This window comes from Haloarchaeobius salinus, assembly GCF_024464185.1.
Classification (GTDB): Archaea; Halobacteriota; Halobacteria; order Halobacteriales; family Natrialbaceae; genus Haloarchaeobius; species Haloarchaeobius salinus.
In genome coordinates, this window is record NZ_JANHAU010000001.1 from 1058180 (window position 1) to 1111658 (window position 53479).

At 67.8% G+C, this 53479-nt stretch carries 63 protein-coding genes, 2 tRNA genes and 2 pseudogenes (2 of these 67 cut by a window edge); 38 read left to right on the forward strand and 29 right to left on the reverse strand.

The window, feature by feature from the left end; genetic code table 11:
- The 20 genes and pseudogenes from NO345_RS05385 to secY all read left to right on the forward strand — a co-directional run.
- A protein-coding gene (locus tag NO345_RS05385; protein WP_256297162.1) for a 30S ribosomal protein S19 crosses the window boundary here: on the forward strand, positions 1–226 show its 3' portion. The gene continues 200 nt to the left of window position 1, outside the view; 226 of the gene's 426 nt are visible here — the last part of the coding sequence; its start codon lies beyond the left edge, outside the window; the stop codon is at positions 224–226.
- A 10-nt stretch (positions 227–236) separates the two neighbouring features.
- Positions 237–698 carry a 50S ribosomal protein L22 gene (locus tag NO345_RS05390; protein ID WP_256297164.1) on the forward strand — a complete coding sequence of 154 codons (462 nt, stop codon included), beginning with the start codon at positions 237–239 and terminating at the stop codon, positions 696–698.
- The gene (locus tag NO345_RS05395) at positions 698–1618 is read left to right on the forward strand and encodes a 30S ribosomal protein S3 (protein ID WP_256297166.1); all 921 of its coding nucleotides are present in this window, start codon (positions 698–700) and stop codon (positions 1616–1618) included. Before NO345_RS05390 ends, NO345_RS05395 begins: the two co-directional genes overlap by 1 nt.
- Positions 1619–1621: 3 nt before the next feature.
- Positions 1622–1837, forward strand: coding sequence for a 50S ribosomal protein L29 (rpmC, locus tag NO345_RS05400; protein WP_089735834.1), 216 nt, complete (start codon positions 1622–1624; stop codon positions 1835–1837).
- Entirely contained in the window at positions 1837–2214 is a 378-nt protein-coding gene (locus NO345_RS05405) for a ribonuclease P protein component 1 (protein ID WP_303646714.1), read from the forward strand. The genes rpmC and NO345_RS05405 overlap by 1 nt, the downstream gene beginning before the upstream one ends.
- A pseudogene (locus tag NO345_RS05410) lies at positions 2205–2531 on the forward strand (30S ribosomal protein S17); the annotation flags it as partial. The gene NO345_RS05405 and the pseudogene NO345_RS05410, both read left to right, overlap by 10 nt.
- Positions 2532–2554: 23 nt before the next feature.
- Positions 2555–2953 (forward strand): 50S ribosomal protein L14, encoded by a 399-nt coding sequence (locus tag NO345_RS05415; protein ID WP_089735840.1) that lies wholly within the window; start codon positions 2555–2557, stop codon positions 2951–2953.
- A complete protein-coding gene (gene rplX, locus NO345_RS05420) occupies positions 2950–3306 on the forward strand; it encodes a 50S ribosomal protein L24 (RefSeq protein ID WP_256297175.1) in 357 nt (118 codons plus the stop codon). Before NO345_RS05415 ends, rplX begins: the two co-directional genes overlap by 4 nt.
- Positions 3303–4007 (forward strand): 30S ribosomal protein S4e, encoded by a 705-nt coding sequence (locus tag NO345_RS05425; RefSeq protein WP_256297176.1) that lies wholly within the window; start codon positions 3303–3305, stop codon positions 4005–4007. Before rplX ends, NO345_RS05425 begins: the two co-directional genes overlap by 4 nt.
- The gene (locus NO345_RS05430) at positions 4004–4525 is read left to right on the forward strand and encodes a 50S ribosomal protein L5 (RefSeq protein ID WP_256297178.1); all 522 of its coding nucleotides are present in this window, start codon (positions 4004–4006) and stop codon (positions 4523–4525) included. Before NO345_RS05425 ends, NO345_RS05430 begins: the two co-directional genes overlap by 4 nt.
- A complete protein-coding gene (locus tag NO345_RS05435; protein WP_256297180.1) occupies positions 4522–4698 on the forward strand; it encodes a 30S ribosomal protein S14 in 177 nt (58 codons plus the stop codon). The genes NO345_RS05430 and NO345_RS05435 overlap by 4 nt, the downstream gene beginning before the upstream one ends.
- A gap of 2 nt (positions 4699–4700) precedes the next feature.
- Positions 4701–5093: a 30S ribosomal protein S8 gene (locus NO345_RS05440; protein ID WP_256297182.1), complete on the forward strand. Its 393-nt coding sequence runs from the start codon at positions 4701–4703 to the stop codon at positions 5091–5093.
- A 4-nt stretch (positions 5094–5097) separates the two neighbouring features.
- Positions 5098–5631, forward strand: coding sequence for a 50S ribosomal protein L6 (locus NO345_RS05445; RefSeq protein ID WP_256297184.1), 534 nt, complete (start codon positions 5098–5100; stop codon positions 5629–5631).
- A gap of 3 nt (positions 5632–5634) precedes the next feature.
- Positions 5635–6342 (forward strand): 50S ribosomal protein L32e, encoded by a 708-nt coding sequence (locus NO345_RS05450; protein WP_256297186.1) that lies wholly within the window; start codon positions 5635–5637, stop codon positions 6340–6342.
- On the forward strand, positions 6335–6784 hold the full coding sequence (locus NO345_RS05455) for a 50S ribosomal protein L19e (RefSeq protein ID WP_256297188.1): 450 nt from the start codon (positions 6335–6337) through the stop codon (positions 6782–6784). The genes NO345_RS05450 and NO345_RS05455 overlap by 8 nt, the downstream gene beginning before the upstream one ends.
- Positions 6784–7335 (forward strand): 50S ribosomal protein L18, encoded by a 552-nt coding sequence (locus NO345_RS05460; protein ID WP_089735857.1) that lies wholly within the window; start codon positions 6784–6786, stop codon positions 7333–7335. Before NO345_RS05455 ends, NO345_RS05460 begins: the two co-directional genes overlap by 1 nt.
- Position 7336: 1 nt before the next feature.
- A complete protein-coding gene (locus NO345_RS05465) occupies positions 7337–7981 on the forward strand; it encodes a 30S ribosomal protein S5 (RefSeq protein WP_256297189.1) in 645 nt (214 codons plus the stop codon).
- On the forward strand, positions 7981–8445 hold the full coding sequence (locus NO345_RS05470) for a 50S ribosomal protein L30 (RefSeq protein ID WP_256297191.1): 465 nt from the start codon (positions 7981–7983) through the stop codon (positions 8443–8445). The genes NO345_RS05465 and NO345_RS05470 overlap by 1 nt, the downstream gene beginning before the upstream one ends.
- 2 nt (positions 8446–8447) lie before the next feature.
- On the forward strand, positions 8448–8936 hold the full coding sequence (locus tag NO345_RS05475) for an uL15m family ribosomal protein (protein WP_256297193.1): 489 nt from the start codon (positions 8448–8450) through the stop codon (positions 8934–8936).
- A 261-nt stretch (positions 8937–9197) separates the two neighbouring features.
- Positions 9198–10682 (forward strand): preprotein translocase subunit SecY, encoded by a 1485-nt coding sequence (gene secY / locus NO345_RS05480; RefSeq protein ID WP_256297194.1) that lies wholly within the window; start codon positions 9198–9200, stop codon positions 10680–10682.
- Between the two features lie 60 nt (positions 10683–10742).
- On the opposite strand, the gene NO345_RS05485 is transcribed toward secY, so the two are convergent.
- The 5 genes from NO345_RS05485 to NO345_RS05505 form a co-directional block, all read right to left on the reverse strand.
- The gene (locus tag NO345_RS05485; RefSeq protein ID WP_256297195.1) at positions 10743–11459 is read right to left on the reverse strand and encodes a hypothetical protein; all 717 of its coding nucleotides are present in this window, start codon (positions 11457–11459) and stop codon (positions 10743–10745) included.
- A gap of 171 nt (positions 11460–11630) precedes the next feature.
- Positions 11631–11705, reverse strand: a tRNA-Glu gene (locus tag NO345_RS05490).
- A gap of 75 nt (positions 11706–11780) precedes the next feature.
- Entirely contained in the window at positions 11781–13037 is a 1257-nt protein-coding gene (locus NO345_RS05495; RefSeq protein ID WP_256297197.1) for a helix-turn-helix transcriptional regulator, read from the reverse strand.
- 34 nt (positions 13038–13071) lie between these two features.
- Entirely contained in the window at positions 13072–14244 is a 1173-nt protein-coding gene (locus NO345_RS05500) for a metal-dependent hydrolase family protein (protein ID WP_256297199.1), read from the reverse strand.
- Positions 14241–14606, reverse strand: a complete 366-nt coding sequence (locus NO345_RS05505) for a YegP family protein (protein ID WP_256297201.1) — start codon at positions 14604–14606, stop codon at positions 14241–14243. Before NO345_RS05505 ends, NO345_RS05500 begins: the two co-directional genes overlap by 4 nt.
- A gap of 390 nt (positions 14607–14996) precedes the next feature.
- Here NO345_RS05505 and NO345_RS05510 point away from each other — a divergent pair, with 390 nt between their 5' ends.
- Positions 14997–15356: a winged helix-turn-helix transcriptional regulator gene (locus NO345_RS05510; RefSeq protein ID WP_256297203.1), complete on the forward strand. Its 360-nt coding sequence runs from the start codon at positions 14997–14999 to the stop codon at positions 15354–15356.
- Between the two features lie 147 nt (positions 15357–15503).
- Here the strand turns inward: NO345_RS05510 and thyX are convergent, their stop codons facing one another.
- Positions 15504–16247 (reverse strand): FAD-dependent thymidylate synthase, encoded by a 744-nt coding sequence (gene thyX, locus NO345_RS05515; protein WP_256297205.1) that lies wholly within the window; start codon positions 16245–16247, stop codon positions 15504–15506.
- Between the two features lie 108 nt (positions 16248–16355).
- Between thyX and NO345_RS05520 the strand changes: the two genes are divergently transcribed.
- Together NO345_RS05520 and NO345_RS05525 are read left to right on the forward strand one after the other, a co-directional pair.
- Positions 16356–17282 carry an HhH-GPD family protein gene (locus NO345_RS05520; RefSeq protein WP_256297206.1) on the forward strand — a complete coding sequence of 309 codons (927 nt, stop codon included), beginning with the start codon at positions 16356–16358 and terminating at the stop codon, positions 17280–17282.
- Between the two features lie 88 nt (positions 17283–17370).
- Entirely contained in the window at positions 17371–18030 is a 660-nt protein-coding gene (locus NO345_RS05525; RefSeq protein ID WP_256297208.1) for an AIM24 family protein, read from the forward strand.
- Positions 18031–18102: 72 nt separating this feature from the next.
- Here NO345_RS05525 and NO345_RS05530 read toward each other — a convergent pair whose 3' ends face one another.
- From NO345_RS05530 to NO345_RS05540, 3 genes are all read right to left on the reverse strand, one after another.
- Positions 18103–18483, reverse strand: a complete 381-nt coding sequence (locus tag NO345_RS05530; RefSeq protein ID WP_256297209.1) for a hypothetical protein — start codon at positions 18481–18483, stop codon at positions 18103–18105.
- 128 nt (positions 18484–18611) lie between these two features.
- Complete coding sequence (locus NO345_RS05535) at positions 18612–19907, reverse strand: MFS transporter (protein ID WP_256297210.1); 1296 nt, start codon at positions 19905–19907, stop codon at positions 18612–18614.
- 3 nt (positions 19908–19910) lie between these two features.
- On the reverse strand, positions 19911–21023 hold the full coding sequence (locus tag NO345_RS05540) for an MBL fold metallo-hydrolase (protein ID WP_256297212.1): 1113 nt from the start codon (positions 21021–21023) through the stop codon (positions 19911–19913).
- Between the two features lie 88 nt (positions 21024–21111).
- Between NO345_RS05540 and NO345_RS05545 the strand changes: the two genes are divergently transcribed.
- On the forward strand, positions 21112–21846 hold the full coding sequence (locus tag NO345_RS05545; protein WP_256297214.1) for a helix-turn-helix domain-containing protein: 735 nt from the start codon (positions 21112–21114) through the stop codon (positions 21844–21846).
- Between the two features lie 3 nt (positions 21847–21849).
- Here the strand turns inward: NO345_RS05545 and NO345_RS05550 are convergent, their stop codons facing one another.
- From NO345_RS05550 to NO345_RS05565, 4 genes are all read right to left on the reverse strand, one after another.
- Positions 21850–22173 (reverse strand): DsrE family protein, encoded by a 324-nt coding sequence (locus NO345_RS05550; RefSeq protein ID WP_256297216.1) that lies wholly within the window; start codon positions 22171–22173, stop codon positions 21850–21852.
- A 100-nt stretch (positions 22174–22273) separates the two neighbouring features.
- The gene (locus tag NO345_RS05555; RefSeq protein ID WP_256297218.1) at positions 22274–23299 is read right to left on the reverse strand and encodes a DUF7282 domain-containing protein; all 1026 of its coding nucleotides are present in this window, start codon (positions 23297–23299) and stop codon (positions 22274–22276) included.
- A gap of 15 nt (positions 23300–23314) precedes the next feature.
- Positions 23315–25021, reverse strand: coding sequence for a bifunctional metallophosphatase/5'-nucleotidase (locus NO345_RS05560; protein WP_256297220.1), 1707 nt, complete (start codon positions 25019–25021; stop codon positions 23315–23317).
- Positions 25022–25137: 116 nt separating this feature from the next.
- Positions 25138–27663 (reverse strand): efflux RND transporter permease subunit, encoded by a 2526-nt coding sequence (locus NO345_RS05565; RefSeq protein WP_256297222.1) that lies wholly within the window; start codon positions 27661–27663, stop codon positions 25138–25140.
- A gap of 146 nt (positions 27664–27809) precedes the next feature.
- On the opposite strand from NO345_RS05565, the gene NO345_RS05570 reads away from it, so the two are divergent.
- Positions 27810–29051 carry a hypothetical protein gene (locus tag NO345_RS05570; RefSeq protein ID WP_256297224.1) on the forward strand — a complete coding sequence of 414 codons (1242 nt, stop codon included), beginning with the start codon at positions 27810–27812 and terminating at the stop codon, positions 29049–29051.
- An 11-nt stretch (positions 29052–29062) separates the two neighbouring features.
- Here NO345_RS05570 and NO345_RS05575 read toward each other — a convergent pair whose 3' ends face one another.
- A complete protein-coding gene (locus NO345_RS05575) occupies positions 29063–29461 on the reverse strand; it encodes a DUF7975 family protein (protein WP_256297226.1) in 399 nt (132 codons plus the stop codon).
- Positions 29462–29643: 182 nt separating this feature from the next.
- Between NO345_RS05575 and gcvT the strand changes: the two genes are divergently transcribed.
- From gcvT to gcvPB, 4 genes are all read left to right on the forward strand, one after another.
- Positions 29644–30747, forward strand: a complete 1104-nt coding sequence (gene gcvT / locus NO345_RS05580) for a glycine cleavage system aminomethyltransferase GcvT (protein WP_256297228.1) — start codon at positions 29644–29646, stop codon at positions 30745–30747.
- A 1-nt stretch (position 30748) separates the two neighbouring features.
- The gene (gene gcvH / locus NO345_RS05585; RefSeq protein WP_256297229.1) at positions 30749–31132 is read left to right on the forward strand and encodes a glycine cleavage system protein GcvH; all 384 of its coding nucleotides are present in this window, start codon (positions 30749–30751) and stop codon (positions 31130–31132) included.
- 283 nt (positions 31133–31415) lie between these two features.
- A complete protein-coding gene (gene gcvPA / locus NO345_RS05590) occupies positions 31416–32756 on the forward strand; it encodes an aminomethyl-transferring glycine dehydrogenase subunit GcvPA (protein ID WP_256297230.1) in 1341 nt (446 codons plus the stop codon).
- On the forward strand, positions 32753–34171 hold the full coding sequence (gene gcvPB / locus NO345_RS05595) for an aminomethyl-transferring glycine dehydrogenase subunit GcvPB (protein WP_256297232.1): 1419 nt from the start codon (positions 32753–32755) through the stop codon (positions 34169–34171). Before gcvPA ends, gcvPB begins: the two co-directional genes overlap by 4 nt.
- Positions 34172–34206: 35 nt before the next feature.
- On the opposite strand, the gene sod is transcribed toward gcvPB, so the two are convergent.
- The 3 genes from sod to NO345_RS05610 form a co-directional block, all read right to left on the reverse strand.
- Positions 34207–34809: a superoxide dismutase [Mn] gene (sod, locus tag NO345_RS05600; RefSeq protein WP_256297234.1), complete on the reverse strand. Its 603-nt coding sequence runs from the start codon at positions 34807–34809 to the stop codon at positions 34207–34209.
- A 260-nt stretch (positions 34810–35069) separates the two neighbouring features.
- Positions 35070–35237, reverse strand: coding sequence for a DUF7838 family putative zinc beta-ribbon protein (locus NO345_RS05605; protein ID WP_256297236.1), 168 nt, complete (start codon positions 35235–35237; stop codon positions 35070–35072).
- A 45-nt stretch (positions 35238–35282) separates the two neighbouring features.
- Positions 35283–35513 (reverse strand): hypothetical protein, encoded by a 231-nt coding sequence (locus NO345_RS05610; RefSeq protein ID WP_256297238.1) that lies wholly within the window; start codon positions 35511–35513, stop codon positions 35283–35285.
- A 408-nt stretch (positions 35514–35921) separates the two neighbouring features.
- On the opposite strand from NO345_RS05610, the gene NO345_RS05615 reads away from it, so the two are divergent.
- On the forward strand, positions 35922–36455 hold the full coding sequence (locus tag NO345_RS05615; RefSeq protein ID WP_256297240.1) for a cob(I)yrinic acid a,c-diamide adenosyltransferase: 534 nt from the start codon (positions 35922–35924) through the stop codon (positions 36453–36455).
- Here the strand turns inward: NO345_RS05615 and NO345_RS05620 are convergent.
- From NO345_RS05620 to NO345_RS05635, 4 genes are all read right to left on the reverse strand, one after another.
- Positions 36452–37609 (reverse strand): signal peptidase I, encoded by a 1158-nt coding sequence (locus NO345_RS05620; RefSeq protein WP_256297242.1) that lies wholly within the window; start codon positions 37607–37609, stop codon positions 36452–36454. The two genes, NO345_RS05615 and NO345_RS05620, sit on opposite strands and share 4 nt — an antisense overlap.
- A gap of 88 nt (positions 37610–37697) precedes the next feature.
- Positions 37698–39233, reverse strand: a complete 1536-nt coding sequence (locus NO345_RS05625) for a CARDB domain-containing protein (protein ID WP_256297244.1) — start codon at positions 39231–39233, stop codon at positions 37698–37700.
- Positions 39234–39569: 336 nt separating this feature from the next.
- Complete coding sequence (locus tag NO345_RS05630; protein ID WP_256297246.1) at positions 39570–40145, reverse strand: hypothetical protein; 576 nt, start codon at positions 40143–40145, stop codon at positions 39570–39572.
- A 71-nt stretch (positions 40146–40216) separates the two neighbouring features.
- Positions 40217–40756, reverse strand: a complete 540-nt coding sequence (locus NO345_RS05635; protein ID WP_256297248.1) for a DUF1102 domain-containing protein — start codon at positions 40754–40756, stop codon at positions 40217–40219.
- A gap of 441 nt (positions 40757–41197) precedes the next feature.
- Here NO345_RS05635 and NO345_RS05640 point away from each other — a divergent pair, with 441 nt between their 5' ends.
- Positions 41198–41782, forward strand: a complete 585-nt coding sequence (locus tag NO345_RS05640) for a DUF7344 domain-containing protein (protein ID WP_256297250.1) — start codon at positions 41198–41200, stop codon at positions 41780–41782.
- Positions 41779–42306, forward strand: a complete 528-nt coding sequence (locus tag NO345_RS05645) for a hypothetical protein (RefSeq protein ID WP_256297252.1) — start codon at positions 41779–41781, stop codon at positions 42304–42306. The genes NO345_RS05640 and NO345_RS05645 overlap by 4 nt, the downstream gene beginning before the upstream one ends.
- An 18-nt stretch (positions 42307–42324) precedes the next feature.
- On the opposite strand, the gene NO345_RS05650 is transcribed toward NO345_RS05645, so the two are convergent.
- On the reverse strand, positions 42325–43275 hold the full coding sequence (locus NO345_RS05650) for an MBL fold metallo-hydrolase (protein ID WP_256297253.1): 951 nt from the start codon (positions 43273–43275) through the stop codon (positions 42325–42327).
- Between the two features lie 312 nt (positions 43276–43587).
- Here NO345_RS05650 and NO345_RS05655 point away from each other — a divergent pair, with 312 nt between their 5' ends.
- Both NO345_RS05655 and NO345_RS05660 read left to right on the forward strand, forming a co-directional pair.
- On the forward strand, positions 43588–43815 hold the full coding sequence (locus NO345_RS05655) for a hypothetical protein (RefSeq protein WP_256297255.1): 228 nt from the start codon (positions 43588–43590) through the stop codon (positions 43813–43815).
- A 49-nt stretch (positions 43816–43864) separates the two neighbouring features.
- Positions 43865–43939: transfer RNA gene (locus tag NO345_RS05660), tRNA-Val, on the forward strand.
- 283 nt (positions 43940–44222) lie between these two features.
- On the opposite strand, the gene msrA is transcribed toward NO345_RS05660, so the two are convergent.
- On the reverse strand, positions 44223–44870 hold the full coding sequence (gene msrA, locus NO345_RS05665) for a peptide-methionine (S)-S-oxide reductase MsrA (protein WP_256297257.1): 648 nt from the start codon (positions 44868–44870) through the stop codon (positions 44223–44225).
- Between the two features lie 359 nt (positions 44871–45229).
- Between msrA and NO345_RS05670 the strand changes: the two genes are divergently transcribed.
- Positions 45230–47461 carry a hypothetical protein gene (locus tag NO345_RS05670; protein ID WP_256297259.1) on the forward strand — a complete coding sequence of 744 codons (2232 nt, stop codon included), beginning with the start codon at positions 45230–45232 and terminating at the stop codon, positions 47459–47461.
- Between the two features lie 87 nt (positions 47462–47548).
- Positions 47549–47791: pseudogene (locus tag NO345_RS05675) on the forward strand (cytochrome P450); the annotation flags it as partial.
- A 114-nt stretch (positions 47792–47905) separates the two neighbouring features.
- Here the strand turns inward: NO345_RS05675 and NO345_RS05680 are convergent.
- Together NO345_RS05680 and tatA are read right to left on the reverse strand one after the other, a co-directional pair.
- A complete protein-coding gene (locus NO345_RS05680; RefSeq protein WP_256297263.1) occupies positions 47906–48493 on the reverse strand; it encodes a response regulator in 588 nt (195 codons plus the stop codon).
- A 126-nt stretch (positions 48494–48619) separates the two neighbouring features.
- Positions 48620–48919: a twin-arginine translocase TatA/TatE family subunit gene (gene tatA, locus NO345_RS05685; protein ID WP_438266759.1), complete on the reverse strand. Its 300-nt coding sequence runs from the start codon at positions 48917–48919 to the stop codon at positions 48620–48622.
- A 118-nt stretch (positions 48920–49037) separates the two neighbouring features.
- Here tatA and NO345_RS05690 point away from each other — a divergent pair, with 118 nt between their 5' ends.
- Positions 49038–50078 (forward strand): DNA-methyltransferase, encoded by a 1041-nt coding sequence (locus NO345_RS05690; protein WP_256297572.1) that lies wholly within the window; start codon positions 49038–49040, stop codon positions 50076–50078.
- A 7-nt stretch (positions 50079–50085) separates the two neighbouring features.
- Here the strand turns inward: NO345_RS05690 and NO345_RS05695 are convergent, their stop codons facing one another.
- The 4 genes from NO345_RS05695 to NO345_RS05710 all read right to left on the reverse strand — a co-directional run bounded on the left by NO345_RS05695 (position 50086) and on the right by NO345_RS05710 (position 52843).
- Entirely contained in the window at positions 50086–50823 is a 738-nt protein-coding gene (locus NO345_RS05695; RefSeq protein ID WP_256297266.1) for a YIP1 family protein, read from the reverse strand.
- 52 nt (positions 50824–50875) lie between these two features.
- Complete coding sequence (locus NO345_RS05700) at positions 50876–51478, reverse strand: YIP1 family protein (protein WP_256297268.1); 603 nt, start codon at positions 51476–51478, stop codon at positions 50876–50878.
- A 1-nt stretch (position 51479) separates the two neighbouring features.
- Positions 51480–52067 (reverse strand): thymidine kinase, encoded by a 588-nt coding sequence (locus NO345_RS05705; RefSeq protein ID WP_256297269.1) that lies wholly within the window; start codon positions 52065–52067, stop codon positions 51480–51482.
- A 188-nt stretch (positions 52068–52255) separates the two neighbouring features.
- Positions 52256–52843, reverse strand: coding sequence for an NADPH-dependent FMN reductase (locus NO345_RS05710; protein ID WP_256297271.1), 588 nt, complete (start codon positions 52841–52843; stop codon positions 52256–52258).
- A gap of 151 nt (positions 52844–52994) precedes the next feature.
- Between NO345_RS05710 and NO345_RS05715 the strand changes: the two genes are divergently transcribed.
- On the forward strand, positions 52995–53479 hold the 5' portion of the coding sequence (locus NO345_RS05715; protein WP_256297273.1) for an FkbM family methyltransferase. 427 nt of this gene lie beyond the right edge of the window; the window shows 485 of its 912 coding nt (coding positions 1–485); it begins with the start codon at positions 52995–52997; the stop codon falls past the right edge of the window.

The following is a 53479-nucleotide window of genomic DNA, read 5'->3' on the forward strand; positions in this document are numbered from 1 at the left end:
GGCCAACGACCCGATCCGGACGCACCTGCGCGACGTGCCGGTGCTCCCGGAGTTCGTCGGGCTGACGTTCGCCGTCTACACCGGCCAGGAGTTCAAGCGCGTCAGGGTAGAGCCCGAGATGATCGGCCACTACCTCGGCGAGTTCCAGCTCACACGCTCGTCCGTCGAGCACGGACAGGCCGGTATCGGCGCGACACGCTCCTCGAAGTTCGTGCCACTGAAGTGAGGTGAACTGAATGGGAATCAACTACAGCGTCGACGCGGACCCGGACACGACGGCCAAGGCCATGCTCCGGGAGCGTCACATGAGCCACAAGCACAGCAAGGCCGTCGCTCGCGCCATCAAGGGCGAGACCGTCGGCGACGCCCGGGAGTATCTCGAGGCGGTCGTCGAGGGCGAGCGTTCGGTCCCGTTCAAACAGCACAACAGCGGCGTCGGCCACCGCAGCGACATCGACGGCTGGGACGCGGGTCGCTACCCGGAGAAGGTCTCCAAGGCCTTCATCGACCTGCTCGACAACGTCGTGAACAACGCGGACCAGCAGGGCTTCGACGGCGAGACGATGGAGATCGTCCACGTCGCCGCCCACAAGGTCGGGGAGTCCCCCGGCCGCAAGCCCCGCGCGATGGGGCGCGCCTCGGCGTGGAACACGCCGCAGGTCGACGTCGAACTCATCGTCGAGGAGGTCGAGAACTAATGGCAGACGAACACCAGTTCATCGAAGACGGACTGCAGAAGTCCCAGATCGACGAGTTCTTCGCAGAGGAACTCGGCCGTGCCGGCTACGGCGGCATGGAGGTCGCCAAGACCCCGATGGGCACGCAGATCGTGCTCAAGGCCGAGAAGCCCGGCATGGTCATCGGCAAGGGCGGCGAGAACATCCGGAAGGTAACCACCACGCTCGAGGAGCGCTTCGACCTGGACGACCCGCAGATCGACGTGCAGGAGGTCGACGAACCCGACCTCAACGCACGCATCGTCGCGGACCGCCTCGCGAACGCACTCGAACGCGGCTGGTACTTCCGCAAGGCCGGCCACACCACGCTCGAACGGATCATGGACTCCGGCGCACTCGGTGCCGAGATCGTCCTCTCGGGCAAGGTCACGGGCGCTCGCTCGCGCGTCGAGAAGTTCAACGACGGCTACATCAAGCACAACGGCGAGCCCGCCGAGACCATCGTCGACGAGGGTCAGGGCGTCGCCGTGATGAAGCTCGGCACCATCGGCGTGACGGTGAAGATCATCCCGCCGGAGGCCGAGCTGCCGGACGACTTCGAGATCTACGACGACGCGGACGTCGAGGAGCTCGCACCGGAGGCCGTCGAGGCCAACGAGTCCGTCGAGGAGCTGCTCGAGGAGCCCGAGGAGGGCGAGCTCGAGGAGCTGCAGGCGGAGGCCGCCGAGTCCGACTCCGAGGACGAGACCAGCGAGGTCGAGGAGGAGGTCGTCGAGGAGGTCGTCGAGGAGACGCCCGAGGAGTTCGACGACGAGGAGGTCGAGGTCCCCAGCGACGACGACGTCGCCGAGGAGCTCGACGAGCTCGACGAGGCCGTCGAGGAAGAGGCCGCCGCGATGGTCGAGGAGATGGACGCCGCGGACGACGAGGAGGTGGAGTAATCCATGGCGATCCTTCGACCCAGCGAGATCCGAGACCTCACCGCGCGGGAGCGCGAGGAAGAGCTCGACGAACTCGAGACGGAACTGCTGAACGCGAAGGCCGTGCAGGCCGCCGGTGGTGCCCCGGAGAACCCGGGCCGCATCGGTGAGCTCCGCAAGACCATCGCGCGCATCAAGACGATCCAGCAGGAAGAAGGCGACTTCGAGGACGACGAATAATGGCGCTGACACCCGAGACACTGCCCCGGCACGAACTCAACGGCCACTGGGTGACCGTGGTCGACGCGGCGAACCCCGACCTCGTCGGGATAGCCGGGCGTGTCGTCGTCGAGACGACGAACACGCTCCACGTCGACCCGGCCCCGGCCGGTTCGGCCGAGGGAGACACTCGGGTGCGCCAGGTGCCAAAGCGCGGGACGACGTTCGAGTTCCGGCTCACAGATGAAACCGCCGACCCCGCGAAGGGGTCGGGGACTGCGTGCGAACCGGACCACCCTGCCGGCGAGGACGCGGCCCACGTTACGGTGGATGGAGCCAGACTGCTCTCACGACCCGCACTGCGCACCGAAACAACAGGTGATTCGAAATGGCGATAGGACTTGACGTAACAGAACCTCCGGAACCCGAAGACCCGGAGACATACGACTACGAGAAGTGTCCGTTCTACGGCGATCTCTCCGTTCGAGGGCAGACCCTCGAGGGCGAGGTCGTCTCGACGGACATGGCAAAGACCGTGGTCGTCGAGCGGGAGTACGACGTTCACGTACCGAAATACGACCGGTACATGAAGCGTCGGTCGCGCGTCCCGGCACACGTGCCGGGCGTGCTCGAGCCCGAAGTCGGCGACACGGTCCGAATAGCAGAGTGCCGACCACTGTCGAAGACGAAATCGCACGTGGTCGTCGAGATAACCGATTCCGAAGGAGGTGACGCCTGATGGAGGCACTGAAGGCCGACGTCACGCAGGGCCTCGAGAAGGGGTCGCTGATTCACTGTTCCGACAACAGCGGTGCACGACAGCTGAAGATCATCTCGGTCTCCGGCTACCACGGCACCAAGAACCGGCACCCCAAGGCTGGCATCGGCGACAAGGTGACCGTCTCGGTGACCAAGGGGACGCCCGAAGAGCGTCGCCAGGTCAAGGAGGCAGTCATCATCCGCCAGCGCAAGCCCATCCGCCGTCCCGACGGCACGCGCGTGAAGTTCGAGGACAACGCGGCCGTCCTCGTCAACGAGAACGAGGAACCGCAGGGCTCCGAGATCAAGGGCCCCATCGCGCGTGAGGTCGCAGAGCGCTTCGGAAGCGTCGCATCCACGGCTACGATGATAGTATGACACGACAACCACGCAAACAGCGCAACCAGAGCGAGCACGCGCCCCTGCACCAGAAGGGCAAGCAGCTCAACGCGACGCTGGCCGAGGACCTCCGCGAGGAGTACGGAAAGCGTCGTGCCCGCATCAACGCGGGCGACACGGTCGAGGTCATGCGCGGCGACTTCGCGGGCGACGAGGGCGAGGTCCTCGACGTCGACGTGAAGTCCGGCACGATCTCCGTCGAGGAGGTCACGCTGGAGACGGCCGACGGCGAGGAAGTGCCCCGCCGTCTCGAGCCGTCCAACGTCCGCATCACGGAGCTGGACCTCGAGGACGAGGTGCGAGAGGCGCGGCTGGAAGGTGATGACGAATGACCAAGCACCAGAAGCGACTCTCCGTTCCGAACTCCTGGCCGGTCGAGCGAAAGACGAACACGTTCACGGTGAAGGCCGACTCCGGCCCGCACGGCGAGGCCGGCGTCCCGCTGGTCATCCTCCTGCGGGACGTCCTCGGCTACGTGGACTCGAAGAAGGAGGCCCGCTACGCCCTCAACCAGGACACCGTCCTGGTCAACGGCGTCGCGGTCTCCGACGAACAGCGCCCCATCGGCATGTTCGACATCGTGGCGTTCACCGAGCGTGACGAGTACTACCGTGTCTTCCCCGACGAGGGTGGTCGGCTCTCGCTGACCCCCATCGACGAGGCCGACGCGGGCTCGAAGCTGGGCAAGATCGTCGGCAAGCGCCAGGTCACTGGCGGCGACACGCAGCTCACGCTGCACGACGGGCAGACGCTCCAGCTCGAGGACGCATCCGAGTACGGCGGGAACGACTCGCTCGTCGTCTCCAACGAGGGGACCGAGGTCGTCGCGCACTTCCCGTACGAGGAGGGCGCGCTCGTCACGGCCGTCGCCGGCAGCCACGCCGGCGAGGTCGGCGAGGTCGAGCAGATCGACGTCACGCCCGGTTCGGGCTCGAACACCGTCTCCGTCACGCAGGACGACGGCGGCTTCGAGACCATCGAGGAGTACGTCGTCGTCATCGACGAGAACTTCGTCGGAGGTGAGGACGAATGAGCGAGTCCGCCGAGTTCCACGAGATGCGCGAGCCCACCATCGAGAAGGTCGTCGTCCACATGGGCGTCGGCGAGGGTGGCCGCGAACTCGCGAACGCGGAGGACATCATCGAGGCGGTCACGGGTCAGGAGTCCGTCCGGACCCAGGCCAAGTCGACGATGCCGGACTTCGGCATCCGTCAGGGCGACCCCATCGGCACGAAGGTGACGCTCCGTGGCGACGCCGCCCACGAGTTCCTCGAGATCGCGCTCGCGCTCGCAGACGTTGCCGCGACGCAGTTCGACGAGACCGGCAACTTCAGCTTCGGCATCGAGGAGCACACCGACTTCCCGTCGCAGGAGTACGACCCGAACGTCGGGATCTTCGGGCTGGACGTCACGGTCAACCTCGTCCGCCCGGGCTACCGCGTCGCCAAGCGCGACAAGCGGTCCCAGCAGATCCCGTCGAACCACCGCCTCGACGCCGACGACGCGATCGCCTTCGTCGAGGCCAACTTCGACGTCGAGGTGACACGATGAGCGAAAGCGAAGAACTAGACACCGGCGAGCACGCCGCAAAGCGGACCGGTCAGATGGAGGAGTGCCAGCGCTGTGGCCGCAAGCAGGGCCTCGTTGGCAAGTACGACATCTGGCTGTGCCGGCAGTGCTTCCGAGAGATCGCCCGCGACATGGGCTTCAAGAAGTACCGATAACAATGACAGGCAACGACCCATTCAGCAACGCGCTCTCCGGCATCGACAACGCCGAGGGCGTCGGGCATCTCACCCACACGGTATCGCCCGCCTCCAACGAGATCGGGAGCGTGCTCGAGGTCTTCTACGACCGCGGGTACATCGACGGCTTCGAGTTCGTCGACGACGGCAAGTCCGGTCGCTTCGAGGTCGAACTGAAAGGTGCGATAAACGAATGCGGCCCCGTCAAACCGCGCTACTCCGTCGCGTCCGACGAGTTCGAGACGTGGGAGAAGCGGTTCCTGCCGGCACGCGACTACGGTGCGCTCATCGTGACGACCAGCGAGGGCGTCATGAGCCACTACGAGGCGCGCGAGCAGGGAGTCGGTGGCCAGGTTATCGCATACGTGTACTAAGACAATGCGAGTAGAACTGGACATTCCGGACGACGTAACAGCCGAGATGGACCATCTCGACCTCACGGTCGAGGGTCCGAACGGGTCGGTCACACGCCGACTCTGGTACCCCGACGTCAGCGTGAGCGTCGAGGACGACCAGGTCGTCGTTGAATCCGACGCATCCGATGCGAAGACGAACGCCACCGTCGGCACCTTCGAGAGTCACATCAGCAACATGTTCCACGGTGTGACCGACGGGTGGGAGTACGAGATGGAGGTCTTCTACTCCCACTTCCCGATGAAGGTGCAGGCAGACGGTGGCGAGGTCGTCATCGAGAACTTCCTCGGCGAGAAGGCACCGCGACGAACGAACATCCACGGCGACACCGACGTGCAGGTCGACGGCGAGGAGCTGACCCTCTCCGGGCCTGACAAGGAAGCCGTCGGACAGACCGCCGCCGACATCGAGCAGCTCACCCGCGTCAGCGGGAAGGACACTCGCGTGTTCCAGGACGGCGTCTACATCACGAAGAAGCCCGCCAAGGGAGGTGCCTGACGCATGGCAGACGAACCACAGGAGATCGAAGACATCAGTGGTGTCGGCGAGTCCAAGGCCGAGGCGCTCCGCGCCGCCGGCTACGAGACCGTCGAGGACGTGAAGGCCGCGTCGCAGTCCGAGCTCTCGGACGTCGAGGGCGTCGGGAACGCGCTCGCCGCCCGTATCAAGGCAGACGTCGGTGACCTCGAAGTCAGCGAGGACACCGAGGCCGAGATCGAGGGCGACGAGGACGAGGAAGAAGAGCCCGAGGAGGACGTGGAGACCGAACTCCAGCCCCGCGGGCTCGCGGACAAGACGCCCGAGCTCTCCGAGGAGCACGAGCGTCTCCTCAAGCAGCGACGGACGGTCGGCAAGCCGCAGTTCAAGCGGCAGGACTACCACAAGAAAAAGCGCACGCCCGAGTCGTGGCGGCGCCCCACCGGCGGCCTCTCGAAGCAGCGACGCGGCATCAAGGGCAAGGGCCCGAAGGTCGAGGCCGGCTTCCGGACCCCGACGGCGGTGCGCGGCAAGCACCCCTCGGGCTTCGAGGAGGTCTACGTGCACAACGTGGACGACCTCGAGGGCGTCGACGGCGACACGGAAGCGGTCCGCATCGCCTCCAAGGTCGGCGCTCGCAAGCGCGAGCGCATCGAGGAGCGTGCGGAGGAGCAGGGGGTTCGCGTACTGAACCCGACCTACATCGAAGTCGAGGTGGATTCGGATGACTGATCTGTCCGCCCAGCGACGACTGGCCGCCGACGTCCTCGACTGCGGGAAGAACCGCGTCTGGTTCGACCCGGACGCGCAGTCCGACATCTCGGAGGCGATCACCCGCGAGGACATCCGCGAGCTGGTCAACGAGGGTACGATTCGAGCCGAGGAGAAGCGCGGTAACTCCAAGGGTCGCTCCCGCGAGCGGAAGGCCAAGCGCGCCTACGGGCACCAGAAGGGGCCCGGCAAGCGCCGCGGCAAGAAGGGGGGGCGCTCCGACCCGAAGAAGGAGTGGCAGAACCGCATCAGAGCGCAGCGAAAGAAGCTCCACGAGCTCCGTGCTGAGGGCGAGATCGATCGCACCCAGTACCGCGAGCTCTACAACAAGGCCCGCGGCGGCGAGTTCCGGAGCGTCCAGTACCTGCTGAACTACATCGACAACAACTACGGTGACCAATAATGGCGACAGGACCACGATACAAGGTTCCGATGCGTCGTCGCCGCGAGGTCCGGACGGACTACCATCAGAGGTTGCGCCTGCTGAAATCCGGCAAGCCACGGCTCGTCGCTCGAAAGAGCAACAAGCACGCCACGGCGCAGCTGATAGTCCCCGGTACCCAGGGCGACGAGACACTCGCGAGTGCGACCTCCGAGGACCTGGCCGACTTCGGCTGGGAGGCACCCACGGGCAACCTGCCCGCGGCGTACCTGACCGGACTCCTCGCAGGCAAGCGCGCACTCGACGCAGGCGTCGAGGAAGCGGTGCTCGACATCGGCCTCAACACGGCGACACCCGGTTCGAAGGTGTTCGCGGTGCAGGAGGGCGCGATCGACGCCGGTCTCGACATCCCGCACAACGACGACGTGCTGGCCGAGTGGCCACGGAACCGCGGCGAGCACATCGCCGAGTACGCTGAGCAACTCGACGAGCCGCTCTACAGCGGTGACTTCGACGCAACGGACCTTCCCGAGCACTTCGACGAAGTGCGCGAGACCCTGATGGAGCGATAACATGAGCGGCAACAACTACAACGACGGCTGGGAACCCGTCACACGGCTCGGAAAGAAGGTACAGGAGGGCGAGATCGACTCGATGGAGGCAGCCCTCAACTCCGGTCTCCCGCTGAAGGAGCCGGAGGTAACTGACCAGCTCCTGCCGGGGCTGGAGGACGAGGTGCTGGACATCAACATGGTCCAGCGGATGACCGACTCCGGTCGGCGGGTGAAGTTCCGCTGCGTCGTCGCCATCGGCAACCGCGACGGCTACGTCGGCTACGCCGAGGGGCGTGACGACCAGGTCGGGGCCGCCATCCAGAAGGCCATCGGCATCGCCAAGCTGAACATCATCGACGTGCCCCGTGGCTCGGGCTCCTGGGAGGACCGGAGTACGAAGCCGCACTCGCTGACCCACCGGACGACCGGGAAGGCGGGCTCCGTCGAGGTCGAACTCATCCCCGCCCCGCTCGGGCTGGGGCTCGCGGCATCCGACACCGTCCGCAAGGTGCTGGAGCTCGCGGGCATCGAGGACGCCTGGACCAAGAGCTACGGCAACACGCGCACAACGGTCAACTTCGCGAAGGCGACGTTCAACGCGCTGGAGAACGCCTCGCAGTCCCGTCGCGCGCGTCTCCAGTCCGCCGAGGAGGTGGCCGAGTGATGCAGGCAGTCGTCCAGCTCCGCGGCGAGGTCGACCGCTCCGGTGCCGTCGACGACACGCTGTCGATGCTCAACATCGAGCGCGTGAACCACGCGACGCTGGTGCCGGAGACCGACAGCTACCGCGGCATGCTCACGAAGGTCAACGACTACGTCGCGATGGGCGAGCCAAGCCAGGACGTCCTGGCAACCGTGCTCGCAAAGCGCGCCGAGGTCGAGGAAAGCGGCGAGGCCCTCACTGACGAGTGGGTCGCCGAGGAGACAGACTACGGTAGCATCGACGAGCTCGCCGAGGCGCTGCTGGCCGAGGAGACGACCCTCACGGACGAGGGGCTCTCGCCGGTCCTGCGCCTGCACCCCCCGCGCAAGGGGCACGACGGCATCAAGCACCCGACCAAGGAGGGTGGCGAGCTCGGCAAGCACACGACCGAGGAGATCGACACGCTCCTCGAGGCAATGCGATAACAATGACGAGCAAGAAACGACGCCAGCGCGGCTCGCGCACGCACGGTGGCGGCACCCACAAGAACCGTCGTGGGGCCGGTAACCGTGGCGGCCGTGGCCGTGCTGGCCGCGACAAGCACGAGTTCCACAACTACGAACCGCTCGGCAAGCACGGGTTCAAGCGCCCGCAGGACATCCAGGACGACGTCGTCGAGATCAACGTCCAGAAGCTCGACGAGGACGCGGTCCTCTACGCGGCCGAGGACCTCGCCGAACAGGACGGTGACACGTACGTCATCGACGCCCGCGACGTGGTCGACGGTGGCTACGACGCCGACGTCGTGAAGGTGCTTGGCGGCGGGCAGGTCCGCAACGAGCTGGCCGTCACCGCCGACGCCTTCAGCGCGAGCGCCCGCGGCCTCATCGAGGAGGCCGGCGGCGAGGCCGTCCTCTCCGAGCGGGCAGAGAGCGCCGAGGAGGACGACGCCGACGAAGACGCGGCCGAGGAGTAATCCGCCGCCGCCGTCTGACGCCCTTCTGCGGTTCTCTCGACTCCCGAAGAGTAGCTACCCGCCCGACCAGCGGGCCGGTCGTGGCGACGCTGACGGTTCGACCCCACTTGTTGCCGTCGGGGGCGGAATGTCGGGCTCCGTCACGAAGTGCATCTCCCGCACGGACCCGGTCTCTCAGTCGATTTCGACACGTACGCGCTCGTTCACTCGGCGCGGGCAAAGCGAAGTACATACAAGCATCCGTCCGGTTTGTCCCCGTATATGGGTTGGAAAGAAGCCGCCGAACCGGTCCTTACCCGGATGCCCTCGGTCCAGCGACCGGAGGGCCACGTCCCGTTCAAGCGGAAGCTGGGCTGGACTGGCGGCATACTGGTGCTGTACTTCTTCCTCACGACGATCACCGTCTACGGGACGGCGGAGGTCGGAGCCGCAGGCGGAGCCGACGCGTTCGGACAGTTCCGGTCGATCCTGGCCGGTGCCAACCGCTCGATACTGCACCTGGGCATCGGGCCGATCGTCACGGCGTCGATCGTCCTGCAGCTGCTCGGCGGGGCGAACCTCCTCGGACTCGACACGGACGACCCCCGTGACCAGATCCTCTATCAGGGCCTGCAGAAGGTGCTGGTGCTGGTGATGACCGCGCTGACCGCCATCCCGATGGTGTTCCTCTCGGCCGGCATCCTCCCGGTCGCACCCGGTGCGCAGGAGACCCTGGCCGGCTTCGTCGGCGTCGGTAACGCCACGATGGCTACCCGATGGCTCATCTTCGCCCAGATCTTCATCGGCGGCGTCCTCATCCTGTTCATGGACGAGATCGTGAGCAAGTGGGGCGTCGGCTCCGGTATCGGGCTGTTCATCATCGCCGGCGTGAGCCAGCGCCTCGTCACCGGGTTCATCGCGGTGTTCCGCGACTGGTTCAGCATCGCCACCGGGGCCACGGACATCAACGTCTTCACCCAGTCGGGCCTCGCCGACCTGCTGCTCAATCAGGGCCACATCGTCGCGCTCATCACGACGCTGCTGATCTTCGCCATCGTCGTCTACGCGGAGAGCGTCCGCGTCGAGATCCCCCTGAGCCACGCCCGCGTCAAGGGTGCACGCGGTCGATTCCCCGTGAAGCTCATCTACGCGAGCGTCCTGCCGATGATCCTCGTCCGCGCGCTGCAGGCGAACATCGGGTTCCTCGGCCGCGGCATCAACAGTATGACGAACGCGCCGACCTGGCTCGTCCAGTACAACAACAACGGCCAGCCCATCGGCGGCCTGTTCTACTACCTCGCGCCCATCCAGACGCCCGGCGACTGGATGTGGTGGGGCACCGGCACCGCGAGCTCCGTCGCCGCACAGGACGGCGTCATCCACGTCATCACCCGCGTCGGCGTCGACCTCACGTTCATGATCCTCGGCGGTGCACTGTTCGCCATCTTCTGGGTCGAGACGACCGACATGGGCCCGAAGTCGACGGCGAAACAGATCCAGAACTCCGGGATGCAGATCCCCGGCTTCCGTCAGAACGTCGGCGTCATCGAGAAGGTCATGGAGCGCTACATCCCGCAGGTGACCGTCATCGGCGGCGCGCTCGTCGGACTGCTCGCCGTCATGGCGAACATGCTCGGCACCGTCGGGAGCGTTACGGGGACGGGCCTGCTGCTCACCGTCTCCATCACGTACAAGCTGTACGAGGAGATCGCCGAGGAGCAGCTCATGGAGATGCACCCGATGATGCGCCAGATGTTCGGGAACTAGGCGCTCAGGTACTTCGTTTCGATTCTCGTCTCGTGTCATCCGACGCTGCCCAGCGACGTCTCAGTCGGCGAACGACCGCGCGAGGTGGAACAGCGGCTCGATGTCGGCTCTCGTGTAGTCCGCGAGCAGGCGCTCCAGCTCGGCGAACTCGCGGGTGTCGGTGCGTCCCTCGACGAGCTGGGCGACGTACGCCTCACCGAGCACCTTGCCGATGTGGACGTTCGTCACCGTCGGCCCGTCGATGACCGGGTGGTTCGCGACCGGGCCGATGTCGTAGTCGGCGTAGTGGGTGGGTTCGACGGGTATCCCCTCCCAGCGGCAGACGTCCTCGAGTGCGACCGTGGTACGCCAGGATTCGAGTCGCTCGGCGTAGGCGTCGACCGCGAGCGGGTTCAGGTCGACGTGGTGCTCGAACAGGGAGTCGAGGCGGCCGCTCGCCTCGGGCCACGTCCCGTGCTCGACGGCCCGTTCCGCCCAGCCGCCGAGGTGGATCGCGTCGAACCGGTTGCCGTTGTGGGTGAGCACCCCGTCTGCCTCGCGCCCGCGACACCAGTCGTCCACCCGCCTCAGGAGGTCGGTCGTGGCCTCGACGCTCCAGCCGCCGTCCCGGAAGCAGACGGCTGTCTCGACGGGTGCGTCGGGTGCGGGCTGATGACCGAGCCCGACCGCGACGAGTTCGAAGTAGTCCGTGTCCCGGAAGTCCGAGCCCTCGGGCGACCGGTTGGGGCTCGCCGTCTCGATGTCGATGGCGAGGAGACCGTCGGGGATGGTGGGCATTGCTGTCTTCGTTTGCCGGCCTCCGATATGAACGTGTGGTCGGGTGCAGTGGAGTGTCGGGATCCGAACCACGGTCGCTCCACTTCGTCCTGCTCTCTGGTTCGAATCCCCTCCTCCGCATCTCGACAGCAAACACGGTTCGCTGTCGCTCGTCGGTCTGCCGTCGGAAAATGCTCCGTCAGGGATTCGAACCCTGGTCCTTGCCGTGAGAGGGCAAGATGATTGGCCGGACTACACCAACGGAGCGGTGCGGTTCTTCGCATCAAGTCGTTTCGTCGGTATAATTAAAACCCTTGCGTTTCAGCATCGCCGTGGGGCGGTTTACCGTCCGTCGTCCTGCTCGTCGTCGAACGGCGAGCCGACGGCGTCGGGTTCGTGGCCGGCGAGGCTGACGATGTTCTCGCGGCCGACGCGGAGCTTGCTGATGCTGCCGTCGTCCTCCATGTCCGAGAGCAGCATGCTGACCTTGGACTTCGACCAGTCTGTCTCGTCGACGATGTTGGACTGGCGCATCCGGCCGCCGTTCTCCTCGAGGAGGTCGACGACGCGGTCCTCGTCGGTGAGCAGCTCCTCGTCCGGGACGCTGGGTTCGACTGCTGGGCTCTCGGTCGCCGCGGCACCGCCGTCGCCGCCGTCGGACGGACTGTCGGTCGCTGCCGTGCCGGTGTCGTCGTCCTCGCTGCGGCGGCTGAACCAGACGACCGCGCCGGCGAGGCCGACGAGGACGAGCCCGAGCATGATGGGGAGCATCGGGAGCGAGCCGTCGGAACCGCCCCCTTCGGGCGACGTGGCGGTCGAGTCGCCCGGCCCCGACGTGGTGGTCTCGGTCGCTGTGGTGCCGCCGCCACCGCCGTCCGTGTTCGTCGTGGTCGCCGAGGTCGTCGGGGTGGTCGAGGGGACGTAGACGACGCGCGGGCGCTGGTCGGAGAAGCTGCGCTCGCCCTGCCAGGTGACGGTGTCGCTCTCGGCTGGCGTGGGGGCGGAGAACTCGCCCGCCGGCGAGACGCTCTCGAACACGAGCCCGTCACCGGGGAGGAAGACGAGCGACTGCGCGGGGCCGATGTAGAAGCCGCCCTCGAACACGTCCGCGACGACGACGCGGTCGTCGGCCGTCTGTGCGAACGCGGTCCACCGGAACGACATGGTGACGATGCCGACGTGGCCGTCGAAGCTGGGCTCCTCCGTGGCGCTCCGTTGGAAGCCGGTCGCGGTCATCTCTCGCCCGGTCTCGTTGCGGCCGAACGCGACGAGGTCGCGGGCGCGGCGCTCGAAGTTCGTGTACAGCTCGGTCTCGTTGGACTCGAACTCCGTCGCGAACTGCTGGAACTGCTCGCGCTCGCTCTCGTTCGAGAGCTGGCGCTCGTAGCGGATGGCAAAGCGCGCCGAGCCGTTCTCGAAGACGCGGATACGGAACTGTGTGCGGTCGAACTCCTGTGCACTGCCCAGCGTATCCGTCGAGTTTGGAGGGGTGTGGACCGACCCGTCCGGTCCGGGTGCCGCCGCTGTGGCACCACCGGCGAGCACGACCGCGCCCACCGCGAGCAGGACGAGCGCTCCGACACCGAGTAGCCGACGCATTCGTCCCCCCTTACTCGGGGAGGGATTAAGAACGCTAGGTCCCGGGCTCGAACTGCCGCCCCCGGGTGACGACGGTCCCGACGTCCGACCAGACGTCGACCGAGGTCCGGGGATCGCCCGGGAGCAGCACCAGGTCGGCCGACGCCCCCGGCTCGACCCGCCCGGCGTCGACGCCGACGAGCTCCGCGGCGGTGTGCGTGGCGGCCTCGAACGCGCCTTCTGGCGTCATGCCGTACTCGACCATCAGCGCCAGCTCGCGGGGGATGTCGGCGAACGTGTTGAACGGGGTGCCGGCGTCGGTGCCCATCGCGATGGTCACGTCTGCCGCCAGCGCGTGCTCGAACGCCTCCTCGAACGCGGCCTGTGCCTCCCTCGCCTTCTCGACGGCGTAGTCGGGGATGGGCGCGTCGTCGGCGTTGTCGACGATGCCGGCGAGCGCGCTCGCGGTCGGCACCCAGTACGTGCCGGCTTCGGCCATCTCCTCGGCGGCCCTGGCGTCCATGAACGTCCCGTGCTCGATGCTGTCGATGCCTGCATCGACGGCGTTCCGGATGCCAGCCGTCCCGTGGGCGTGTGCGGCCGTCGGGACGCCCTTCGCGCTCGCGGTCTCGACGAGTGTCTCGAGTTCGTCGGGCGCGAGCTCCGGCGCGCCCGTGTTCGCGCCGGGCGTGAGCACGCCCCCGGTCGCCATGCACTTCACGACCGCCGCGCCGGCCTTGAGCTGCTCGCGGACGGCCTTGCGTACCTCGTCACGGCCGTCGGCCTCGCGACCGAACCAGTGGCCGTGCCCGCCGGTCATCACGACGTTACGACCGCAGGCCACGACACGCGGCCCGGCGGTGACGCCAGCCTCGACCGCCTGTGCGGCCTCGAGGGCGATGCCGTCGGGTGCGCCGAGGTCGCGGACGGTCGTGACGCCTGCAGCGAGCGCGTCGCGGAGGTTGCCCGCCGCGCGGTAGGTCAGCGACGCGGTCGACCGGTCGACGTCGCTCGCCGGGTCGGGGCCGGCGTCCATCATCAGGTGGACGTGGGCGTCGACCAGCCCGGGCGCGACGTAGGAGCCGTCGGCGTGGATGGTGGTGTCCGCGTCCACCTCGGTGGCGGGTTCGACCCGGGTTATCTCGCCGTCGACGGCGACCACGTCCGCCTCGCGTGCGCCCTGACGGTCGACCACGGTCCCGTCGCGGACGACGAGCGTGTGGCTCACGAGTCGTCCAGCTCCTCGGTCTTCGCGTCGGTCACGCGCTGCCGGACACGCGCCGCCGCGTCGCGTGCACCGTGCTTGCTCGCGTAGCCCTCGCCGCTGTCGGCGAGGATGCGGCCGTTGTCGGCGACCAGCCGCCAGCGGTACTCGCCCGCGTTGTCCCGGAACACCTCGAAGTGGGTGTCCTCGAACGACGGGATGGCGGCATCGGGTGCGCGCTCGCGGATGCGCCCGATGGCGTCGCGGGCACCCGACTTCGTGGTGTAGCCCTCGCCGCTGTCGCCGATTATCTCGCCGTTGCTGGCGACAAGCCGCCAGCGGTACTTCCCGGCACGGTCCTCGTACAGTTCGAACGTCGCGACCATACCGACCGTTCGACGAGCGGTCACAAAAAACTGGACCCGTACGGGATGACGGGTCGCACGGGTAGTCCAGTCGACGCGTAGAGTGGTGGTGGATTGGCGTCGTTGTGGTGGTGGGGTGTGCCTCTGACCAGAGTTGCGATGGGGGGTTGGGTGGGGGGTCGTCCAGTCAGGGTGAATGGCAGCAGACGAACGGGAGATCCGGGTCTGCCGTCACACCCTACCATCACGTAGGACCTACCCCTACATAAAATTACCGCAGAAAATCGCTATTGGTTATCAAAGCCCGCTGGGGTCGAGACCAATGGTCATGCACCCGTCGAATTGCCATTAGATAGAAATAAATGGAGCGAGCAAGTAGTAGATACAAATCGAAACCCGGAGCGTGTTACCATGAGACTACGACAACCCACCGACTTCCTGATACTCGAAGCACTGCAGGCGCAGGGTCGCAACGTCGCGACGAACCTCGCCCACCACACCGACAAGAGCCGCAAGAACATCAACAGCCGGCTGCCCGTGCTGGCCGACTACGGCCTCGTCGAGAAGATCGGTCCGGCACAGCGGTCCGGCCTCTACGAGATCACCAAGAAGGGCCGCATCGCGCTGATGTACCAGGACAAGTACGACGAGGTAGAGGACTTCGGCGCGCTCATCGAGGGCCCCCACGCGAGCGACCCACAGCCCGACGGCCAGGGGCAGGCGGCGCTCGTCCGCGGTGCCGACGACGAGGAGGACGAGGACGACGACTGACGGCGGCTCCGGTCCCGCTCGCTGCTCGGTAGTGGCGACTTCCTGACTCCCGTCCGTCCCGCGCCCACGTTCACGACCCGCCCTCCGCGATACCGAACACCGAGCGACAGCTTCGTCAGCGGTCGAGCCCCGACCGCAGGTCCCAGGCTACGGCGCGAGCCGGTTCTTCCGGTTCCTCATCTCCGAGTCGTAGTGCTCGAACGTGATGGGGCACCACTCGCTCGCGAGGTCGAGCACGCGCTCGGTCATCTCGCGGATCTCCCACTGCGCGTCGGCCGCCGCGCGCATGTCGGCGACGTGCATCAGCATCCGGGCGTTCATCGACATCACCATGTTCACCTTCGTCCCGATCGGGAGCACGAACCGCGCGTCCTCCGGCGGCATCCCCAGGTCGAGCAGCTCCTGGTAGTCCTCGACGGACTGCCGGACCGACCGCTGGAACAGCTCCTCGCGCTTCGCGACGGTCTCGTCGTCGACCGCGCCGGTGCGCTGGTTGCGCCCCACCCAGTCGGGGTCCGACGCCGACGGCGGTGTCACGACCATCGCGCCCTCCTCCACCTCGGCGGGGTCGACGTCGTCGAAGCTGACGTACCGCATCGACTGCACGTCGAAGCTGACGTGGCGATGCCGGGTGATCTGGGCCATGCAGGACCGGCTGATGCCCTTCACCGCGAACGTCGCCTGCGGGTGCTCGAACGGGCCGAAGTGGCCGTGGTCGAGCAGGTGGCCGATGAGCGTCTCCTGTTTCTCCTCGATGCTCTCCCCGTCGATGCTCTCCATCACCGTCTCGAACGACTCGTCGCCGACGTAGCCGTCGTAGTAGTCGTTCCGGGCCGCCGTGCAGATGAGCTCCTCCGGGTCCTCCGTGGCCTCGAGTAGTTGGACCTTCATGCGTGTCGTCGTACTGGCTCTCGCGGGGGAGCGTAAAAATTCGGTTCCATTCGTGTCGCCCGCCGGAACCACTACCCCTAAACCACCACCCTCCCAAGCGACGACGAGATGAGCACGTCCGAGGAGTGGACGTTCCCCGACGACGTCGACCACGAGGCGGTGCAGGCCGCCCTCGTCGAGTGGTACGAGGCCGACCACCGCGACTTCCCGTGGCGGCGCACCGACGACCCCTACGAGATACTCGTCTCGGAGGTGATGAGCCAGCAGACCCAGCTCGGCCGCGTCGTCGACGCCTGGGAGGCGTTCCTCGACCGGTGGCCGACGACCGCCGCCCTCGCGGACGCCGACCGCGCGGACGTGGTGGGCTTCTGGACCAGCCACTCGCTGGGCTACAACAACCGCGCGAAGTACCTCCACGAGGCCGCCCGACAGGTCGAAGCGGAGTACGACGGCTCCTTCCCGGAGACGCCCGACGAGCTGCGGGAGCTGATGGGTGTCGGTCCCTACACCGCCAACGCCGTCGCGAGCTTCGCGTTCAACGACGGTGACGCCGTGGTCGACACGAACGTCAAGCGCGTGCTCTACCGCGCCTTCGACGTGCCCGACGACGACGCGACGTTCGAGCGCGTCGCGGGGGAGCTCATGCCCGCCGGCGAGTCCCGCGTCTGGAACAACGCCATCATGGAGCTCGGTGGCGTGGCCTGCGAGAAGACGCCCTCCTGCGACGAGGCCGGCTGCCCGTGGCGCGAGTGGTGCCACGCCTACGAGACCGGGGACTTCACCGCACCCGACGTGCCCACCCAGCCCAGCTTCGAGGGGAGCCGCCGGCAGATGCGCGGCCGGGTGATCTCGGTGCTGAAGGAGTACGACGAACTGGAGCTGGACACGCTCGGCCCGCGCGTGCGGGTGGACTACTCCCCCGACGGCGAACACGGCCGGGAGTGGCTTCGCGGACTGGTGTCCGACCTGGCCGACGACGGACTCGTCGAACTGGACGACTCCGGGGAGGACCCCGTGGCCCGGCTCCAGCGGTAGCGGCCGGGCCGTCGCGTCGCACGCTGTTTCCGAGCGTGAAACCGATGCCGGGTGTTTTCTCCGGTGGCGGCCCCAGCATCGGTCGGACATGAAACTGGACCAGTTCGTCGAAGCGAACGCCCCCGTCGACGCGGGCGCTGGCTTTCAGAAGGAGAACAACCGGCTGCTGCGGGCCGCCGTGGACGGGACGTTGCAGATTAAGGCGGGTTCGATGATCGCCTACACGGGCGACCTGACGTTCACCGGGAAGTCCTCCGCGGAGGGTGGGCTCACCGGGTTCGTCAAGGAGGCCGTCTCGGGCGAGGGGACACCGATCATGGAGGCCGAAGGCTCCGGGACGATCTTCGTCGCCGACCAGGGCAAGAAAGTGCAGCTCCTCTCGCTGGAGTCGGACGAGTCGATCTCGGTCAACGGGATGGACGTACTGGCGTTCGAGTCGACCGTCGACTACGAGATAAACACGGTCAGCGGCCTCTCCGAGGCCGCCGCGGGCGGGCTGACGAACGTCTACCTGACGGGGCCAGGTGAGGTGGCAATCTCCACGCACGGCGACCCGCTCGTGATGCGCCCGCCCGTCACCACCGACCCCGACGCGACGGTTGCCTGGAGTGCCACCCTCTCGCCGTCGATCGGGACGAACAAGCTCATCGAGATCGGGCAGCAGTCCGGGGAGTCGATGCAGATGGAGTTCACCGGCTCCGAGGGTTTCGTCGTGGTTCAACCGCAGGAGGAGGGCGGCCAGCTCTGACCGAGCGGGGGGCGAGGCCCGGCGCGCCCGCGTAGCCCCGTCGGGGCCGGCGATCCGGGTGCCGTCGGCTCGCTACGTCGGGTCGGTCCCGTCCGTCGTCGGCAGCGGGACGACCCGGAACACGTAGCCGTCGTAGGCCGCGTCGAGGTTCGCCGGACTCTCGTCGTCGGTGTGTTCCCGACACAGGACGGCCGTCGCCTCGACGGCACCGTGTCCGGTCTCCTCCTGATAGCGCTCGAGCACCTCGAACGCCGCCGGTTCGTCACACCCGCGACGGTGACACCGTGGCGGCGACCCCGCCCCGTCGTCACCCTCGTGGCGGACGGCGTCGACGGCACTCTCGGCCTCGGCGGGTGGTTCGCCATCGCCGTCTCGACTCCCGGCGTCGGTTATCCGGCGCTCTCGCCGGCGACGCCCGTCGTCGCCCTCTCGTTCCTCCGTCTTGTCTGGCACGTGTGGACTTCGGGAACGAGAGCCAAGAACGCTGTGGTGGTGTGGCAGTGCACGTGCCGGCGGTTCGACGACGTCGCCGCCGGCTGAGACCCACCGCGGGCGGGGCCCGGAGCGCCGGTGCGGCCCCGTCAGTCCTCGGCGACCGACCGCCGCGAGTGCCCCGACGCCGGTGCGGGCGGTTCGTGCGTGCCGAACTCGGGGTGTGTCTCCTCCATCCACGTCCAGACGACGGCACCGGAGACGAACATCAGCAGGGCGGTCATGTAGAACGCCGCCTCTGCGCTCACGAACTCCATCGAGAGGCCGATGAGTATCGCGCCGACGCCGTAGCCGGAGTCACGCCACATCCGGTAGACGCCCATCCCGGTCGCCCGCCACGTCGGGTGCGCCGCGTCGCCCGGAACCGTCATCAGGTTCGGGTAGAGCAGCGCCATCCCGAGGCCGGAGACCCCGGAGAGGACGACCCATGGGAGGTAGCCCTCGACGAGGACCATCCCGAGGACGCCGCCGCCGGCGAGGAACATCCCGGCGATGACGGGCGGTCGGCGGCCGATGCGGTCCGCGAGTCCGCCGGTCGCGATCTGCAGGAAGTACATCGCGCTGTGGACCCCGACGACGAGGCCGACCGCCGCGATGCCGAGCCCCTCACTCGTGAGATACAGCGGGACGGCGAGCCAGAACAGCGTATCGACGAACTTCTCGATGTGTCCGGCCTGTGCCGCGGCGAACAGCGTCCGGTCGCCGTAGGTCGCACGCTTCAACACCTCGTGGAACGGCAGGTTCGCGTCGTGGTGGTCCTCGTCGTCGTCGATCTCCGCTCTCGCGAGCTGGACCGTCTCCTGGATCAGGAACACCGAGATGAGCAGCGCGAGTACGACGACGACGCCGAGGAAGTAGAACGGTTCGGGCCTGAGGTTCGTCCCCGCGGCGATGACGCCCGTGACCCACGCACCGACGGCGACGCCACCGTAGCCGAACGCCTCGTCGATGCCGACGGCCAGGCCACGTTGCTCGGGGCCGGCGATGTCGATCTTGGCGTTGATGGCCATGCTCCAGGTGAGTGCCTGGTTGATGCCCAGCAGGACGTTCCCGACGGTGACCCACGCCCAGTTGGGCGCGTAGATGAGGATGATCGGGAGCGGGAGTGCGGTCAGCCAGCCGAGGACGAGCACGGGCTTACGGCCGTACTCGCTGCCCCACTTGCCGGCGTAGAGGTTCAGGAGCCCCTTGACGAAGCCGAAGGAGACGACGAACGAGCCGATGACCAGCAGCGACTCGACGCCGAGGACGTCCCGTCCCAGCACCGGGACGACGGCGCGCTCGGAGCCGATCGTCAGCCCGGTCGCGAACACGAGCAGGACGTGCAGGGAGAACTGCCCGAGGTGCTCGCGGATGCCTTGCCTGGGTGTGGTGTCCGAACTCATGGTTCACTCCGCTGCACAGTTGTTCGGCCCGAGCTCCAGCTCGGCCAGCTCGTCGGCCGGGACGGACTCCCGTCCGACGTTCGTCCGCTTGACGCGCTCGAAGTTCGGCGGGTGGTCCGGGACGTCCGACGCGAGTGCCGCGACGAACGCCTCGCGGTCGCGCCCGAGGTCCGCGTTCCGTTCCCTGACCTCACCGAGGGTGGCGGTCACCGGCGGTTCGGGGGAGCCGGGGTCGTGTGCCGGCAACACCAGGGCGTCGTCCGGCCGGTCGAGCAGTCGCTGGAGGCTCTCGTAGAGGGTCGCGGCGTTCCCTTCGACGTTCGAGTCCTCGATGCCGGCTTCGACGCCGAGCTCGACGCGGCCCACGCTCTCGTGGAAGAGCGTGTCACCCGTGAGCAGTGCCGCACCATCGATGGCGAACGAGACGCTCCCCTCGCTGTGTCCCGGCGTGTGGACGACTTCGACGTCGAGCCCACCGACCGCCACGCGCTGGCCGTCCTCGAGCGGTGTCGCGTCGATGTCGAGCGCGTCCTTCGGGTGGAGGAAGTAGGGGACGCCGTGCCGGTCCGCGAGTTCCGCGCCACCCGAGACGTGGTCGGCGTGGGCGTGCGTATCGAGGACACCGACGAGTTCGGCGTCGTGCTCGTCGAGGACCGCCTCGTACTCGTCGAGATACTGCGAGGGGTCGAAGACGGCCGCCTCACCGTCCGAGACGAGGACGTGCGAGAGACAGCCCTTCCCCGGTCGGGCGACCTGCACGAGCGTGCCGTCGAGGTCGGTCGGGACAGTCGCGTGCCGGTGGACGCGACTCCAGCCGTTCATGCCGTCCGCGAGGGTCACCGCGTCGTAGCCCAGCTCTTGGAGCACCGCAGTGGCGGTGTCGGCGACGACACCTGCGGCACAGACGGTGACGATTCGTTCGTCACGGGGGAGTTCCGAGAGGGCCTCCGTGGCTCGTTCGGGGTCTTCGACCAGCTCGTCGTACACGTCGACGTTGCGGCTGCCCGGGATGTGCCAGTCCTCGAACTCCGCCTCGTGACGGACGTCCAGGACGAGCGGCCCGCTATCGCTGTCGGGTAGCTGTTCGCCGAGTTCGACCGGTGAGATATCCTGCATCGTGCTTCCGCATAAACAGTGTACTTGTAAACGGGTGATGCCGGTCATGACCGGCACCGTTAATCCTGACGCGCCCGAACCCGTCCGTATGAGCCTCTACGAAGCGTCGCTCCGGGTCAAACACGAGTGTCCGTACCGGGAGATCTCGGAGCGGTACCCGGACCTGACCATCCGCGAGTGGCCGCTGAACGACTGCCAGGTGCTCGAGATTACCGCCGAGACGACGCCGACCGACGAACTGCTCGAGGAGATCGGTCGGCTCGGGACGGTCCTCCACGAATCGGCGGACGAGGACGGGTACCACGTCGTCACGCAGTCGTGTCTCTGTTCGTTCGAGGCGTCGATCATCGACCGCGTCGAGGCGCACAACTGTCTGTACCAGTCGCCGACGATCTACCACCAGGGCTGGGAGCACTACACCGTGATCGCGTTCGACGGTGAGGACGTTCGCGAACTGCTCGAAGACCTGCGCGCCGACAGGGAGATAGAGCTCCTCTCGAAGACCTCGATCTCGGAGACACAGATACCACACAGCATGCTGGCACCGGCGAACCAGCTGTTCGAGGACCTCACCGACCGGCAGCTGGCCGCACTCCAGCTGGCGTTGGAGCGCGGCTACTACGACCAGCCCCGGGGAATCTCGATTCGAGAGCTGGCCGAGCGGACGTCGGTCGCGCGCTCGACGTTCGAGGAGCACCTGCGCAAGGCGGAGAACAAGCTGCTCACGAACGCGGGCGAGTTCCTGCGGCTGCTGACGGCGACGTCCGCGGGCGACCCGCTCGGCGTCGAGGCGACGACGCGAGCCGGGGGAACCGCGGACTGAGCCTCAGCCGATGGTGAGCACCTCGTCCGCGTCCTCGACGACGCCGAGGCAGTCCGCCATCGTGGCCCGCGGTCTGAGCTCGTCGGTTTCGAGGTCCCGCGAGTCGAGACAGGTCCCGCAGGCGAGTAGCGTCCCGCCGTTCTGGGTGTACTTCAGCATCACGCCGTGGGGGTTGAACTTCTCGTGCTCCAGGTCTGGAGCGTCGACGCCGTCGCCCAGGAGGAACACCTCGACGGAGTGGTCGGCGTCGAGTGCGGTGTTCGCCAGTCGGAACGCGTTCCAGACCCGTTCGGGGTCGTTGGTCTCGAGGATGATTCCGATGTCCATACTGTTGCTTCGAGCCGGGACCAGGTGAACCCGGATGCCGGTTCCCGGACGGCTGGAATCGACGGGTCACCCGTCGGGACGAGTGCCGGCCGGCTCGCGCTCACCGCCGAGCACGCCAGGCGATGCCCGCCAGTGCGACCACGAGAAACGCGCCCACGGCACCGGTCGCTCCGAAGCCCGGGGTCGGTCCGCCCTCTCCGGCCGCCGTCGCCGTTCCCGTCGTCGGTGTGGCGGTCGTCCCCGGGACGCCCGTCGTCGGTTCGGGCGTGTTGACCCGCGGCTCGGTCGTGGCCGCCGCGTCGGGGACCTTCCGGACGGCAAAGCGCGTCGCGACCGTCTCGTCGCCGACGCGGACGCTCTCGTTGCCCTCGCCAGTCTGGACCGTCGCGGCGAGCCTGACCGACTGGCCATCGCGCAGGCCGTCGAAGTACGCCTGGTCGAGCGCGACGGAGACGTTCTCGTGGGTACTGCTGTCGAGGCGCTGGCTGCCGACGACCTCGTCGGGCGTGCCGTTCTCGACCGTCCGCAGGACGACCCTCCCCGGACGGTCGAGCTCGACGCGGCGCACGGTCGCGGCGGGCGAGTCGATCCGCTGGCCCACGAGCTCCGGGTCCGAGGCGAGCACCCGCACGTCGCCGTCCTCGCCACGGCGGACCGGGACGCGAACGCCCGGAGCGGGGCCGCCGAGGCTCGGTACCGGTTCGTCGACGCCCCAGTCGAACTCGCCGTTCCCGTCGACGTCCCGGTGGATGACGACCCAGTAGGTCCGGTTGCCGGTGTGGTCCGCCCACGCGTCGTCGTCGAGCGCCACCGCGAAGTCCGTGTGCGGGCCGTCCTCCAGGGCGACGTGTCCCACGGGGACACCCGGCTCGCCGCCGCGGTCCGCGTGGAGGACGAGGAAGCCGCTGGAGCGGCTGAACAGCGCCTCGACGACGACGGTGCCGTCGGCCGTCACCTGGGCGTCGACGCTGACGTGGTTGCCGTGCGCCGGCCGGTCAACGGCGGAGGGTCGCGTCACTCCCTGATCGCCGTCGGACGCCGGTGCCGCGGCTGCCGCGAGCAGTGGCGTCGTGACGAGTGCGAGCGTCACGAGCAGGACGATGTGATGCGGGGGTGGGCGTCGCATGTGGGCTCGGCTGCGCTACTCCACGGTGATGCGTCCCTCGACCTCGGGTGCGATGGTGCCGTCCGCCTCGATGGCCTCCGCGACGAGCGTCGAGAGCACCTCGCCGGCGTTGGCGGGGACGATGCGTTCGGCGTCCGCGAGCATGCTGTAGCCGTCGCCACCGCTCGCCATGAAGTTGTTCGTCGCGACGGTGTACGTCGCGTCCGGGTCGAGCGGCTCGCCACCGACGGTCGCCTCGGTGATGCGGCTGCCGACCTCGGCGTCGGGGTCGTAGCTGTACGCCATGCCGCTGACCTGCGGGAAGCGCCCGGCCCCCTCTTCGATGGCGCTGACGCCGTTCTCGAGCGCGGCCATGAGCGTCTCGCCGTCGATCCGCACCGAGACGAAGACGTTCCCGAACGGGAGCATGCTCTGGATCATGCGCCGGGTCACGTCGCCGGCGGGGTACTCGGTGTCGGTGCGGATGCCGCCGCCGTTCTGGAGCGCCACGTCGGCGTCGCCGTTCTCGCGGACCACGTCGGCGACGTAGTTCCCCATGTTCGACTCCTCGGCGCGGAGGACGTCCTCGCGGGCGTCGAGCGGGACCTCGGTCTCGCCGATGACCTCGTCGAGACGGTCGCTCAGCTCCGACTGGTAGCTCTGGGCGGTCTCCAGCACATCCGGGTGGGGCTCGACGCCGTCCTCGGCGACGGCCGTCGCGGTCTCGTGGAGCGTGAACTCGTGACCGCTCATCGACCCTTCCTCGACCGAGAGGGTGAGTTCGCCGACGTACTGGAACTCGTCGCCGACGAACGAGCAGACGGTGCCGTCGACGACCTCCGGCTCTTCGAGCACCTCCGCGGCGTGGTCGCCGACGATGGCGTCGACGCCCGACACCTGCCCGGCGAGTTCGAGCGCGACCGGGCTGGCGACGTGCGAGAGGACCACGACGAGGTCCGCGCCCTCGTCGCGCATCTGCGGGACGACCTCCTCCAGCGCGGCGGCGAGGCCCTGCACCTCCGCGTTCTCCCCCATCGACGTGATCTCCGGGGCCTCCTCGTTGATGAGGCCGGTGATGCCGACGGTCACGTCGCCCGCCTCGACGAGCTCGTAGCGACTCGCGCCCTGCTCGGCGGCGAACACGTCGCCCGTCCGCGCGTCGAGCGTGTTCGCGCTGACCCACGTGAACTCGCTGTCGGTGACCCGGTTCCGGAGCGTCTCCGGGCCCATGTCGAAGTCGTGGTTCCCGAACGTGTCGTAGTCGAGGCCGCCGGCGTTGAACGCGTCGACGATGTGTTCGCCGTCGAACACCGACGACAGCACCGAGGAGGCGAGGTCGTCGCCGTTGCCGACGCGGAACGCGTGGTCGTTCCCCCCGACGACCTCCTCCATCAGCCCGAAGTAGGTCGCGACGTTCACGTCACCCTCCAGGTCGCCGTAGGTCCCGTGGAAGTGGGTGTCGTGGACGAACGTCACCTCGCCGGTCGCGGGCGTCGCCGTCTCGGTCTCCTCCTCGGTCGTCGTCTGCTCGGTCTCCGTGTCCGCCGGTGGCTCGGTCTCGGCGGGCTCGGTCGTGCTCTCGTCGTCGGTCGAGGACGCGCCACAGCCCGCGAGCGCGGTGATACCGACGCCCGCCGTCGCCGCGAGGAACCGTCTGCGGTCGACCGCCCGGTGTCCGCCGCCGTCGTCGGCGTCGTTGTGTCCCGATTCCCCGTGACTCCCCTGGCTCTCTCTGTCTGCCATGGGAATCAGCAACGGTGCCAACATCAAAAAGGTCCGCTCCGGTGAACGTGTTGCCAGCGAGCGGTGGGCGGTCACCGCCGTCGGCGACAACTGGGGCGGTCGGGCCTCGCTGGACCTCAGTCGTCGCCGGGTGCGACTGCGCCCCGTGACACCTCGCTCGCGTGCCCGGCGCGACGTGCCCAGAGCAGCAGCATGCTCGGGAAGACGAACACGCTGACGAGGAACGACAGCGAGAGCGCGAGCACGACGAGCATGCCGAACGACCGCAGCTGCGGGCTGGTGTGGAGCAGGAGCGTGGCGAACGCGCCGCCGGAGGTGAGGGTGCTCCCGAGCAGCGCGCCGCCGGTGCCGGTGACGGCGGTCCGGAGGGCGGTGACGGGGTCGTCACCCCGGTCGAGTTCGTTGGCGAACCGGTCGCTGATGTGGATGTTGTAGTCGACGCCGAGGCCGACCGCGAGGCTCAACAGCAACGCAGTCAGGAGCGTCACCGGCGTGTCGGTCACGTACATCCCGGCGAGCACGAGCCCGATGACGAGCGCGATGGGGACGACGGTGAGCAGCCCGAGCGTCGCGCTCCCGTCGGTGAGCCGGTAGACGAGCGCGAGCACGACGGCGATGATGACGAGCGCGATGACCATCGTCTCGACGATGCCGTCGGCCATCTGGCCGAGTTCGGCGTTCGAGAACGTCGCCTGCCCGACGGCGGTCGCGGTCAGGTCGCTCTCGGCCTCGACGACGCCGGCGACGCCGTGCATCGCGTTCGCGCGGTCGTCGACCTGCAGGCCCTGCTCGACGGGGACGAGCATGCGGACCGTGCGGAAATCGCCGTCGGTCCGTTCGACGACGCGGCTGGCCTGCTCCGGGTTGGCCTCGTACAGCGCTTCGTAGACGCCGGCGACGTTCCGGTCGGGGACGCCGTCGCCGTCGGTGTCCGCGTCGGCCAGCACCGACGCGAACGCCTCGTCCTGGGCGGCGACGCGCTCCATCACCGACAGCGGCGAGACGACGGGGGCCGTGCCGTCCCGGCTGAACACCACGTCGCGCTCGGCGGCGTCGGCGGTGGCCGCGTCGACGCGTTCGAGCGCGGCCACAGTTGCCACCTCGCCCTCGACGAGTATCGAGGTGTAGCGCTGGCTCTCGCTCTCAGCCTGGTACTGGGCGGCGACGTAGTCGTTGTTCTGGTACCACTCCGTCTGCGTGGCCTCCCAGGCGAGCGGGCCGGGGAGGTCCTCCTTCCAGTCGGCCACCTCCTCGGAGGTCTGGTACCCCTGGCGGTCGAGGTCGGACCAGGCGGCCGCACCGCCTGCGCCGGCGAGCACGGCGACCACGACGACGACGGGCGCGGCGACGCGTGCGGCGCGCACGCCGGCGGTGAGCAGCGGTTCGAGGTAGCGGCCCTGCCCGAGCGGGGCCTTGCGGCGGTCGAGGCCGACGCGCTCGAGCAGGCCGTCGATGCTGACCTTCAGCGCGGGGACGAGCGTCGTGAACACGACGAACGCCGACACGACGCCCAGCGTGATGCCGATGCCGAGCTGGCGGATGGAGCCGATGGGGCTCGTCAGGTTCGAGAGGAACCCGACGGCCGTCGTGACCGTGACGAGAAGCAGCGCGACGCTGACGGCGGAGAGCGAGCGGTACATCGGCTCGCGGATGCCCTCGTCCTCGCCGCGCTGCTCGCGGTAGCGCATGAACACGTGGAGGCCGTAGTCGATGCTCAGCCCGGTGATGAGCACCGGCCCGATGATCATCGTCACGCCCGCGGGGATGCCCAGCCAGCCGAGGATGCCGAACATACAGAGCACGGAGACGACGACGCCGAAGAAGCCGACGACGACGTCGACGAGGTCACGGTACGCGAACCCGAGGACGGCGAGTATCAGCAACAGCGCCGCGGGGAGGATGAGTTCGGTGGTGTCGGCCCAGACCTGCGACTGGTACGACGACTGCGCGTGCTGGCCGAGCGTGAAGTACTCCGCGCTCGCGTCGGGCCGGCCCTGCGTGCCCTCGTAGAGCGCGCGCTGTGCATCGGCCGGCGGGCCGAAGCTGTTCGCGCCCGGAGCCGTCTCCATGGTGAACACCATGCGGCGACTCTCGGCCGTCGTGGAGCCGGGCTCGTAGTCCTGGGGAAGCAACCGGAGGGCCGGCGCGCCCTCGGTGAACGAACTCGAGACGATCGCGCGCACGTCCTCGCTGCTCGCGGCTTCGAGCGCCGCGAGCTGTGCGTCGAGACTCGCGTCCCGGTCGCCGGCGGCGCGCATCGCAACGACGTTCGAGACGCCGACGACGGGCTGTTCACCCGCGAGTGCGTCCGCGACGGAGTCGTTCGCGCGGATGGAGCGCTGGTACTCGAGCGAGGCGAGCAACGACTCCTTCGTGAGCACGTTCCCGTCCGTCTCGCGGACGTAGACGCTCGCGTGGGTCACGTTGCTCGACCTGTCGAGCCCGCCGTAGTACGTCTCGATGTAGTCGGCCTTCTCGGCGACGGTGGTGTCGCCGAAGGCGTCGCTGTCGGTGCTCGCAGCCCCACCACCCTCTAGCTGTGTGATGCCGCCGATGACCCCCGCGCAGGCGAGGAGCATGACGAGGAGGACGATTCTGTTGTGGTCGGTGACCGTTCGGACGACCCTGTCTAACCCAAGCATTCTGCATCCGGACCGACGACGGACAACCCGTTATAAACCGGGCCATGATTTCAGAGCCAGCAACTAACCCCCCTGTGAGGGGGTGACGCGCCGGATCTGGGGTGTCGGCGGTTGGTTTCTTGTCGCTGGCCCCGGTGGGGGGACGTATGGCAACCCCGGCGGCGTCGCTCACGGAACCGACCGTCCTCGCACACACGAAGCGACGGCTGTTCCCGGACGACAGCGAGGGGTCGTACGCGGTCGTAGACACGCAGTTCGCACGGACGAACTGGGTGGCTGGTGCCGCGATTCCAGCCGAGGTGACCGAGGCGCTCGCACCGTTCAACCACGTCCAGGTCGGCTCGGGCTACCCGGACCTGGTGGGCGTACGGACGCTCGAAGCCGACCTGCTCGCGGTCGAGCGCTTCGGCGAGAACCCACCGCTCGTCGCCGTCGAGGCGAAGGGGTACACCGAGACCGGCGGTGTCGACGTCGAGCGCGGCATCGTCCAGGCGTACGACCGGCTGCACGAGGCGAACGCGGCGTACGTCGCCGCACCCATCCGGGCCATCTCGCAGTCGGACCGCACCCTCGCGCGCGAGCTGAACGTCGGCGTGCTCGGGGTCGACGAGTCCGGCTCGGTCACGACGCTCGAACTCCCACGGGTCGTCGGCAACCGGACCGCGGGTGAGGCGACGGCCATCCGCTTCCAGGCGAGCGCGCAGGGCGTCGCCGACCAGTCCTTCGGGCTGAACCACCCGAAGAACTACCTCGCGTACCCGGTCGCGCTGGCCCTGGACGGCGACACCGAGTCACTGCTCGCCGAGCACGTCGTCGCCGCCACCGACAGCGCCCGCGGCGGCGCGTCGTTCCTCGGGCTGGTCGACATCGCGGGTCCGCGCGAGGAGCTCACGCCGCTCGGCCGCGAGGTCGTCCGGTTCGCCCGACGTGAGCATGGCGACCTCGACGCCGCGATCCGGACGTTCGAGGACTGGAAGCGCTCCAGGACGCGGTTCTACGACCTCGCGCCGCGGTGGGGCCTGCTCACGAGACGGGTCGTCTTCGACTATCCCGCCACGCAGCTGCTCGTCGAGGAGCTCCAGCACCTCCACGACGACGGGTTCTCCGAGCCGTCGCTCCCGCGGTTCGTCCGCTACCTGCACGAACTCCACCCGTCCGTTACGGTCGAGCTGTTCCTGCGCGGCGACGAGGACGTCCGCGAACGCGCGCTCACGGCCGACGGCGAGCTCCGCGACGAACCGCTGCACGACGGCGCGATGTACCACTCCCCGACGGTGTTCCAGCTGAAGGCGCTGCTCTACCACGCGGGCATCCTCACCGAGCGCGGGAGGGAGCCCTCGCGGCTGACGCCCGACGAGGACGTGTGGGCACTGCGCGACCGGGCCTGAGTCCCGCCGGCTCAGACCTCGACCGCCCACAGCCGGTAGTCGTCGGGCCGACCGTACACCGCGGTGAACACGTCGTCGACGAGCTGTGCCACGCGGTCGTCGTCGGTCCGGACCGTCACCCGGGCGTGGGTGCCCGCTGCCTCCTCGGGGGTGACGAGCTCGTCGATGGTCGCCGACGGGTAGTCCCGGACCAGCGCCTTCAGCCGCTCCAGCTCCTCGTCCGTGCAGTCGAGCGCGAGGGTGTCGTCGAAGTACTGGACCCAGGGCGCGCCGTGTTCCAGCTCTACGTCCGCCCCGTCGGGCTCGGTCGTCAGCGTGACGTACGGGCTCCCGCGCTCGCGGTGGGCGGCGAGTGCGTCGACGACCAGTCGGCGGCGTTCCTCGGCGTCCGCGGCGTCGAAGCGGGTCATGCTCGTGCCTTGGGGCGGTGGCTGGAAGAACGTGGCGTGTTCGGTTGCCGGACGTTCTGGCTGTTCTCGACCGTGTCTCCGTTGCCACCGATGCAATCGGCAACGCTCCGACCTTCCGACGGAACTCCCGCAGATAGGCCGCGATACGAAAACATTACTTGCCGGCGAGAGAGGGTTCGGGTATGGCCCTCAGGACACCGCCGTTGCGCGGACGCCACGAGGAGGTCGGTGGGTCGTTCACGGACTTCGGCGGGTGGGAGATGCCCGTCGAGTTCGCGGGCATCCGCACCGAGCACGAGGCGGTCCGCGAGGCCGTCGGCATCTTCGACGTCTCGCACATGGGCGAGATCGAGGTCGGCGGCCCGGACGCCACGACGCTGATGCAGCGGCTCACGACGAACGACGTGACGGCGCTCTCGCCGGGCGACTCCCAGTACGCCTGCATCACCGACGAGGACGGCGTCATCCTCGACGACACGGTCGTCTACCGGCGGCCCGACGAGGGCGAGACACCGACGTACCTGTTCGTCCCGAACGCGGGCCACGAGGACTGGATGGTCGAGCGCTGGACGGACCACCGCGACGAGTGGGGTCTCGACGCGACCGTCGACGACCGCACCGAGGAGTACGCGATGTTTGCGGTGCAGGGTCCGGACGCGGTCGAGCACGTCCGGGAGGCCACCGAGAACGGCAGCGAGGTGGCGTCGCTCTCGCGGTTCACCGCGACGACGGCGACCCTCGCCGGCGCGGACTGTCTGGTCGCCCGGACCGGCTACACCGGCGAGGACGGCTTCGAACTCGTCGTCCCGTGGGACGACGCCGCGGACGTCTGGGACGCGTTCGACGGCGTCGAGCCGTGCGGGCTCGGCGCGCGGGACACGCTCCGGCTGGAGGCGGGGCTGCTCCTCTCGGGGCAGGACTTCCAGCACGAGGAGAACCCGCGGACGCCCTACGAGGCGGGCATCGGGTTCACCGTCAAACTGGACACCGAGTTCGTGGGCCGCGACGCGCTGGAGGCCCAGAAGGAGCAGGGCGTCGACGAGAAGCTCGTCGGCATCCGCCTCGTCGACCGCGGTATCCCGCGCCACGGCTACGACGTGACCGACACCGACGGCGAGGTCGTCGGCACGGTCACGAGCGGGACGATGAGCCCGACGCTCGACGAACCCATCGGACTCGCGTACGTACCGACCGACCTGGCCAGCCCGGAGACGCGACTGCGTGTCGTCGTCCGGGACCGACCGAAGAAGGCCGTGGTCGAACCGCTCCCCTTCTACGAACGATAACATGAGCTTCGAGACACCCGACGACCGGAAGTACAACGAATCGCACGAATGGGCACTGCGCGACGGCGACACCGTCCGCGTCGGCATCAGCGACTTCGCCCAGGACGAACTCGGCGACGTGGTCTTCGTCGAGCTCCCGGACGTGGGCGACGAGGTCGCGCAGGGAGAGGCGTTCGGCGTCGTCGAGTCCATCAAGGCCGTCTCAGACGTCTACGCGCCGGTCTCCGGCGAGGTCACGGCGGTCAACGAGGCGCTGTTCGACGCGCCCGAGCAGGTCAACGAGGACCCGTTCGGCGACGGCTGGATGCTGGAGATCGCCGCCGTCGACGCGGACGAGCTCGACGAGCTGCTGACCGCCGACGAGTACGTCGACCAGGTCGCCTGAGACGCGGCCGCGTCGTCTCCTCGCCCGTCGGAGCCTGCGGTCCCCCGACCGTATTCAGGCCTCGGAAACCGGCGAGTATCGTCGGGGGCCGGCGTGGCGACTTCTGCCGAGAAGTGTGCAGGAACGAGCGTAGAACACACAATCAATTGCTGGTTGTATCCACGTCAGTGCATACTACTCCGGTCCGAACCACGGTAATCATAAGCCAGTAGCCCAAAGCGCGTCTCATGAAGCGAACCGAGGGACGCCGGTCAGTCTCGGACGGACACGAGGGAGTGACACCATGAGCGGACACCACACACCACGGGGAAGCCCCTTCGCGCCGCACACCGCCGCCGACACCGAGGCGATGCTCGACGCGGTCGGCGTCGAAACCGAGGCCGAACTGTTCGACATCCCGGAGTCGGTCCGGTTCGACGGCGAGTTCGGCATCGAGCCGCGGAGCGAGCGGGTGATCAGGGAGGAAGTCGCGGGGACCCTCGAGAAGAACGACGATCTGGTGGAGCTGCTCGGCCGGGGCCACTACAGCCACTACGTGCCCTCGCTGGTCGACCACCTCTCGCTGCGTTCGGAGTTCCTCACCTCGTACACGCAGTACCAGCCGGAGGTCACGCAGGGGTTCCTGCAGGCGCTGTTCGAGTACCAGTCGCTGCTCGTCGAGCTGACGGGTCTCGGCGTCGCGAACTGCTCGATGTACGACGCCGCGACGGCGCTGGGCGAGGCCGCCACGCTCGCCGACCGCCTGCGCCAGACCTCCGGAACGCGCGTCCTCGTCCCGGAACAGCTCGCCGACGGGCGGCGCGAGGTGCTCGAGAACTACGTCGGTGGCACCGCCCTCACGGTCGAGGCGTACCCGATGGACGACGGTAACGTCGACGTCGAGGCACTCGGGAACAGCCTCGACGAATCGGCCGTGATGGTCTACGCAGAGAACCCGACCGTTCGGGGCTGTGTGGAGGAGTCGCTCGAGGCAATCGGCGACCTCGCACACGACAACGACGCGCTGTTCTGTCTCGGTTCGGACCCCGTCTCGCTCGCGCTCCTGCAGGAGCCCGCGAGCGTCGGCGCGGACGTGGTCGTCGGCGCGGCCGACGTGCTCGGCCTGCCCACGAGCTACGGGATGGGGATGGGTCTGTTCGCCACGCGCGAGGAGTACGTCCGGCAGGTACCGGGCCGGCTCGTGGGCGCGAGCACGGACGACACCGGGCGGCGGACGTACACGCTCACGCTCCAGACCCGCGAGCAGCACATCCGGCGCGAACGCGCGACGTCGAACATCTGTACGAACCAGGCGTGGGTCGCGCTCCGGGCGGCCATCCACGCGGCGTCGCTCGGCCCCGACGGGCTCGCCGACCTCGCGAAGGAGAGCGTCACGGACGCCAAAGAGCTCGCCGACCGCGTCACCGAGGTCGTCGGCGTGAAGGCCCCGGTACACGACCGGCATCACGTCCGCGAGTTCGTCGCCCACACCGACCAGCCAGCCCCCGCGGTCGCCGCGGACCTCGAGGACGAGGGCTACGCGGTCCACGTGCTCGGCGAGCACCACATCCAGCTCAACGCGAGCGCGCTGTCCGACCACGAGACGGACGACTTCCTCGCCGCGCTCGCGGAGGTGGCCCGATGAACTACGACCAGGCCCGCTGGACCGACGACGACGAACGCTACGAGCCGTTGCTCAGCGAGAAACACACCGCCGAGGCCGACCTCGACGACTCGCCGCTCCCGGACGAGCTGACGCGTGATTCGCTCGAACTGCCGGACCTCTCCGAGCCGGAACTCGCCCGGCACTACACGCGGCTCTCGGAGATGAACTACGGTGTGGACTCCGGTCCGTACCCGCTCGGGTCGTGTACGATGAAGTACAACCCGAAGTTCACCGAGGACGTCGCGGCCATCGAGGCGGGTGCGGTCCACCCCGACCGCTCGCCCGAGAGCGTGCAGGGCAACCTCGAGCTCCTCTACGACCTGCAGGACTACCTCGGCCGCATCGGCGGGATGGACGCGGTGACGCTCCAGCCGCCCGCTGGCGCGGCCGGCGAGTTCACCGGCGTGCTCGTCGCGAAGGCGTACCACGAGCACAACGGCGACGAGCGCTCGGAGATAATCATCCCCGAGAGCGCCCACGGCACCAACTTCGCCAGCGCGGCGCTCGCGGGCTTCGACGTGGTCGAGCTCCCCGGCGGCGAGGACGGACGCGTCGACCTAGAGGCCCTCGAGGCCGCGCTCTCCGACGAGACCGCGCTCCTGATGCTCACCAACCCGAACACGCTCGGGCTGTTCGAGCGCGACATCGAGGAGATCGCGGGGATGGTCCACGACGCCGGCGGCCTGCTCTACTACGACGGCGCGAACCTCAACGCGCTGCTCGGTCGGGCCCGTCCCGGCGACATGGGCTTCGACATCATGCACTACAACGTGCACAAGACGTTCGCGACGCCCCACGGCGGCGGTGGCCCCGGCGCGGGCCCGGTCGGCGTCGTCTCCGAACTCGCCCCGTTCCTCCCGAAGCCACAGGTCGAGAAGGACGACGGCGAGTACGGGCTGTTCGACCCAGCGTACTCCATCGGGAAGGTCCACGGGTCCCTCGGCAACTGGCTCGTGCTCGTGAAGGCGTACGCCTACATCGCCCGACTCGGTGACCCCGGGCTCTCGGACGCCAGCGCGAAGGCGGTGCTCAACGCGAACTACCTCGCCAGCCAGATCGAGTACGAGGTCCCCTACGGCCCGTTCCACCACGAGTTCGTCGCCAGCGCGGGCGAGCAGGACGCCGCCGACGTAGCCAAGCGGATGCTCGACTACGGCGTCCACCCGCCGACGACGAAGTGGCCGGAGATCGTCGGCGAGGCGCTGATGACGGAGCCGACCGAGATCGAGAACCGGAAGACGCTCGACCAGCTCGCCGAGGCGTTCAACGCCGTCGCGAACGAGGACGATGACGCGCTCGCGGCCGCGCCCGAGCGGACGACTGCCCGGCGCATCGACCAGACCGCCGCGGCGCGCGACCTGCGGCTCTCCTGGCAGGCGCTCGACGAGGAGTAGCGGTCGGAAAACGGGACGACGTCACTCCTTCTCGCCTACTCGAACAGCGCGATGGCCTCCCCGTAGCGCCGGGTCGGCTCCTGCCAGTCCACCACGTCGAAGAAGTTGTCGACGAAGTCGCCGCGGGCCGGCCCGTAGTCGTGGTAGTACGAGTGCTCCCAGACGTCGAGCGCGAGGATGGGGTGTGCACCCCAGAGCGCGCCCTGGTCGTGCTTGTCGACGACGAGGTTCCGGAGCTGTTCGCTGTGGGAGTCGTAGACGAGCAGCGCCCAGCCACCGGCGGCCGAGGCGGCCGCCTCGAACTCCGCCTTCCACGCGTCGTAGGAGCCGAAGTCCGCCTCGATGCGGTCTCGGAGGGCACCCTCGGGCTCGTCGCCACCCTCGGGGCTCATGCAGTTCCAGAACAGGTCGTGGAGGACGTGCCCGGAGCCGTTGTGGGTGACGTTCCGCATCGCACCGGCGGAGCCGTCGGTCGTCCCGGCCCCGCGGTTCGACGCGAGCGTCTCGTCGGCAGCGTTCCAGCCGTCGACGTAGCCCTGGTGGTGGGTGTCGTGGTGCCAGCGGAGCACCTGTTCACTGACGTGCGGTTCGAGCGCGTCGTAGTCGTACGGTAGCGGGTCGAGTTCGTAGTTCGCCATTGCAGGTGGTGCTATCGGCGAGAGCGAGAAATATGTTCGCTGAAATAAATTTTGGTAGCTCGGACGACGTACCCGGCGGGGGCGACGCAGGGGACTGTTTCGAGACAAGAGCCAGTTTGCTATTGCACTATGTGGTTTATGGGTGTGCTGTGCGGCGGGCGACTCGTTCGCGAATCGCGGGCATCCGGGTCGAAACCCGGGGAGAACCGGCCCAGAAGTAACTCGGCGGGGATGCAGCTGCGGAGAAGTCGGTCGCCGAATCAGGCCTCGCTCGTGTCGACGTTGCCGTCGATCTTCACGAAGCCGTAATCACACTCGGTGCAGTGCCACTTGACCTTCTCGCCGAGGTGGACGTGCGTGCTCGCGGCGCGATAGAAGGTGACGTCGCTCTCGCAGTCGGGACAGTAGTGTTCCGTCTCCAGACTCATGCCATGTTCTCCGAGGGGACGGGACTTTATTGATTCGAACCGCGCTCAGCCGAACAGCTCGTCGAGATCGATCTGCTCCTCGTCGGCACCACGCTGCTCCCGGTCGACCCTGTCGACGGAGACGCCGTCGACGAACCGGTCGAACGCCCCGGATCCCACCTCGTCGGTCGCTGTCTCCGGGTCGGTGTCGGCCAGCGCCATCACCTCCTCGGGCGATGCTTCGGGGAAGGTATCGAACAGTTCCTCGGGCGCAGCGCGACCCTCTGGGAGCGACATAGCATTGTATGCGGTTGACTAGCACATTAATCTACGTCAGACGCCCGGCGTACGATGGTGCTGCCACGCGCGTTGTGTGGGTTTCACGCCGGTGCGCACGGGGCTGACCGACCGGTCCCGCCCCGGCCAGTTGGGTGCCCGAACGGGGCCGCAACGGGCGGTTCTGTCTGGGCTCCCCGTGACGCTCGTGCTCCCATCATCGATAGCCCCGGCTCGAAGGGGTCTCGGGCGGTGTGCGCTCTCGCCGGCTGTCGGCCGGTTCGACGCCTCACGCTCGGTCAGAGGACTCCCCGAAGCGACCCGATACGGGCCGTGCGAGAGTGTATAAACCAAAAAGCACGATACGAAATACCTCCGTCCCGGCCGTTCGCGCCCGGAGTTAAGTGGGTCTCGCCCGAACCGATGGACGTGAAGATATACACCGGCCGTGGCGACGACGGCATGACCGACCTGCGGGACATGTCCCGGGTGTCGAAGACCAGCCCGAGGATCGAGGCCTACGGAACCGTCGACGAACTGAACGCACTCGTGGGGACGGTCCGGCCGACCGGCCACGACGACATCGACGAGAAGCTCGCAGGCGTCCAGAACCACCTCCACGTGGTCCAGGCGGACCTCGCCAACCCGGACCCCGACGAGGACGACCCGGTCGTCACGAGCGAGCACGTCGACCAGGTCGAAGCGTGGATCGACGCCTACGACGACGAGCTGGAGCCGCTGCAGTCGTTCATCCTCCCGACGGGCAGCGAGAAGGGTTCGCGGCTCCACCACGCACGGACGGTCTGTCGTCGTGCCGAGCGGCGCGCGGTCGCACTGGCAGCGGACGCGCAGACCAACGAGGACGCCATCCAGTACCTGAACCGGCTGTCGGACGGGCTGTTCGTCTGGGCGCGCGTGGTCAACGCGCGCGAGGGTGTCCCCGAGGAGAGTCCGTCCTACTAGAGCCAACCGCGAAGTCGCGCGAGGACGGACGGCCCGGAGGCTCCGCGCCGACGGTCACGAATTCGGCCGCGTCCCAGTACTGCCACCCCGGTGACGTACACGAGCCCGCCCAGCAACGCGTCGATGGCGACGATGGGCGCCCAGGGATGGACCCGGTAGAGCCAGTCGATGGTCCCCGCGGGCAGTACACCAAGGTATCGGTACTCGGCGACGAACCGGCGGTAGTAACCGGTGTCGTCGGCGGCGTGGAGCGTCAGCGTCGCGTTGGCCTGGCTCCGCCCGTCGACCTGAACGTGCCCCGGTGAGACGTCCACGCCCTCGCTCGCCGGTTCGAGGTAGACGTGGACCGGGACGAGCCCGCCGTTCGGCACCGCGTACGTGAGGTTCGACGACGTGCCCTGTCGGATGACCGTGGGGTTCTCGGAGTCGAACTCCGCGCTGACGACCCCGTACTCCTGGGTGCCCGCGGGGACGACCATCGCGGCGGTCGCGGCGACGACGACGAGCAGCGCGAACCCGACGAGCACGAGCCGAGCGGAGGTGCCGTCGTCACGGCTCGTCGACCGCTCGCGGCTGCGGCCGCCCCCTCCCGAGAGGTACCAGTCGACCACGTAGGCGACCGCCGAGAGCGCGAACAGGAGCGTCGCGAGTCCCTGCGTACCGAGCAGCGAGCGCGTCCCGAACAGGGTCGCGAGCCGTATCTGGGCCGTCTCCAGCACGCCCTGGAACCCCATGACGACGGTGCCGAGATGCGGAATCACGACTACCTGCCCGTTCACCTGCAGCGCCGTCGCGACGATCTGGGCGTCCTTGACCGGTGGCTCGCCGCCGTCCTGGTCGGTGAACGGGTTGTTGTCCCCACGTGTGACGTATCCCCGCTCGGTCTCCCCGACGACGCGGTGTGTCGTCAGCCCGCCGCCCTGGACCTCCTCCGCCCGGAAGACGACCACGTCGCCCTCCGAGACGTCGCCCGCGACCGCCGACGGGACCGCGACGAAGCCGTCGCCGGGGTCCATCGTCGGCTGCATGCTCCCCGTCTCGACGTAGCTCAGGAGTATCGGCTGTCCGAGCACACTGCCCGCCACCAGCGAGACGACGACGACCGCGAGCAGCACCGTGGCTCCCCACGAGAGATACCGACGGTACGTGGACATCAGCGTCACTCCCCCCACCCGTAGCAGTCAGCAGCCGCGCTGAAAAGGTATCGCCATGATAGTCCCGGGGAGTGGGACCGCTGCCGGTTCATGGACCGACAAGCCGCCGACCCAGCACGACCGCGACCAGCAGTGTGGCCCCGGTGACGACCGCCAGGACCGCGAGCGCAGGCTCGGACGAGCCGGGGACGTCCTGGGAGGGTGAGATATCTGGGCGAGCCGGGTCCGGGTCCGGGTCCTCATCACGCGAGGCTGGCGTCCCCGGCTGGTCCTGCTCGGCGCGCCCGTCCCCGCCGTCCCGTGGTTGCTCGGACACGACGACGGTTCCGGCGTCGACGCCAGCGACGGAGACCTCGTACTCGCCCGGCTCGCCGAAGCTGACGCGTTCGCGGACGGTCGTCGACTCGTCGGGGCCGAGTTCGACGGTCGCCGAGTCGACGCGGTCGCCTTCGACCCTGACCGGGACCCGCCGCTGCCCGTCGTCCCGGCCGATGTTCTCCAGCTCGGCGGTGATCGTCGTCGCGTTCCCGGGTGTCACCTCACGGGCCCCGACCCCGGCGTCGACGACCTCGATGGCGGGGAGCGCGGTCGCGACGACGATGCTCGACAGCGCCGACGCGTTCGCGGCGTAGTGTATCCGTTTCCCACGCTCGACCATCGCGGCGTCGAGCGCGGTCCAGCCGTCGCTCCCGAGCCGGTACACCGTCACGTCGTCGGGGTCGGTCCCGCGCCAGTCGAGGTAGTCGCGGTCCACGCTGACGTACACGGTCGCGTCGCCGACCGAGTCCGGGACGCGCTCGCGGTCCAGATGCACGTACCCGTCGGCGCGCACGTGGTCCGCTCCGAGCCCGGGCAGCCCGCCGAACGGCCCCGGCCGACCGGCAACGTCGAACTCGACGACGCTCCCGGTCGCCGCGAAGGCGACCCGGTCGAGGGTGACGTTCGCGCCCGCGACGTGCATCCCGTCGAGGCCGACCGAGACGCGGTCGTTCCCACCCAGCACCGTCACGCCGCGGCGGTTCGGAGCCGTTGACGTGACGGTCGTCGTGGTGCCGTCCGACGGCGCGATGGCCGCGCTTCCGTCCCCGTCGCCGGAGTCACTCTGCTCCGTGGCTGGGTCGCGCTCGTCACCCTCGGCGGCGACGACCGCGTTCACCTCGAAGCTGTCGACGACCACGTCGGGGAGCACGTCGTCGGTCGACACCACGCGCAGCCCCACCGCCACGCTCTCGTTCGGCGCGAGGTGGACCGCCCCGTCCGCCCCCTCGATGGGCTCGCCCCGCGCGGTGAACGTCGCCAGCGGGTGCCCGGACTCGATCCAGACCCGCGCCGTGCTGTCGCCCTCGTTCGTGATGGTGAACACCGCCGGGACAGCTGTGACCGCGTCTTCGTTCGGCCCGTCGCCCTCGACGTTCGGGTTCGACGCGCTCAGGTCGACGGCGAGCTCGTCGTCCGCGTCGTAGTAGGCGTACTGGCCGTTCGGGCCCGGGTGCGGTTCGAGGACGATGGACTGGCCGATGTCGTCGTCCTGGGTGAGCTGGACCGCGCCGGTTCCCTGGAGGAGTGCGAGGGCTATAGCGAGGGTTGCGAGAGTCGTGAGGAGGAGTTTGGTGGTGCTATCCACTGCTACCGGCCTCCGTGCTGTCGGCTGCTCGATTTTGAGTTCCCATCCTCCGTGCCACCACCGCGAAGACCCACCGGCGGAGTCGAACCGCCGACTCGGATGATGTGAAACAAGGGGGGATGTATGTTCCAATCAGCCAAGGTTCCAAAGTGGGTGCCTCTCGTCTGTCTAAAGAATCGATATTGAGTTGGTTGGTCGCTCGGTCAGTTTTCGAACAGGCTTTCCAATTCGGCGTTTACTGCACCTTCGCTAATGTCAGTGTCCGAGAGATCGAACGTGACATCAGCCATGTCCTCGTACGTCGAGAGGGTTGGTGGTTCGTTTGACATGATATCCTTAGGGCTGTTTTGCAGTTATCTGAATTTCGTCGCTTACCTCTACTGAACCTATTGCACTGGATGGAAGTGCCAGTGCAATGAGATTGAACCGGAGCTCATCGCCAGGACTGAGTCCTTTAATACCGATGAAGGAAACCTCCTCTGGGACTGGTATCCCTGGCCAGATAACTCCCCATTCAATATCCACCTCGACCTCGTCCGGGTTTTGTGGTTCTAGGAGCACTGCGAGGGCCCCATCGATGTCCGGTGGGAAAATCTGGCCATCAATATCACCGTAGGCTAACGGTGTCACGGCGACATCGACTTCCTGCGTCCCTTGGTTCTGAATCTTGAAGATGTCACCGATACTGGTGACAGCATTGGTGTTGATACCTTCCCCACCGGCAACACCGCTTCCGATGTTGTTATTATCGTCGGTCAGGCTGATTGCCAGTGCATCGTTCGAGGTCGTGTCAGCGTAGTTTCCGTTCGGACCATCGCCGGGCTGGATACCAAGATATGCGCTCGCGTCGTTTGCGACGGTGACACTGATGTCACGCTCGGCTTCTACGTTGGAAAACGCACCGGTACCCATTGCTGCCGCACCGCCTCCGGCGAGAGCTCCGAGGCTCAACACGAATTTTCTACGATTCATAGTAGGTCCCTTTAGGTGGCGTCAGCGTCGAAGGTCACCGAATCGAGGAGCTCGTCGCCGTCACCCACACTTTCACCTTCCGTGTCGATCTCGATACTGACAGTGACACTGCTACCAGTACTGAGGGTGACTGAGTTACTTCCAATCGAGTTTCCGTCGTAGGCGTTACTGTCAGTGTAGAACTTCACCAGAGAGCTATTGTCTCCGGTCTTGCTGAGACTGACGTCAACCTCTTGAGTTCCCTGATTCTCGATGACAAAGAGGTCATCTATTTGCGTAACTGCATCGGGGTTGACCCCGTCACCACCAGCACTAGTTGCGTTGCTGGAATCCAGGTTGATGGCCAGCGTTCCACCGTCCCCATCGTCGGTCACGTACTCGGAGTTAGCGCCACCGGTCCCCTCAAGCCGAAGGTACGCGCTTGCGTCGTCAGCAACCTCAACGTCGATATCTCGAGTTGCACTCACACTCGTGAACGCCCCAGTACCTAATGCGGCTGCCCCGCCGGCAGCGAGCGATCCGACCCCTGCGATGAACTTGCGTCGTTCCATGGTCGTGTTCTACCTCGTTCGAGCGACCACCCACGAGCGCACGTCCCCCAGTTCCCCCCGGGTGACGCCGGCCCGTACCGGGTCGCTTCACTCCAACCCCACGGGACATACCCCTACTGTATTGAGTGACCTGAGAGAGGGTGCCACAGTCGTTAAATTCGACAGGTCTCGTTCAGACCCGGTCCGAAGCACCCTCTGACCCTGTCTGAAGCGCGGCGATTTGGTATCGACCACGCACAACCGTCGGTTAGCCGACTGAACCGCCACCGAAATCAGAGGATGCCTATCAAACGCCGATAGAGCCGTTAAAACCGTCGATATCTCCCGATTAAACGTCCCCGTAAGCCGCTAATAATGGGCTAAACCCACCCCGCGAACTGATAGTTTCGCTGAAGAGTCGGCCACCTTTTTGTGCTAGCGAGTTAACAGGACACCTGTCGTATGGGGGTTGCAAAAGCGAAGGGGGACGAGGAGGCACAGCCTTCCACACGTGTCTCCGAGGACGAGCTGTTCGACGTGCTCTCGAACCACCGCCGACGGTACGCGGTGCACGTCATGAAACGAGAGGACGCGGAGCGACTGGAGCTCGGCCCGATGGCCGAGCAGATCGCGGCCTGGGAAAACGAGGTCGAACTGGCGGAGGTGGGCTACGAGGAGCGCAAGCGGGTCTACACCGCGCTCCAGCAGCAGCACCTGCCGATGATGGACGACGCGGGCGTCGTCGAGTTCGACAAGGACCGGGGGGTCGTCGAGCCGACGCCCGCGCTCGCGGACGTGGACCTCTACCTGGACGTCGTCCGGGGGAAGGAGATCCCCTGGAACGAGTACTACCTCGGGCTCTCGGCGGTCTCGGTGGCGCTCGTGGCCGGCGTGGGGCTGGACGTGACGCCCTTCACCGTCCTTCCGGAGTTCGCCTGGATGGTGTTCATCGTGGTCTCGTTCGCCTGCTCGGCGCTGGCCCACCGCTACTACGTCGCCGAGCTCGAACTCGGCGGGGACGGGGAACCACCGGAACTGGAGGGATGACACGCCTCAAGCTGCTGAGCGCCGTGCTCGCCGTGGCGGCAGCAGCCGCGCTCGTCACCGGAAGTGCGGGCTTCTCGTCGGTGACTGCCGAGCGAGGCGTCTCGGTCAGCGTCGTCGAGGACGACCAGGCGCTCGTGAACGTCGAGGCCTGCTACACGTCGGCGAACCCGAACCAGGGGACCCAGACGCCGGTAACGGTCAGGGTGACGAACCAGCTCCCGAGCGCCCTGACCGTCGAGCACGTGAACGACGTGGACGTCACGGATGGCCAGGAGACCGTCGCCCCCGGCGGGCAGGTGATGTTCAACCAGCCCTACGACTCGCCGGTGTCCGCGGTCACCGTCGAACTCGAGAGCGAGGGTGGGACGGGCGTCACGCTGACCCGGACGGTCGTCGAGAAGTCGAACTGTCCGTTCCAGGCCGGGAACGGGGAGAATGGTGGCAACGGAGCCGGCGGCCCCAGCGATGGTGACGACAACGAGGACGACGACGGCGATGATACCGACGAGAGCGACGACGACTGAGCAGTCGGTTCTTCCAGCTCAGGCACGCTCGTAGACGATCATCCCACCACGCTCGGTGCGCTCGACGACGCCACGTTCTTCGAGGACGTCGAGGTGCCCGATAGCCTCGCTCATCCCCGAGAACTGCTCGGTCACGGGGAGGTCCTCGAACAGGCCCGCCATCACGTCGACCGCGGTCATCGGGCCGTCGAGCAGTTCGCGCACGTCGTCCGTGCGCTGCTCGTGTGCGTCGAGTATCTCCCGGATGCGGCCCGACGGGTCGGTGATGACGTCACGGTGCCCCGGGAGCAGTCGGTCGTAGCCGGCGTCGTGCTGGCGCTCCAGGCAGTCGTTGTAACGCGGGAGGACGCGTGGGCGCTCCCCACCGGGCTCCGTGGGCGGCTGGAGGAACGGGTTGGGTGTGATGTCCGGCAGGACGTTGTCGCCGACGATACAGACGCTGTCGCCGTCGTCGTCCTCGTAGGTGAACGTCAGCTCGCCGAGGGCGTGCCCGGTGACCTCGTCCACCGCGAGCTCGGTGCCCGCGACGGTGACGGTGTCCCCCGCCGCGAGGGACACGTCCACGTCCACGTCGGGGGCGTAGTTGAGGAACGCCTCGGGGAGTTCGGTGACGGTGTCGGCCGTCGCCGCGGACATCCCGTTGCGCTCGAAGAAGTCGGTGAAGAACTCCCGTTCGTACGCCCAGCGGCCCGCGAAGTCCCCGACGATCTCGGCACAGGGATCGCTCGCGTACACCGTCGCGCCGCGTTCGGCGAACCGGTGGGCGCTCCCGAAGTGGTCGGGATGGGGGTGGGTCACGAGCACCTGCTCGACGTCGTCGGGGCTCAGGTCGTTCTCCTCGAGCGCCGTGAGGAGCTCGGTCCACGCCTCCTCGCCGTCCGGGCCGGGGTCGACCAGCGTGCGCCCGGCGAGGTAGGCGTTGATCGGGCCGACCTGGAAGGGCGTCGGGATCGGATACCGCTCGAACATACTCGGGAGTGACCCCTCTCGGTGGTAAACCCTTGGGCCACGGCGAAAACGGTGGGTCGGCGGGACAGGCAGGAGCGGGGTCCGGGTGATGCCCACGGTCCCCTGGCGCGTCTCTGCGCGCCTGTGGCATGACTTTCTATGGCTATGGGAGTCCAGACGGCGGCTGTGGCACGGTGTGGATTCCTCGCCGACCGCAGTTTTAGGTCTGCCTAACAATTACAAAAAGCCACCGGTTTTGGCTGGCCTAAAGACGGCGGGTTTTGACCTTCTACTGGCGACAGTTTTATAGCCCGTTCCGGCGTACTCCCGTCTATGAACCGCCACTTCAGAGACGCACGCTACCACGCCCGACGTACCGCCGAAGAACTCTATGCTGGCGTCGAGATGGAGCTCGAACCCGTCCGCGAACGCGTCGAAGCCCGCATCGACGAGTACCGCGGCGTCGAGGAACCAGAGCCCGAACCGACCCGCACCGAGCGCGCACGCCAGGTCGGCGTGAGCGCCCGCGACCGCCTCGGCGGAATGCCCATCAGCCGGTAACCCGGAAGGCAACCCTTAAGTTTCGGAACCGGGTAGCGACAGGTGTCGCGGGTTGGTGGTCTAGTCCGGTTATGACACCTCCTTCACACGGAGGAAGTCGGCAGTTCAAATCTGCCCCAACCCACTAAGATTCTCACCGTTTCTGAAGGAAGAGCGGACGCGCCGTAGCGACCGCTCTCGCGGCCGGAATCGGCGGAATCGGGGTTGGCGATTCTGGCGGTCGAAATCCTATTCCAGTAAGTTCCTTGGCGCGGCCCCTCGCCGTCGTGCGGTTCTCGTATCCGAGAGGTGGTCAGCGTGAGTGCCGAGAGGCGGTTCGGTATCTCGGCCGAGGAGCTTCGGGTCCGCGAGAAGGCCCGCCCGAAGCCGACCACGCGCATATCGGGGGAAAGACGGCCCGACGGTGGTCAGAGCCGCCGTTCGACCTCGGAGAGCACGGTCGGCGGGAGGTCGAGCCGGGCGAGGAACGCGCGGCGCTGGCGACCGTCGCCGTGGCCCGCGACGAAACCGTTCAGTCGCGCCGCGACGGTCGAGTCGACGAGGCCATCGCCGAGGTGGTCGACGACCTCGTCCCCGAGAACAGGCGTCGACCGCAGCTCGTACTTCTGGTGGTAGTCCTCGGCCAGGGTGAAGGCGTCGAGCGGCTCGATGGCCGTCTCGACCGCGCGGTGGGTCCGTGCGACGACGCGTTCGCGGACCCGCTCTGCGGCGGCAGCCTGCTCGTCGTCGTCGGTCAGCACGACGCTGCGGTACTGGCGCTTGCCCGTCGCGGCGGGGGTGTGGCAGTCCCAGAACGCCTCCAGCAGCGCCTCGTAGGACAGCTCCTCGGGGTCGTACTCGACCTGGACGACCTCGGTGTGGTCGCCGAGCGAGTGGTACGTCGGGCTTGCCGTGTCCCCGCCGGCGTAGCCCACGCGGGTTCGGACGACGCCCGGCAGCGCGCCGAAGCGGGCCTCGGGGCCCCAGAAACAGCCCGCGCCGAACGTCGCGGTCGTGGTTTCGCTCGACGGCGGGGCGGCCGCGTCGATGCTCGCCGGGTCGGTCGGCTGATCCATACGCAGGTGACGGGCTCGCCGGGGTTGGGTCCGTCGAAACGGGGCCGCACCGAGTTCCGCATTCGTCTCGCCCGTTCGGGAGCGCTCGTCGAGACCGTACTTCGGGGGGTTATCGCGTCGCGGTCCCTCTTCGAAGGCTGCTCAACGGTCGCGCGCTGGCCTTCGGCCACGGGTCACCTCGCTTTGCAGTACCGCAGTCACGGGCCTCATCGTCGAACGCCGGTCCGGCTATCGGATTCAGCGAGCCCTGAGCCCGAGAGGGTAGGCGTACTCGCGTCGCTCCGGGGGACCTCATGGTTGGTGAAACGCCGGTAGAACCTTCCGGCAGCTTTTCACGTCGGTCCATGGTACCACGTGGCGTGCCCCGTCTCCGAACCATTCTCGTCCTCCTCGGGTGCCTCGTCCTCCTCGCCGGCTGTAGTGGCGAGCCGGAGGCCGACACGACGTCCACGCCGATGGACACCGAGCCGCCGAACCGGGCCACCGATCACAGTACCGTCGAACCGACGACTGTCGGCACGCCTGCGACTCGGACGGCGGTGCCGACGGTCACAGCGTCGACCGGGGTGACGGATCCGCCCGACCCCCGAGCTGTCGGGACGAACTTCGAGCCCAACCAGTCCCTGGACACGATATACCGGCGTGTCGAGACACTCCGCGGTCTGACCGCACGGGAACAGGTGAACGTCTCCGTCCACGGAATCGACATCGTCAACCCCGAGACCAACGAGCGGATGCAGGTCGGTGACCCCTTCGACTACCCCGACGACGCCGCGGGCATGGGCGAACCCCAGACGAAGGCCCTCCAGCTGTACTCCTCGGAGCCGGTGCCCCTCAGGGGGCTCGCAGCGGCCGGGATGGCGCGAGCCACCGCGGTCAACGTGGCGAACGAGAGCGCCTACGAGCGCATCGCCGACGACTCCTTCGAGATACTCCTCGTCCACGAGTTCGCACACACGCTGCAGGAACAACACGGCCTCAACGAACACCTGCGAACGGGAGCCACCGAGACGACCGACGCGGACCTCGCGGGCATGATGCTGAGCGAAGGCGACGCCACCCTCACCGCGTACCGGTACTGGCAGGAGTACGACGCCGGTGGCGGGGACCCGCTCTCGCTACGGAACAGGACGACCGAACGCGGCGACTGGACGCACGGATTCTTCGACAAGACGCGGTACTACGGTGCTCGATACCTGCAGACCGTCCCCGAAGACCACTGGAACGGACACGTCGCCCATCCGCCGGACACGACCGCAGAGGTGATGCATCCGAACACGACCTGGGACCTGCCAGGACCGGCAGTCTCCGCGCCCGCTCCGGCCGGCTGGACGGCGAACAGTCGGAACCGCGTCGGTGAGCTCACCATCCGGTATACGCTCCGGACGAACGGAATCGCGTACGAACGAGCGGCCACCGCGAGCACGGGGTGGTGGAACGATTCGATGCGGACGTTCCAGCGCCCAGACGGTATCGCGACGTCCTGGTCGACGCGCTGGGCGAACGAGCGAGACGCAAGGGAGTTCGCGAACGCCTGGCGTGCAGTACTCGAGAATCGGGACGCGACGCACGACGACGACGTCTACAGGGTTCCCGGAACCGAACACACCCCGGAACTGTCCTACGTGATCGCCCGCGACGGGCCGGTCGTCCACATCGCAGCCGCGTCCACGACGGCGGACGCACGCGCTATCGCGGCCGCCAGTGGCGCGTCGAACAGCTCGCCGGCGGTCGCGCCAGCGGCGTCCGCGGATGCGAGCAGCGCGGACCCCATCGACGACTGCACGCCGCGACGCGCCCACTCCGGTTCGACCGGGACCGCCCAACGCCGGACTGGCGACGGAGGGGTCGCGACCACCTGCGCGCACCACCAGGACACGACCCCCGTGAGCGTCGACACCGACGGGGACGGCATCTCCGACTTCGTCGAGCGGAGCCAGGCCATCGGCCATCATCCGCGGGTGATCCTCCCCGAACTCCACCCCACCGAGAAGGACGTCGTCGTCGACGTGGTCTACGCCACTTCCGTCGCAGACGACCAGCGATTGAGCGAACGACAACTGGCGAACATGCGGTCGACGTGGGCGGGATTCCCCGTTGAGAACCCCGGCAACACGTCGGGCGTTCACCTCCACGTTCGGACCCTCGACAGCACGGAACTCGACGGCGAGTTCGGCACGGATTTCGACGATGCCGACCTCGACGCGTTCTACGAGCGGCGCTACGGCCAGCCACCGGGAGACGGTGTGGTCAATCTGGTCGTCGTCTCGGCGTTCGACGTCGGGTCCCCGGCGGTGGTCGCGTTCGGGTCCAGCGGCGGGAACGTCGCCGTGGTCCGAGCGAGCGAGTCCCGGCCCCTCGTCGTCACGCACGAACTCATGCACCTCGTTCTTGGCTCCATCCACGGCGAGCGCGACTGCGACGTCGCGACCGACAGCAGCCACACGTGCCGGGGGTACCTCGCACCCGGCGGGCAGGCCGAGCCGTTCCTCACCGAGCTGCTGGCGCAAGCGCTCAATCGCCCCTGGTCGAACCCGAACCCATCAGCCGACGACAACCGCACGGTCGTGGGTCACCGACCTGTCGCTTGAGAGTCGGCAGCGTCGAAGGGGACGGAGCGGGTCGTGCCGGGTTCGCAGGTGCGAACGGTCGTGTCAGTCCAGTCCCTACCGGCGGTGATGTCGAAGACGCCACCCGGGCCCAGCGGGCGACCGGTGTTCGGGAGCAGCAGGCGCTACGCACAGGACCCGTTCGCGTTCCTGACGGCGCTCGAAGGGTCGTACGGACGCATCGCACAGTTCGACATGGGGCCACTGAACACGTACATGATCGCGGACCCGGCCACCATCGAGCGGGTGCTCGTTTCCGAGGCGGACACGTTCCGGAAACCGGCGTTCCAGGACGACCCGCTCGGGGCACTGGAGCTGTTGCCGACGCCGACGGCGCATCCCGCCGTTGGTCTCGAGATGCGGGTCGAGCGTCGCGAGACCTGACCCGAGTGCGCCGGCGACGCCGTCACGCAGCCGTTCCGCCGGTCACCGCCGCGTCCGCCCGGGGCCGCGGTTGATCCGCTGGAACGACTCCAGGAGGGCGTCGAAGTCGTCGAGCGTCCGTCGGAGTTCGCCCTCCAGCTGTTCGAGTTCGTCGCGGAGCGCCCGCAGGTCGGACGTGTCCTCGAGGACGCCGGGGCCGTGTTCGAGTTCGAGGAGTTGGCGTTTGGTGGCGAGCTGGCGGTAGCGTCGGAGGTCGTCCCCGTGTTCGCGAGCGGTCAGCTGTTGTTCGATGACGGCGACGAGCTCGTCGGCTTGGACTGGCTTGCAGACGTAGTCGTCGAACGATAGCTCGAGGATGTCGAAGTCGGGATCGACGGCGGTGACGACCACGACGGCGGGGTCGTCGTCGCGGCGTTCGAGTCGGTCCATGACCTCGTCGCCGGAGCAGCCGGGCATCCGTCGGTCGAGGAGGACGACGTCGACCCCGTCGAGATTGGAGAGGACCGCCTCGCCGTCGTAGACGGTCCGGACGTCGTACTCGTTCCGGAGCCAGAGTGTGTACATGTCGGCCAGCTTCTCCTCGTCGTCGACGACGAGGACCGTCGGTTGCTCGGTGTCGTCCCCTGACATCACTGGACCGTACGAGGAGTGTCACAGAGTTATAGTTTGTTGCAAAATCGTGGTGTCGCGGTCGCCGTCTCCCCCCTTCGACGTGGTAGCTGGCGCGGTCGTCGGTCGTCCGTTATCGGCCTGCGTTCACGCCAGCGAGGCGCTCTTGTCGGTGTCGACGTCGTCGACGGTGTCGGTCGTCGTCTCGATGTCCTCGACGTCGTTCGCGGACACCTCGTCCGCGTCGGACTTCGTCGACACTGTGGACTCCTTCGCGGCCTTCAGTTCGCGCTCTACCTCTTCGCGACCCTTCTGGAACTCCCCCATCGCCTCACCGCTGGATCGTGCGAGCTTCGGCAGTTTGTCCGCGCCGAAGAGCAGGATGACCAGCAGGAAGATAAGGACGATCTCCGGGCCGCCGATTCCCCCAATGAACAGCGGTATCATCATGGCTCTAACCGAACAGTAGTACGTCGTATGAGTAGATAAACATACCGCAGGTGATAGTTGCGTCGCCGGGATGCACAGCTTTACGTCCGGAACGGCGCAACCGGGCGACGACGCGATGGAGACGGAACACGCCTGCACCGTCGGCGACGCCCGAGACATGACGACGCTCGCGACCGACTCGGTCGACCTGGTCGTCACGTCGCCACCGTACCCGATGATAGAGATGTGGGACGAGACGTTCGCGTCGCTGAACCCGGCAGTCGGCGACGCGCTCGACGCCGGCGACGGCGAGCGGGCGTTCTCGCTGATGCACGACGAACTCGCGGCGGTGTGGGCGGAGCTCTCTCGGGTGGTCCGCCCCGGCGGCATCGTCTGCTGCAACGTCGGGGACGCCGTCCGGACGCTCGACGGCAGCTTCTCGCAGTACGCGAACCACGCCCGCGTGACCGCCGACATGCGCGAGCTGGGGTTCCGACCGCTGCCCGACGTGCTCTGGCGCAAGCCCACGAACAAGGCGAACAAGTTCATGGGCTCGGGGATGCTCCCGACGAACGCCTACGTCACCCTCGAACACGAGTACGTGCTGGTGTTCCGCAACGGGGCGGACACCCGGCAGTTCGAACCGGGGGCCGACCGACGGTACGAGAGCGCCTACTTCTGGGAGGAGCGCAACGACTGGTTCTCCGACGTCTGGACGGACCTCACCGGGGCCACGCAGGAACGGCACGTCGACGACGCGGTCCGGGACCGCTCGGCCGCGTTCCCGTTCGCGCTCCCCTACCGGCTCGTGAACATGTACTCCATCTACGGCGACACCGTGCTCGACCCGTTCTGGGGCACCGGGACGACCACGCTGGCGGCGATGCTCGCCGGTCGAAACTCCCACGGATACGAGCTGGACGCGGGCTTCGCGGCCGCGTTCGACGACCGGCTCGAGGACCTGCCGGCGCGCTCCAGTGCGCTGGTCGACGACCGGCTCGACCGCCATCGCGGCTTCGTCGAGGACTGTCGTGACGAGGGCGACACGCTCGGCTACGACGCCGAGCACTACGAGTTCCCGGTGCGGACGAAGCAGGAGCGGCGCATCCGGTTCTACGATGTCACCGGCGTCGAGGAGACCGACGACGGCTACCGGGTCTCGTACGACCCACGGTGACCGCTGGTCAGAGCAGCGTCGAGAGCACGAACAGCGCGAGGGGAACGCCCATGATGGCCGCCGCCCTCGGGCGGTCGATGTCCGCCTCGATGGAGAGCCCGGCCGAGAGGATGTACAGCTGCCAGGCGGCGGTGAGCACCGTCGCGAGCGCGATGTACGGTTCGACGGGAGCGATGGCGGTCCTGACCGCTTCGGGGGCAGTTTCTAGGTTCGTGATCGTCACGTCCGCGAGTGCGAACTGGAGGATGGCGATCCCGGCGACGAGCCGTCCGAACTCGGGAACTGCGGCCCAGCCCGCGACCGAGAACGAACCCGAGAGGCTGGTGTCGCCACCGGCGAGCAGTCCTCCCAGGTACACCGTGACGCCGCCCGCGAGCCAGAGCAGGAACGGGGCGACCACCACCGTTCCGAGGAACCCGTTGGCTGCCTCCCGAACGAGCGAGCCGGCGTCGCGCTCGATCTCGGCGGGCTCCTCGCAGCCTTCGGTGGCCGGGGAGTCGTTGTCGAAGGCGTCGCAGATGCCCTGGGGCGGCCGGTCCGGGTTGTCGACCATCACGGTCCCGTCGACCGTACCGGCGAGAATGCCGCCGAGGATGGTGACGCCGACGGCGAGTGCGATGGCGAGCCCGACGACGACGAGTGCCGCCAGGGGAAGTGTCGAGGCGGTCCCGCGGTCCTCGAAGAACGCTCGTGGGTCCAAGAGGAACTGGCGGACGGCGGAGAGCACGGAGTGGAGGGCTGACATCGGTCGGGCGTTGTGGCGGGCTCCCTGAAAACCTTCTCCTTCTTCGGACAGGTCAGATAATGTACCACTGTCGGAGCAGCACGCCGATGGCGTGGAACGCGCGGAAGCCCATCCCGAAGGCGACGCCGGCCGGGACGATCCCGAGGACGGCCGCCCGTTGCAGGCCGAGGTCGTGGCGGACGGTCAGCCCGACGACGTAGAGCCCGATGGCCCAGACGCCGACCAGCGACCGGACGTGGGGGTCGGGGACGCCCGCGACGACGCAGGGTGCGGTCGCGTAGCAGAGTATCTGGACGGTCTCGCTGACGCCGCCGCGGCCGGGCGCGAACGGCGCGAGCAGGACGGTCTGGAGCGCCGCGAGCAGGTGGACCGCCGCCGGAGCCACGAGCAGCACCGCGACGCCGAGCCAGAGCGCTGCGGAGAGCGGCTCGCTCCCCGCGATGATCGGGTAGGCGTCGTCGACGAGCGCGAACCGGACGCTCTCCTCGACGAGGACGACGACCATGGCGAACACGAGTCCCGGGGCCTGGTCCGAGGGTCCGATTCCGTTCGTGAAGAAGCGCCGTGGCCGGACGAGCACCTCGAACCACGCGCGGGCCAGCCCGGTGGGGCCACGGGCACGCCCGCCCTCCGGGTCCTCGGTCCACTGGGTCATGTCAGTCGCTCCTGAGCGTGTGACAGCTGCGACAGCGCGCCTCGTAGGACTCCTCCGCACCGACGACGATGGTCGGGTCGTCGCGGTGGGCGGGCTCGCCGTCGACGAATCGCTGTGTCCGCGTCGCGGGCTCGCCACAGACCGCACAGATGGCCTGGAGCTTCTCGACGTACTCCGCCGTGGCGAAGAGCTGGGGCATCGGTTCGAACGGCTCGCCGCGGTAGGTCTGGTCGAGCCCGGAGACGATGACCCGGCGACCCTCGGCGGCGAGGTGGTCGCAGACCGCCACGAGCGTCCCGTCGAAGAAGTTGCCCTCGTCAATGGCGACGACCTGCTCGCCGTTCAACTGCTCGACGATGTCCCAGACGCCCTCGCCCTCGGACTCGACGGCGACGGCGTCCCAGCTCCGGCCCTCGTGTGATCCCACGGTGTCCGTGCCGTACCGGTCGTCGAGCGCGGGGGTGAAGACCGCCACGTCCTGGCCCGCGATCTCGGCGCGCCGGAGGCGTCGGAGCATCTCCTCGGTCTTGCCCGAGAACATGCTGCCCGTGATGACCTCCACCCACCCGCTGTTCGTGATGGCGTGCATCTGCACGGAACCGCGTGAGCCGACACTAAAGACGTTACTCTCTCGGGCCGGTGGTCGCGTTTCGGCATCGGGAGTTTCCAATCAATGTAAACTCTGGGCCCGGTAGGTGTCGACATCGGCGGACCAACCGGGTGGCGCGGATCCGCCGACAAAGTGACCGTCCACTCGGCCGTCTCCAGACCAACGCATCACTCCGCACCGACGTTCTCCTGACTCTCGAACGAGGCCGGGTCGGGCTCGATGTTGGCGTACTCCACCGCTCGTGTCCCGAGCGTCGCCACGCGTTCCGCGAGCCTCTCGTCGACGAACTCGCCGTTCTCGAACGCCTGGGACGCCTGCGGGATGGCGGCCTGATGGGGGATGACCCAGGCGTTGAGTGCGCGACAGACCGAGCGGAGGTGTTCGAGTGCGGTCACGGGGAAGTGGCCGCCGGAGACCGCGAGCAGGCCGACGGTCTTGTCCTCGAACTCGTCGAAGCCGCAGTAGTCGAGCGCGTTCTTCAGCGGCGTGGCGTACGAGCCGTGGTACATCGGCGTGCCGAGGAGGACGGCGTCGGCCTCCCGTACGGTCCGGGTCAGCTCCGGCACGTCGCCCGCCTCGTCGACGTCGGCATCGTACACCGGCAGGTCGTACTCGCGGAGGTCGACCAGCTCGGTGGCTCCGCCGGCGTCCTCGGCGGCCGACAACGCGTGACGGAGCGCCCGTCGGGTGTAGCTACCGTCCCTGAGGCTGCCACAGATGGCGATGACCGTGGGGTCGTCGTCGTCGCTGGACATGAACGACGCGAAGACGGCCGCCGTGAAATAGGTCGGTGGCCAACAGAGGTCCTATTTTAATCCTCCGGTCATTTCGAGATGTGGGTCACGGGCCGAGTCGACGGGCGATATCGTTGCGAGGTTTATGCGACCGAGACAGGTAGCAGGTGCTATGAGCACCCCAGGCACCAACTACGAACACAGCGCTGAACACTCCACCGAGGAGCGGGTCCGGCCGACCGGTCCAGGGGGCGACTTCGCGATGCGAGCCGCGCGATATCCGTTGAAGCTCGCGAAGCACGCTCTCTGGCGGTCCGTCGTCGCAAACGAGGCTGTCTCTCGCCTGGTCCTGCCTTCTGTCTCCCGACTGACGACCACGCTAGTGCCAAACTTCCGGCCTGGCCACCTCCGCCATCGGGACGGTCACTGGTGGCTCGAAGTCGACGGCGAGCGGACGTACGCGCTCCCGGACGTGTCGAGCAACGCGACGAACCTGAAACACGGTACAGTCGTCAGGATACTCACCGTCGGCTTCGGCAATGACAGGATGGTCCGCCGGTACGAACTGCCGGGGTTCATCGAACTCGAGGCCGACGACGTGGTCGTCGATGTCGGTGGCTACGTCGGCACGTTCGCGGCGTACGCCGACACACTAGT

Excerpts from the sequence above, each read along its gene's own strand:
- NO345_RS05710 (WP_256297271.1), bottom strand. The coding sequence starts at position 52,843 with ATGTCCAGCGACGACGACGACCCCACGGTCATCGCCATCTGTGGCAGC.
- NO345_RS05650 (WP_256297253.1), bottom strand. The coding sequence starts at position 43,275 with ATGTTCGAGCGGTATCCGATCCCGACGCCCTTCCAGGTCGGCCCGATC.
- NO345_RS05445 (WP_256297184.1), top strand. The coding sequence starts at position 5,098 with ATGCGAGTAGAACTGGACATTCCGGACGACGTAACAGCCGAGATGGAC.
- rplX (WP_256297175.1), top strand. The coding sequence starts at position 2,950 with ATGACACGACAACCACGCAAACAGCGCAACCAGAGCGAGCACGCGCCC.
- NO345_RS05620 (WP_256297242.1), bottom strand. The coding sequence starts at position 37,609 with ATGTCCACGTACCGTCGGTATCTCTCGTGGGGAGCCACGGTGCTGCTC.
- gcvT (WP_256297228.1), top strand. The coding sequence starts at position 29,644 with ATGGCCCTCAGGACACCGCCGTTGCGCGGACGCCACGAGGAGGTCGGT.
- NO345_RS05455 (WP_256297188.1), top strand. The coding sequence starts at position 6,335 with ATGACTGATCTGTCCGCCCAGCGACGACTGGCCGCCGACGTCCTCGAC.
- NO345_RS05655 (WP_256297255.1), top strand. The coding sequence starts at position 43,588 with ATGAACCGCCACTTCAGAGACGCACGCTACCACGCCCGACGTACCGCC.
- NO345_RS05390 (WP_256297164.1), top strand. The coding sequence starts at position 237 with ATGGGAATCAACTACAGCGTCGACGCGGACCCGGACACGACGGCCAAG.
- NO345_RS05485 (WP_256297195.1), bottom strand. The coding sequence starts at position 11,459 with ATGCCCACCATCCCCGACGGTCTCCTCGCCATCGACATCGAGACGGCG.
- NO345_RS05525 (WP_256297208.1), top strand. The coding sequence starts at position 17,371 with ATGAAACTGGACCAGTTCGTCGAAGCGAACGCCCCCGTCGACGCGGGC.
- NO345_RS05470 (WP_256297191.1), top strand. The coding sequence starts at position 7,981 with ATGCAGGCAGTCGTCCAGCTCCGCGGCGAGGTCGACCGCTCCGGTGCC.
- NO345_RS05465 (WP_256297189.1), top strand. The coding sequence starts at position 7,337 with ATGAGCGGCAACAACTACAACGACGGCTGGGAACCCGTCACACGGCTC.
- NO345_RS05645 (WP_256297252.1), top strand. The coding sequence starts at position 41,779 with ATGACACGCCTCAAGCTGCTGAGCGCCGTGCTCGCCGTGGCGGCAGCA.
- secY (WP_256297194.1), top strand. The coding sequence starts at position 9,198 with ATGGGTTGGAAAGAAGCCGCCGAACCGGTCCTTACCCGGATGCCCTCG.
- NO345_RS05550 (WP_256297216.1), bottom strand. The coding sequence starts at position 22,173 with ATGGACATCGGAATCATCCTCGAGACCAACGACCCCGAACGGGTCTGG.
- NO345_RS05560 (WP_256297220.1), bottom strand. The coding sequence starts at position 25,021 with ATGGCAGACAGAGAGAGCCAGGGGAGTCACGGGGAATCGGGACACAAC.
- NO345_RS05535 (WP_256297210.1), bottom strand. The coding sequence starts at position 19,907 with ATGAGTTCGGACACCACACCCAGGCAAGGCATCCGCGAGCACCTCGGG.
- thyX (WP_256297205.1), bottom strand. The coding sequence starts at position 16,247 with ATGAAGGTCCAACTACTCGAGGCCACGGAGGACCCGGAGGAGCTCATC.
- NO345_RS05610 (WP_256297238.1), bottom strand. The coding sequence starts at position 35,513 with ATGTCGCTCCCAGAGGGTCGCGCTGCGCCCGAGGAACTGTTCGATACC.
- NO345_RS05705 (WP_256297269.1), bottom strand. The coding sequence starts at position 52,067 with ATGCACGCCATCACGAACAGCGGGTGGGTGGAGGTCATCACGGGCAGC.
- NO345_RS05690 (WP_256297572.1), top strand. The coding sequence starts at position 49,038 with ATGGAGACGGAACACGCCTGCACCGTCGGCGACGCCCGAGACATGACG.
- NO345_RS05510 (WP_256297203.1), top strand. The coding sequence starts at position 14,997 with ATGAGACTACGACAACCCACCGACTTCCTGATACTCGAAGCACTGCAG.
- NO345_RS05605 (WP_256297236.1), bottom strand. The coding sequence starts at position 35,237 with ATGAGTCTGGAGACGGAACACTACTGTCCCGACTGCGAGAGCGACGTC.
- NO345_RS05555 (WP_256297218.1), bottom strand. The coding sequence starts at position 23,299 with ATGCGACGCCCACCCCCGCATCACATCGTCCTGCTCGTGACGCTCGCA.
- NO345_RS05440 (WP_256297182.1), top strand. The coding sequence starts at position 4,701 with ATGACAGGCAACGACCCATTCAGCAACGCGCTCTCCGGCATCGACAAC.
- NO345_RS05475 (WP_256297193.1), top strand. The coding sequence starts at position 8,448 with ATGACGAGCAAGAAACGACGCCAGCGCGGCTCGCGCACGCACGGTGGC.
- NO345_RS05575 (WP_256297226.1), bottom strand. The coding sequence starts at position 29,461 with ATGACCCGCTTCGACGCCGCGGACGCCGAGGAACGCCGCCGACTGGTC.
- NO345_RS05680 (WP_256297263.1), bottom strand. The coding sequence starts at position 48,493 with ATGTCAGGGGACGACACCGAGCAACCGACGGTCCTCGTCGTCGACGAC.
- NO345_RS05415 (WP_089735840.1), top strand. The coding sequence starts at position 2,555 with ATGGAGGCACTGAAGGCCGACGTCACGCAGGGCCTCGAGAAGGGGTCG.
- NO345_RS05570 (WP_256297224.1), top strand. The coding sequence starts at position 27,810 with ATGGCAACCCCGGCGGCGTCGCTCACGGAACCGACCGTCCTCGCACAC.
- NO345_RS05405 (WP_303646714.1), top strand. The coding sequence starts at position 1,837 with ATGGCGCTGACACCCGAGACACTGCCCCGGCACGAACTCAACGGCCAC.
- sod (WP_256297234.1), bottom strand. The coding sequence starts at position 34,809 with ATGGCGAACTACGAACTCGACCCGCTACCGTACGACTACGACGCGCTC.
- NO345_RS05505 (WP_256297201.1), bottom strand. The coding sequence starts at position 14,606 with ATGGTCGCGACGTTCGAACTGTACGAGGACCGTGCCGGGAAGTACCGC.
- NO345_RS05430 (WP_256297178.1), top strand. The coding sequence starts at position 4,004 with ATGAGCGAGTCCGCCGAGTTCCACGAGATGCGCGAGCCCACCATCGAG.
- NO345_RS05450 (WP_256297186.1), top strand. The coding sequence starts at position 5,635 with ATGGCAGACGAACCACAGGAGATCGAAGACATCAGTGGTGTCGGCGAG.
- NO345_RS05460 (WP_089735857.1), top strand. The coding sequence starts at position 6,784 with ATGGCGACAGGACCACGATACAAGGTTCCGATGCGTCGTCGCCGCGAG.
- NO345_RS05635 (WP_256297248.1), bottom strand. The coding sequence starts at position 40,756 with ATGGAACGACGCAAGTTCATCGCAGGGGTCGGATCGCTCGCTGCCGGC.
- gcvPB (WP_256297232.1), top strand. The coding sequence starts at position 32,753 with ATGAACTACGACCAGGCCCGCTGGACCGACGACGACGAACGCTACGAG.
- NO345_RS05640 (WP_256297250.1), top strand. The coding sequence starts at position 41,198 with ATGGGGGTTGCAAAAGCGAAGGGGGACGAGGAGGCACAGCCTTCCACA.
- NO345_RS05695 (WP_256297266.1), bottom strand. The coding sequence starts at position 50,823 with ATGTCAGCCCTCCACTCCGTGCTCTCCGCCGTCCGCCAGTTCCTCTTG.
- NO345_RS05425 (WP_256297176.1), top strand. The coding sequence starts at position 3,303 with ATGACCAAGCACCAGAAGCGACTCTCCGTTCCGAACTCCTGGCCGGTC.
- rpmC (WP_089735834.1), top strand. The coding sequence starts at position 1,622 with ATGGCGATCCTTCGACCCAGCGAGATCCGAGACCTCACCGCGCGGGAG.
- NO345_RS05495 (WP_256297197.1), bottom strand. The coding sequence starts at position 13,037 with ATGCGTCGGCTACTCGGTGTCGGAGCGCTCGTCCTGCTCGCGGTGGGC.
- gcvPA (WP_256297230.1), top strand. The coding sequence starts at position 31,416 with ATGAGCGGACACCACACACCACGGGGAAGCCCCTTCGCGCCGCACACC.
- NO345_RS05565 (WP_256297222.1), bottom strand. The coding sequence starts at position 27,663 with ATGCTTGGGTTAGACAGGGTCGTCCGAACGGTCACCGACCACAACAGA.
- tatA (WP_438266759.1), bottom strand. The coding sequence starts at position 48,919 with ATGATACCGCTGTTCATTGGGGGAATCGGCGGCCCGGAGATCGTCCTT.
- NO345_RS05630 (WP_256297246.1), bottom strand. The coding sequence starts at position 40,145 with ATGGGTACCGGTGCGTTTTCCAACGTAGAAGCCGAGCGTGACATCAGT.
- gcvH (WP_256297229.1), top strand. The coding sequence starts at position 30,749 with ATGAGCTTCGAGACACCCGACGACCGGAAGTACAACGAATCGCACGAA.
- msrA (WP_256297257.1), bottom strand. The coding sequence starts at position 44,870 with ATGGATCAGCCGACCGACCCGGCGAGCATCGACGCGGCCGCCCCGCCG.
- NO345_RS05395 (WP_256297166.1), top strand. The coding sequence starts at position 698 with ATGGCAGACGAACACCAGTTCATCGAAGACGGACTGCAGAAGTCCCAG.
- NO345_RS05435 (WP_256297180.1), top strand. The coding sequence starts at position 4,522 with ATGAGCGAAAGCGAAGAACTAGACACCGGCGAGCACGCCGCAAAGCGG.
- NO345_RS05545 (WP_256297214.1), top strand. The coding sequence starts at position 21,112 with ATGAGCCTCTACGAAGCGTCGCTCCGGGTCAAACACGAGTGTCCGTAC.
- NO345_RS05520 (WP_256297206.1), top strand. The coding sequence starts at position 16,356 with ATGAGCACGTCCGAGGAGTGGACGTTCCCCGACGACGTCGACCACGAG.
- NO345_RS05540 (WP_256297212.1), bottom strand. The coding sequence starts at position 21,023 with ATGCAGGATATCTCACCGGTCGAACTCGGCGAACAGCTACCCGACAGC.
- NO345_RS05700 (WP_256297268.1), bottom strand. The coding sequence starts at position 51,478 with ATGACCCAGTGGACCGAGGACCCGGAGGGCGGGCGTGCCCGTGGCCCC.